Origin of the sequence: Pleomorphomonas sp. JP5 (assembly GCF_023721815.1) — a bacterium.
In the GTDB taxonomy this organism is placed as follows: domain Bacteria; phylum Pseudomonadota; class Alphaproteobacteria; order Rhizobiales; family Pleomorphomonadaceae; genus Pleomorphomonas.
Map to the genome: position 1 here is coordinate 1,172,877 of NZ_JAMDLI010000008.1, position 56,611 is coordinate 1,229,487.

Consider the following 56,611-nt stretch of genomic DNA (forward strand, 5'->3'; position numbering starts at 1 on the left):
TGTTGGTGTCGACGAAGCCCTGCGCGCCAATGGCGATCTCGGCCACCTGACGAAAATCGATGCCATTGTCGGCGACGATACGGCCGAGCAGATCGGCAAGCTTGACGGGGAAGCTGTCGCGCGTCTCCTGATACGTCGGAACGATAGCTTCCTGCCGATCGATGATATGGCCGTCGAAATCGGCCAGTTGCAGAACGACGCTGTCGCGCGAGATCTTGGCCGCCAGCACATAGCCAGCCGTCGGATCGAGACGCAACATGACGCGAGGCCGACCGCGCCGAGCCGGTTCGGCCTGGACCTCCGCGTTCTCCACCTCGTCGTCACTGGCCTCGACCAACCCCTCGGCGATCAGATCGGCGGTGATGGCCGTAATGGTGGCCGGCGACAGATTCGTTTCAGTCCCGAGATCCACGCGAGCGATCGGCTCGCGCCGGCGCAACGCCGAAAGCACCAGGGATCGGTTCTGCCGCCGCACATGATCGCTGTCGGCCTTGCCGACGGAAACGCGCCGCGAGCCATCTCCACGCACGGTCATAGTAACGCTTGTCCTCCCCCACCGGCGGGATCATCCCCGTCCCCGGCGCCCCGCGTCTTATCTCTATCGGAGCATTCCCCGACCTGATCGTTCAGGCCGAGACGCCCTTGGGCCGAAGCCGCTCCGGATTTCCTCCACCCCTCACCGCGCATCCCGGGGGCAGAAGCCCCCGAGGTGCCGCGCCGCTTCCCCCAAAGCGGCCGGCCCAGATCGGCATCGGATATTGACATCGGCCATGGCCCCGGTCCACGCTTTTTTTGAGCTTCAAAGATAATCGTTGGGTAGAGTGGGCCGAGCGGCCAACTTCACAATGGAAACCCCGGAGCGTATTGTCTTCGCGCTCGTGGAACGACATTCGGGGGGACGTCGTCAGCATGTGGAAAGTGCTTCCGGTCATCGCCCTCGGGCTGTTCTGTCAAGCAGCGATGGCCGGACCAGTGATTGGTGTGAGCTGGCCGGGCGATACCACGCATCAATGGAAGCTGGATGCCGAAGCGATCCGTGACGCGGTATCGGCGGGATCCGGAGCGGTGATCGAAACCGACGCACGCCTGTCGGCCGCCAAGCAGATCCTCGACGTGATGAGCCTGATCGACGCCAAGGTCGACGCGTTGATCGTCGCAGCGGTCGATCCCCGTGCGCTGGAACCGTCGATCCGAGCGGCGGTTGCCGCCGGAATCCCGGTGATCGGCTATGACCGGCCCATCGGTCTCGAAGGCGTGCTATCGATTGGCTTCAACCAAGCGGATGTCGGGAGGCTACAGTCGCTGGCTCTCTACGCGGCGCGGCCGCGCGGCGGTTGGGTGCTGCTGAAAGGCGACTTCGACGACCCGCAGACCGCGCGCCTTTACGCCGGCCAAATCGGCGTTCTCAAGGATTCGATCAGTGCCGGGCTGATCCGCATTGCCGGGGAGGCCTACACCCCGGGCGGCTTGTCGCTGAATGCCCGCCGTGCCTTCGGCAACATTCTCGACGCCACCCGCAACGACGTAGACGCGGTGCTGACGCCGGACGACGCCAGTGCCGGAGAGGCGATTTCGGTGCTTGAAGAGCGTGGACTCATCGACAAGGTTGCCGTCGTCGGCCAGGGCGGAGATCCGGAGACGCTCAATCGCATCGCGCGGGGGGTGCAAACCGCCACCATCTGGGAAGATCACGAGGCGCTTGCCCGCAAGGCGGCCGAAGCGGCGCTGCAGCTGGCCGATGGCCGCTTGCCAATGGAACTCGGGGTGGCAAGACGGCTCGGCGACGGACAGGGGACGACCTACGAGCTGAATCTGCAGCCCTTCACCATTACTGTCGATGCGCTCGGCCTTGCGCTGTCGACCGGCTGGATCGATGCCGAGCGCCTCTGCCATCAGGTGCCGGCCGGCCACATCGCCGACTGTCCCTGAGAGAGCGGGGAATACTCAATCAAACAGCTCCGGCCTGCGTCGGCGCAAGGCCTCGACCAAAAGACGCGTCTTGAGATCGAGTACCTCGCCATTGTCGGCGAGATTGGCCAGCGTGGACAGCGGCAGTTCGACCACTTCGATCTCCTCGCTCTCCTCTGCGAGGCCTCCCCCCTTGCCGCGCTGAGCGGACGTGTCGATCTCGCCGAGATAGAGCCAAACCCGTTCGGTCAGTGACCCCGGAGAGGCATAGGGGCGGCCAAGATACTCCAGCTTGCCGACGACGCATCCCGCCTCTTCCCAGGCTTCGCGACGCACAGCCGTCTCACCGTCCTCACCGTCATCGACGATGCCGGCGATCGCCTCGAGCGTCACGCCGCTGCCGTCGGCCAGAAGCGCGGCGGCGCGTACCTGGCGGACCAGGATCGCTGTCCGTTGAAGCGAATCGTAGACGAGGACCGCGGCGCCATCGCCATGGTCGTGCACCTCGCGCCGCACCAGCCGAGGCTCGCCATGCACCGTTGTTTCGAGGACAGCCACTTCAAGCGTCAACCAGCCATCATAGACGGTTCGCCGCTCCTTGACGGATACGGGAGGCAAGCGGTTCTCGGTCAGACGGTCCGCCATACTTGAATCTCCCTGTCGTCAGCGTCGCCCCTTGATAGACGCCCGTCACCGCCCCCGCCAGCGTCCGAAGTCGGCTGGCGTTGCCAGAGCACCCGGACGAAACACCGCTGTCGCACGCGGGCAACAGTGACACCCGTTCCGTTTGATCCGGATTGATCGAGCCCAAGAGGGTTTCGACCTGGCGGAGACGGCAGCCCCCTCGGCCACCACTTTGTTTGAGCGGCACGGTCTTCTGCTTGACCGACGCCCCCCGGGTCGGCCAAATGCTGCAACCGTCGTTTGGGAGCCCACCATGATCGATACGTCCTGCCTCGCCGTCATCCTCGCGGCCGGAGAAGGCACGCGCATGAAATCCGACCTGCCGAAAGTGCTGCACCCGGTGGGCGGCCGACCTCTCATCGATGCCGTGCTGGAAAGCGCCCGGGCCGGCGGAGCCAGTCGTTTCGCGGTGGTGATCGGCGCTGGAGCCGACAAGGTGCGCGCCCATCTCGGCAAGGTGGCCGCGAACTTGGAGGTCTTCGAGCAGCGAGAGCGTCTCGGCACGGCTCATGCGACTCTGGCCGCGCGCGAAGCACTCGTCGATCACAATGGGCCAGTACTCGTACTGTTCGGCGATACCCCCCTCGTACGACCGGCCACCATTTCCGCCCTTTCCGAGCGACTCTCCGCAGGAGCGGATGTCGCTCTCCTCGGCTTTGAGACCGACGCGCCAACGGGATACGGTCGGCTGATCATCAAGGATGAGCGACTGGTCGCCATCGTCGAGGAAAAGGATGCCGACGCGGAGACCAAGGCAATCCGCGTCTGCAATTCGGGAATCATGGCCTTCAGGCAAGGCTTGCTGCCCGAGTTGCTTGACGCCATCGGCAATGCCAACGCCAAGGGCGAGTATTACCTGACCGACGCGATCGCGGTGGCGACGGCGCGCGGCCTCAGGGCCGAAGCGGTCATCGGCGAGGACGAGAGCGAGTTCGTCGGGATCAACGACCGCGCGCAGCTCGCAGCGGCCGAGGCGATCTTCCAGCAGCGGATGCGCGCCGAGGCGATGGCTTCCGGCGTGACGCTCGTGGCGCCGGAGACGGTCTTCTTCTCCTTCGACACCAGGCTTGGCCGCGATGTGGTGGTGGAACCCAACGTGGTGTTCGCCCCTGGTGTAGATGTGGCGTCGGGTGCGACAATTCGCGCCTTCAGCCATCTTGAGGGAGCCAAGGTGGCAGGGGGAGCCATCGTCGGCCCTTATGCGCGGCTGCGACCGGGCGCCGATCTGGCGGAGAACGTTCACGTCGGCAACTTCGTCGAGATCAAGAACGCCCGCGTCGACCGGGGCGCCAAGGTCAACCATCTCACTTACATCGGCGATGCCTCGATAGGCGCCCGGACCAACGTTGGCGCCGGCACAATCACCTGCAACTACGACGGCTTCTTCAAGCACAAGACGATCATCGGAGCCGACGTGTTCGTCGGGTCGAACACCGTCATGGTCGCGCCGGTCACCGTGGGGGACAATGCGCTGACCGCGGCCGGTTCGGTCATCACGACCGACGTGCCCCCTGACGCCATGGCCTTCGGGCGCGCGCGCCAGGACGTGAAAGAGGGCATGGGAGCAGCGAAGAAGGCCATGCTTGCGGCCAAGAAGGCATCCGCCAAGCCTGCCGGCTGACCGACGGGCGTTTCGCCCTTTGGGATATCTCCCGTAGGCAATCTTCGCCGCCGGAGTCTACCCGGCAAGAGGGACTCATTCCCTTTTGTCCCAATTTCGATGTCAGAATGATCGGTCTCGGACACGCAACGCGCGCCGTTTGCCTCGTCTGGAAGACAATCTTCAGTAGAGAAATCAGATAGAGTACAGCCTCATCACCGAGGTGAAGACAAGGCCGGGATACCTCGCAGCCGAGCCCGGCAGGGTCAACTCGTGGCGCCGCCTTTCCTCTTTTGACCGTTTGCCAACGTTTTTGTAGCGAAGGCCCGACCGAAACGTTCATCAAAACATGGATGATCCTGCTTGCCTCAGTCTTACTGACGCAACTTTCCGAGCTAACCCTCCGTGAGAAAATGTCATGCGCTCTTTTGCCGCCGAGGTCGACTCGCGAGCCCCAAGACACTCAATGGTTTTGTCGAACATGAAAACCTCTTCTTCCAATTGAATTTTTGTATTTTACCTATAAAAATTTTGTTCGATATTCGAATTTATAATTGAAAGTTCGAAAGAAACCGCTCAAAATTCTCCTAAAGTCGAATTTTCTCTTTTAATTACGGCATCTTGAATGAGCACCGTATTCCCCGTCCGCAAAAATGCAAGGGATTGCACGGATAAAAGCAGGGCTTGCAGAGCTAGAACCGCTTGGCTAAACTATTACATAAAGTCGATCCGGCGCCTGGGAAGAGGACCGGAGAACTCGGCTGATTTGGGGGAAAAATCAGGCATGACAGGGAGTTGCGAGCGCGATGCCTGCGACGGTGTGCGGCTTAAGCCCGACACGGTCAGGGTATTTGCGGTGTCCTCTCCCGAAAGACGATATTCAGACCGGTCGCGGCGAGGCATTTCGTCCACGGACAAAGATGTCATCACCGATGGCTCGAGGGTGAGGATGACGGGAGGATTTTCCTCTTCGTTCCAGACCGAGGGCTTCGATGTCGGCAACCGGGTCAAGATCGCTCGTCTCCCGCCACACGGCGTCGCGTTAGTCGATGGTCGGTGCCGGCGAGGTCTGGACAGCGGCGTGGTTTCGGTGAAACTGCCGCTGGGAAAGCGGGAGGCACTGGCTGCCCGCCGGGTGGATTTGACATGCGCATGTCCGGACGTGTCCGGAGAGCACGATTCGTCGCCCCGCTCGGGGCGACGTGGCGATGGCGGTCAAACGGCTGCCCTTCGCATCAGGAGGCTCCTCCCTTCACCCGGCGTCAGCCGGTGCGGATGGGGAGGCTAGGATCCGGTGGCAAGCGTCACCGGGCCGCAAGAGGGAATAAGGCAGGGCCACCCTGCTTTATGAGGACGTCAGGGGCGACAAGCGTCTGACGAAATTGGTCACCAACTCACACGGAGTTCCCGAAGAGGCGTGGCAGGTCGCCAACCCTCGCGGGATTGAAGGGGGAGAGAATGAAGCTTACCAAGATTCTGGCTGCCACGCTCGTGATTGGCGTTTCCGCCATGGCCACGGCGTCCTACGCCGCCGAGAAGGGCAAAGTCGGCATTGCCATGCCGACGCAGTCTTCGTCGCGCTGGATCTCCGACGGCCACAGCATGGTCGAGCAGTTCCAGGCCGCCGGCTTCGAGACCGACCTTCAGTACGCTGAAGACGACATCCCGAACCAGCTGAACCAGATCGAGAACATGGTGACCAAGGGCGTCAACGTCCTCGTTGTTGCCTCGATCGACGGCACGACCCTCACCGACATTCTCGCCAAGGCTCACGAGGCCGGCGTCAAGGTGTTCGCCTACGATCGCCTGATCCGCAACTCGCCGAACGTCGACTACTACTCGACCTTCGACAACTTCCAGGTCGGCGTTCTCCAGGCTTCGTCGCTCGAGACCCCGCTCGGCCTCAAGGACGGCAAGGGCCCGTTCAACATCGAACTGTTCGCCGGCTCGCCCGACGACAACAACGCCACCTTCTTCTTCAATGGCGCCATGAGCGTCCTGAAGCCCTACATCGACAGCGGCAAGCTCGTCGTTCAGTCGGGCCAGACGGACTTCGCCCAGGTCGCCACGATGCGTTGGGATGGCGCCACCGCCCAGGCTCGCATGGATAACATCCTGTCGGCCAACTACACCGACAAGCATGTCGACGCCGTTCTGTCGCCCTATGACGGCATCTCGATCGGCATCATCTCGTCGCTGAAGGGCGTCGGCTACGGCACCGAAGGCACGCCGATGCCGTACGTGTCCGGTCAGGACGCCGAACTGCCGTCCGTCAAGGCGATCATCGCCGGCGAGCAGTATTCGACGATCTTCAAGGACACCCGCGAGCTCGCCAAGCAGACCGTGAAGATGGTCTCGCAGGCCCTCGAGGGCAAGGAAGTGGAAGTCAACGACACCACGACCTACGACAACGGCGTGAAGGTCGTTCCGTCCTTCCTGCTGAAGCCGGTCCTGGTCACCAAGGACAACTACAAGGAGATCGTCATCGACTCCGGCTACTACAAGGAATCGGACCTCTGATCAGGTCCTGATGTCCCAACTTTCCGCGCGGGGACTTCCCCGCGCGGTCTTCAAAATCTGCCCGCTGCGCGGATCGGTGCGCCCCTTGGGTGCCCTTGCGGCAATACACCAACAACAACAATGTTCTGCCTGTCGCCCATCGGAGATCGGCGGACAAAGGAGCCTCGCGTGAGCACGAACGTGATCCTCGAGATGCGCAACATCACCAAGACGTTTCCGGGCGTCAAGGCGTTGAGCGACGTCAGCTTTTCGGTAGAGGAAGGCGAAATCCACGCGCTCTGCGGCGAGAACGGCGCCGGCAAGTCGACGCTGATGAAGGTGCTGAGCGGCGTCTACCCCTACGGCACCTATGACGGAGAGATCTACTACAACGGCCAACTCAAGAAGTTCGGCTCGATCAAGGATACCGAAGAAGAAGGTATCATCATCATTCACCAGGAACTCGCGCTGATCCCGATGCTGTCGATCGCCGAGAACATCTTCCTGGGCAACGAAGTCGCCAAGGGCGGCGTCATCAACTGGGCCGAGGCGACCCGCCGGACGACCGAGCTTCTGGCCAAGGTTGGCCTCAAGGAAAACCCCTCGACACTGATCACCAACATTGGCGTCGGCAAGCAGCAGTTGGTCGAGATTGCCAAGGCGCTATCCAAGAAGGTGAAGCTGCTCATCCTCGACGAGCCCACCGCCTCGCTCAACGAAAGCGACTCCAACGCGCTGCTCGACCTGCTGCTCGAGTTCAAGAAGCAAGGCCTCACCTCGATCATCATCTCGCACAAGCTCAACGAGATCTCCCGCGTCGCCGACAAGATCACCGTCTTGCGCGATGGCGCCACGGTCGAGACGCTCGACTGCCATGCCGAGAAGATCTCCGAGGCCCGCATCATCCAGGGCATGGTCGGCCGCGAGCTCAGCGACCGCTTTCCCAAGCGCGTGTCGAAGGTTGGCGAGACCATCTTCGAGGTCCGCAACTGGACGGCATATCATCCGATCCATTCCGATCGGAAAATCTCCAACGGCATCAATCTCAACGTCAAGCGTGGCGAAGTCGTGGGTATCGCCGGCCTGATGGGCGCCGGCCGCACGGAGTTCGCCATGAGCGTGTTCGGTCGTTCCTACGGGCAGAAGATCTCCGGCGAAGTGCTGATCAACGGCAAGCCGGCCGACGTGTCCACCGTCGAGCGGGCGATCAAGTCGGGCCTCGCCTACGTCACCGAGGACCGTAAGCAGCTCGGCCTCGTCCTGATCAACAACGTGATGCACAACAACACGCTGGCCAACCACAAGGGCATTTCGAGAAACTTTGTCATCGACGAGTATACCGAGCGCAAGGCGGCCAACGAGTATCGCGACAGGCTGCGTATCCGCACGCCCAGCATCTATCAGGACGTCGTCAATCTCTCGGGCGGCAACCAGCAGAAGGTCGTTCTGGCCAAGTGGCTGTTCGCCAATCCGGACGTACTCATCCTCGACGAGCCGACACGCGGCATCGACGTCGGTGCCAAGTATGAAATCTACTCGATCGTCAACGATCTCGTCGCCGCCGGCAAGGCGGTCATCTTCATCTCCTCGGAAATGCCGGAACTACTCGGCACCTGCGACCGCATCTACGTCATGAACGAAGGCGCGATCGTGGCCGAAATGCCCGTTGCCGAGGCCAGCCAGGAAAACATCATGGGCGCCATCATGCGCTCGGGGGAGAAGGTTTGATGAATACGCCCAACGAAGCCACCCAGACGGCTGCTCCGTCGCTTGCCGTCTTCCTCCGGCAGAACATGCGCGAGTACGGCATTCTGATCGCACTCGTGGTGATCATGATCTTCTTCCAGATCATCACCGGCGGTGTGCTGTTCCGTCCCGTCAACCTGACCAACCTGGTGCTGCAGAACTCGTTCGTCGTCATCATGGCGTTGGGCATGCTGCTGGTCATCGTCGCCGGCCACATCGACCTCTCCGTCGGTTCGATCGTCGCCATCATCGGCGCCGTGGCAGCCGTCATGATGGTGAACTACAAGATCGACCCATGGACGACGTCGCTCGTCTGTCTCATCCTCGGCGGCGTCATCGGCGCGGCACAGGGTTACTGGATCGCCTATCATCACATTCCGGCGTTCATCGTGACGCTGGCCGGCATGCTGGTGTTCCGCGGCATGACGCTGTGGCTCCTGGGAGGCATGAACATCGGCCCGTTCCCGGCCGAGTTCCAGAAGCTTTCCACCGGCTTCCTGCCCGACCTGGTTTCCCTGCCGGAACTGCCGCTGCTCGGCAGCCTGCACTCGACCTCGATTCTCCTGACCCTCGCCATTCCTGCTCTGCTGGTCTACCTGTCCTGGCGCAGCCGCAAGCTCAACGAGTCCCATGGCATCGAGGTCGAGCCCTTCGCCTTTTTCGTCACGCAGAATGCCGTGCTCGTCGCCGTCATGGTCTTCCTCGGCTACCAGCTCTCCACCTACAAGGGCTTCCCGAACATCCTCGTGATCATGGGCGTCCTGATCGCCTTCTACACCTTCGTCACCACCCGCACGACCATCGGTCGCCGCATCTACGCACTCGGTGGCAATGAGAAGGCGACGAGGCTCTCCGGCATCAATACCGATCGCCTCAGCTTCTACACCTTTATCAACATGGGCGTTCTCGCGGGCTTTGCCGGCCTGATCGTCGCCGCGCGCCTCAACTCCTCGACCCCGAAGGCCGGTAACGGCTTCGAGCTCGACGTCATCGCGGCCTGCTTCATCGGCGGCGCCTCGACGACGGGCGGCGTCGGCAAGATCACCGGCGCGGTGGTCGGCGCCTTCATCATGGGCGTGCTCAACAACGGCATGTCGATCATGGGTCTCGGCATCGACTTCCAGCAGATGGTCAAGGGCTTGGTGCTGCTCGCCGCCGTGGTGTTCGACCTCTACAACAAGCAGAAGAGCTAAGCGCTTCATCTGCCGCATGCTTTATGAGCCGAGGCCTCTCCGGGCCTCGGCTTTTTTCGTTACTGGACAAATCGGCTCGCTCGGGGACCTGACGGAGTGTCTCGACACGAAGGGAATAAACGCCGTCGCGATGTGTTGTTGAGGCTGGGGCATGCCGCCCCGGAGCCAAACCGATGCGACACGTCCTGCCCGATCACATCCCAATCCGCCTCCTAAGGCATCTGACTATCCTCGTCCTGCCCCTCTTGCTCGGCATCGCGCCGGCTGATGCCGCGAGTTTCTCGAACCTAGCCGGCCGCTACGCCATCGGCGATCAGTCGAGCGTCACCTTCTCGATTTCAGGCACTCTCGTACCAACCGTGCACGGCAGCTTTCACAGGTTCTCCGGAAGCTTCAACCTCGACCCGGCGCATGTCGAACGATCGTCGGTGACCTTTTCCGTCGCCTCGGACTCGGTTGCCACCGGCGTCGCGCCGCTCGACAGCTTACTCCGCTCATCCGTGGTGTTCGATGCGGCTGACAATCCGGACATCCACTTCGCTTCGACTGCCGTGCGCCGGACATCGGAGACCACCGCAGATGTGGATGGCCTTCTGACGCTGAAGGGGCAGACGCTGGCCGAGCATTTCACAGTGACGCTGACCGGCAGCAGCGACAAACGGCCGGAGTTTCATGTCGTCGGTCGCGTCGCCCGGTCGCCTTCGGGATGAGCGTCGGCAGACCGCTCTACTCGGACGACGTAGTGTTCGACCTCGCCATCCAAGGTCGTCGCCAGCACCCCGCCGGCTGACGGGACACCGTCGCTCTCCGCTGACGCAAAAAGGCCGCATCCTCGCAAGGACGCGGCCTTCCTTGTCATAGAGGCAACGAAGCTCAGAAGCCCGAGAAGCGCCACTCGATGCGATGATGATAGGTCTCGCCCGGGCGTAGCACGGCACTCGGATAGCTCGGCTCGTTCGGCGCATTTGGGAAGGTCTGCGGCTCAAGCGCGAAGCCGGCGTTCTTCAGCAGCTCGGAGAACGGCGCCTTGATCGCCGGCGTGAAGTGTTCGCCCGTATAGAGCTGCATGGCTGGCTCAGTCGTCCAGACCTCGAGCGTACGGCCGGTAACCGGTTCAATCGCGCGCGCGCCGAGATGCAACTCGCCACGGCCGGCATCGAGCACGAAGTTCTGGTCGTAGGGGCCGGCAATCGGACGCTTCTCGCGGAAGTCGAAACGCGTCCCGACCACATCGGCCAGCGGCCCCAGGGGAATGAGATCGGCGTCGACCGGTGTGTACTTGCTCGCCGGGATCTGCATCAAATGACCGAGGGTGTCGCCCTTGCCGAGCAAGTTCCAGTAGACGTGATTGGTGAGGTTGACCACGGTTGGCTTGGTCGTGGTGGCGGTCATGTCCAGATAGAGCGTCTGCCCCTTGAGGCCGTAGGCTGCCTTGACGGCCAGCGCGCCGGGGAAGCCCATGTCTCCATCAGGTGAATCCAACCGGAACACCACTTCACCGCCGGCCTTGTCGACCTCCCAGTTCAGGTGACCGAATCCGTCGGCTCCGCCATGCAGCTGCTTGGAGCCCTCGTTGGCCGGCAAACTGTAGGTGACGCCGTCGAGCGTGAAGCTTGCACCGGCGATGCGGTTGGCAAAGCGACCGCAGATGGTGCCGGCCCAACCGTCGCCATCGGGAGCGTTGAGGCGACCGGGCGACCCGATCACCGTCTGGACCGGCCCGCCCGAGCTCGTCGGAACGTAAAGCGCCACAAGCTGCGCGCCGGCCGGACTGAAAACGGCCTTGAGGCCATTGTCGCCGTCAAGCGTGATGAAGTCTTCAACCGGATGTGTCATGTCTGTCTCCCCGCGCTCTTTTGGAGCGGTCCTCTCAGATATCTGTCAATGTCGCTCAAGTTCGCGAAAAACAAAAGGTTTTTTCGACCTTGGCCTTTCGGCTTGCTCCCAAGTCCCTAAGGTTGTGGCATAGTCGCACCAGCTTCCCGCTTTCGGCCGCAGCGGCGTGATTCGGGGGGCGCGCCGGGCGGTTTGTGGGGAGATTCATGACACGACGGACGGCTCAAAAGCGCTCGCGACAGGATGAGATCGTGCGCGAACTGGCGCACGAGATTGTTAGCGGTCGCCGGCCGGAAGGCAGCTTGTTGCCATCCGACGCCGAGTTGATGTCACGCTTCGGCGTGTCGCGGACGGTTTTGCGGGAATCGCTGAAAACCATGGCCGCCAAAGGCCTGATCCAGCCCAAGACGCGGGTCGGTACGCGTGTCGTCGAGCGAACGAACTGGAACCTGTTCGACCCGGACATGCTGCGCTGGCACCTCGACTGCGGCATCGGCCTAGAGCTGCTCGCCCATCTTTCCGATGTTCGGCTGGCCCTCGAGCCCGTGGCCGCCTCGCTCGCGGCCCAAAGACGGAGCGAAACGGACGTCGCCACGCTCAATGCCATCGTCGACCGGATGGAAGCGCCCGACGCCACGCCGGAGTTTTTCGCGGCCGCCGACCTCGATTTTCACCTCACCGTCGCCCGCATCAGCGGCAATCCGTTTTTCCGCACGGCGTCGGCCCTGATCGAGGTAGCGTTGGCCGCTACATTCGCCATCACCACGCCGGTGAACGACCCTGCTGCGAAGGTTGCCTCCTGCGCCGCGCACCGGCGTGTCGTGACGGCGATCGGGGATGGCGACAGCGAGGCCGCGGCGATGGCCATCGTCGAGACGATCCGCTCCGGCGCGGCGCGCGTGGCGGCGGCCGCCAGACGCTGACGGCCGCGGCCAGGCTCAATGGCTGTCGCGCGGATCGGTTTCGGCGACCCTCTGGTACTTGACCGCCATTTCCATGACGGCGCCGTCGGCGAGCTGGCCGACCGTCGAGCGATAGAGCTCCTGCCAGGGCGTCTGGCTGGCCGGATAGACTGGCTGGAACATGGCGCGCCTCTGCTCCCATTCCTCGGCATCGACCAGTGCGTCGGCGGTGCCACGGTTGAGGTCGATGCGAACGCGGTCACCGGTCCTGAGCAGGCCGAACCCACCGCCAACTGCGGCCTCGGGCGAGGCGTTGAGAATGGAGGGAGAGCCGGACGTGCCGGACTGCCTGCCGTCTCCCATACATGGCAAGGCGCCGATGCCGCGTTCGATCAGGGCGGCGGGAGGCTGCATGTTGACCACCTCGGCCGAGCCGGGCCAGCCGACCGGGCCGGCATAGCGGATGACCAAGATGGTCTCCTCCGTGATGCCGAGCGCCGGGTCCTCGATGCGATGATGGTAGTCTTCAGAGCCATCGAAGACCACGACCGGCCCCTCGAAGACATTCTCCTCCCCCGGACGCGACAGATAGCGCGTGCGGAACTCGTCCGAGATCACCGACGTCTTCATGATGGCGGCGTCGAACAGGTTGCCCTTCAGGACGATGAAGCCAGCCTTGTCCTTCATCGGGGCGTCATAGGGCTTGATGACCTCGCCATCGGGTGGCGGAAATGACGCCAGGTTCTCCGCCAGGGAGCGACCGGAAACGGTCAGGGCATCGCCATGAAGGCGACCATTGTCGAGAAGTGCCTTCATCACCACGGGCAGGCCGCCCGCCCTGTGGAAGCCCTCGGACAGATAGCTACCGGCCGGCTGCATGTTGACCATCAACGGCACGTCGTAGCCGACTGTCTGCCAGTCCATCGGCTCGATCGACACACCGGCGTGACGGGCAATGGCCACGATATGCGGCTGGGCATTGGTCGAGCCGCCGATCGCCGAGTTGACGACGATGGCGTTCTCGATCGCCTGCCGGGTCAGGATCTTCGAGGGCCTGAGATCCTCCTCGACCATGGCGACGATACGCTCGCCGGTTCGATAGGCCATCTGCCCGCGCTCGCGATAAGGCGCGGGAATACTGGCGTTGCCGGGCAGGCACATGCCGAGCGCTTCAGCCAGGCAGTTCATGGTGGAGGCGGTGCCCATGGTGTTGCAATAACCATCGGACGGCGCCGAGGCCGCCGCCGCCTCGATGAACTGTTCGTAGTCGATCTCGCCCGTGGCAAGTTTCAGCCGCTTCTCCCAGATGATGGTGCCGGAGCCGGCCAGCTTGCCCTCGTACCAACCATCGAGCATCGGCCCGCCGCTGAGCACGATGGCGGGCAGGTCGACGGTGGCCGCCGCCATGATCTGCGCCGGGGTCGTCTTGTCGCAACCGGTGGTGAGCACCACGCCGTCGAGCGGGTAGCCGTGCAGGATCTCGACGAGGCCGAGATAGGCGAGATTGCGATCGAGCGCCGCCGTCGGCCGCCGGCCGGTTTCCTGGATCGGGTGCACAGGAAACTCGAAGGCGATGCCGCCAGCAGCCCTGATACCCTCACGAACCCTCTCGGCCAGACGCAAATGAACGCGGTTGCAGGGCGACAGATCGGAGCCGGTCTGGGCGATGCCGATGATCGGCCGGTCCGAGCGCAGTTCCTCGACGGTCAGGCCATAGTTGAGATAGCGCTCGAGATAGAGCGCCGTCATCGAGGGGTTATCGGGATTATCGAACCAGAGCTTGTGGCGGCGGGGACGCGACATCGGTCGTTCTCCTCTATACAGATGCGACAATCAGCCAATGAGAACGGCCGGAGGGGGCACCCCACGGAACGGACCATCGACAAGGTAGGTCAGACCGGCCTCCGGCTCGGCGGCGCGCCTGTCCGCGTCGTAGCCTTCGAAGGCCGACGTCACGAGAAGGCGGTCGAGCTTGGGGCCGGCGAAGGCGGGGCAGCTGACCTGCCGGGCCGGCAGGGCGATGCTCTCGACGCGATGGCCGTCGGGATCATAGGCGTCGACAGCGTGCCCGCCCCAGCGGGCGTTCCAGAGCAGACCGTTGGCGTCCACCGTGGCGCCGTCGGGGCCACCGCCGCTGACGCGGCTGAAGACCTGCCGATCGCCCGTGGGTCTGCCGCTCTCCGGATCGGTTGGAATCCGGTAAATGACGTGCTCGGTCGTATCCGAAAAATAGGCGGTGCGTCCGTCCGGAGAAAAGGCGATCGCGTTCGGAATGGTCAGTCCGTCGATAATCGGCTTTAGCTCGCCAGCACGATACCACCAGATGCGTCCGAAACCCGGCTCGAAGCGCCAGCCCATGGTGGAAATCCAGAGCGCACCGGCCGGATGTACGGCTCCATCGTTGCTACGAGTACCCGGACGCTCGTCCCAGAAGGGGCGCAGCTCGGTCAACGCGCCGCCGTCGATCGACCGGAGGTGCAAGCCGGCGTCGCTGGCGATGAGATGCCGATCGTCGTCGACGCGAGCGGCGACGGTCGCATGGAACGGGAGATCATGAATCCTGGGAGCGGCATCATCGAGCCCCATTTCCAAGAGCTTCCGGTCGAGAATATCGAACCAGAACGCCTTGGCTCGCCCTGGGTGCCAGCTCGGCCCTTCGCCAAGATGGCACGCGTGATTGGACAAGACGGAAACCGTTGGCATGCACCCTCCTCGTCGGCGGGCGCCTTTCGCCTCTCACCGAACACGACAGTAGCTTTCCCACTCCGGCTTTGCCAGCCGGAGTGGCTATAAGTCATACTAATTGATCGATTACCGCATCTACTCGTGCGGCCATGCCCGGAAGAGCTCGGTCCTCTCGGCGGCGGCCGTAAGCGCGGCAAGACGGGGATAGTCGGCCAGCGACACCACATCCGGAATCAGGGCGGAGATGAAGGTTCCCGCTACGACCAGCGTGACGCCCGCCTCGCTCGGCGGTGGCCCCAACAGCCATCCGGCGCCGTCGATGTCGGCCTCGATCGCCGAGAGGGCCGCCCTGAGCTGGCCCGTGACGCGATCCATCCAGGGCTGGTGCAGCTTCTCGGCTGGACGAAGCTGCCGTTCGTAGACGATCTGAACCGCCTTTTCACAGGCCGCAAGGCCAAGCCCGGTCAGACGAACATCGAAAACGGCGAGCCTTGGGTCGATCGGCCCGAGCGACCTGCCTCCGGCCAGCGCCTTCAGGGCATAGTCGATGATCAGGGTGGAATCGAGCAACACGACGCCGTCGTCGGTGACCGCCGTGGGCGCCTTGACCACCGGATTGATGGCGGCAAAGGCATCATAGTGGCGAAAGACGGAAAGCGGCTCATGGACAAAGGGGATGTCGAGAGCGGCAAGCGTCAACGCGGTGCGGCGAACGTAGGGCGAATCGAGCATGCCAATGAGACGCACGGCAAACCTCCGAGTGAAGCAGAAATGCGTTCTGCGCGAGAACGGCTGCTAGCGTAAGCCCAAAGCTGGGTGGAGCGAAATGGGGCTCGCAGCCGATCGCCTCGGCTCGTCTCGGATGAAGGCGCCGTGTTCTGCCGGTTCAGCTTCCGACGGCGCGCCGCTCCCTCGCCAGCGAGGCCGGTGAGGCGACCACGTCCGGCAGGGACGCCGGCCGGCCGAAGTAGTAGCCCTGGAAGCGCTGGCATCCGGCCGCCTTCATCAGGAGGTACTGCTCCTCGGTCTCGACGCCCTCGGCGAGAACGCGTGTTCCAAGGGCGCGTGCCAGTTCGGTGATCGTCGTGACGAACGCCATGTCCACATCGCTCGACCCGGCGGCGTGAACGTAGCTCTTGTCGATCTTCAGACAGTCGAAGTGGAACTTCCTCAAATACTGAAGCGAAGCGAAACCCGAGCCGAAATCGTCAAGAACGATCATCACGCCAGCCGCCCTCAGGCCTTCGAGGTTCGCCCTCTCGACCGAGCCGAAGTCTAGAAACACGGTTTCGGTGATTTCGAGGACGAGACGGCTGGCCGGCAAACCCGCCGCCGCGAGTTCGCCGACAACGAAAGCGGCGAAGCCGGACTGCTTCAGCTGGACGGCGGAAACGTTGATTCCGAACTGATACTGACCATAGCGGACAGCGTCGCGGATGACGCGGCGGATCACCCACTCGCCGACCTCTTCGATCAGCGTCGACTGCTCGGCAACGGATATGAACTCCGCCGGCGGAATGGTGCCACGGAGCGGGTGGTGCCAACGAATGAGGGCTTCGAACGCGGTCTGTTCCTCGCCATCGTCGGCGATGATCGGCTGATAGTGCATATCCAGCTGGTTGAGATAGATGGCGGCGCGCAGTTCGCGTGTCAGCAGCCGGGTATAGCGGTCGTCGACCAGCATGCGGGCGTTATACGAGAGAACCGTTCCCCGGGCCTGCTTGGCCTTGTACAGGGCAAGGTCGGCTAGATTGACCAGTTCTAGCGCAATGTGGGTGTCGTCGGGAGCCATGGCGACGCCGGCCGTCGCCGACAGGCGCATGGTACGACCGTTGATCTGCACCGGCTGTCGCAACCGGTCGAGCAAGGCCTTGACGGACTGGACCACCTCGCCGCGCGAGGAGCAATCGGTCAGAAGCAACGCGAACTCGTCGCCGCCAAGCCGCCCGACGATGGCGCCAGGCAGTTCCTCGCGGCAGATGCGGACCAGCTGGGCCAGCGCCTCGTCGCCGGCGGGATGGCCGAACGTGTCGTTCAGGGCCTTGAGATGGTCGAGGTCGAGCATGACGTAGGCATGCCGGCGTTCACCGGAGGTCTGCACGCGTCGACGCAGCTCGTCAAGAAAATCGCCACGCGTCAACGCCAAGGTGACGGGATCGACCCGAGCCGTGTTCTCGGCCCTCTCCTCGCCCTGCATCACGGCGAGGCTCTTGCGCATCAGCAGGAAACCGATGGCGACGATCAAGAGAAGAAGAAGTGTCTCCGAAACGAGCCCTGCCAACAGACTTGGCTGCCAGGACGCAGGCAGCGTGCCCAGGCGGACGAGCATCAAAGCCAATGCAATGGCGAGACACGAAGCCGCCAGCGCGCCCACGAGCACAGAAACGCGCCGACTGACGCTCAGCGCAGTTTGAAGTTGTTTTCCGGGCGCCATCCTTCACCTTTATGTCTAGGCAAATTTACGGCGCTCTTATGAATTTTTCGCAAATACCAATCCGAGATTTTGAACAGACTACCCAAAAGTCGAACAAGTGTCGTGACTTGCATGACAATGATAAAAACGAACGATATTTCATTGCCGGCTAAACATGGGCGATATCTCGAAATGGACCGGGATGACTTGCCGCCGCGATGAACGCGACGGCAGGGGCAACCGGATGGATCCTCCCCGAGCCGCTTCACCGGCGAGCGGGAAGACCGGCCTCGTCGCGGGCTAGGAAAATGCGCGTCGTCTGGTCCATGTGATCGAACAACCAGTCGGCCATATCCTGCTCTTCGGCGAGGTTCTCCTCGAGAATGGGGATCGCCGTGGTGTCCTCGAGAACGGCGGCCGTCGAGATCAACACCTTGTAGGCAGCGACTTCCATCTGCTCGAACGTATATCCCGCCATGACGCCCTTGATCACCTCGTCGTCGGCAAACATGCCGCTGAAGACCTGCCCGAGGGCCGTGGCCTTGCCAAGCGTGTCCTTCACCACGGAGGCGCCGCTGTCGCGCCCTTCGAGCAGCTTTCGCAGAGCCCCGACCTGACGCTCCGTCTCGGCCATGTGCTTTTCCATCCGCGCACAAAGAACAGGATAGCCCTCCAGGCGCGACAGCATGCCACGCATCATCGAGAGGGACTGTTCTTCCATGGCATGGGCGTCACGAAGCCAGGCCAGATAGTGTTCGCGGATATCGTCCATGGGGCTTACCCTCCTGGATGTGGCGACGCGTGTGTCCGTCACTCGCCTTGAAGAAAAGCTGGTTGGCGTCTTCCCGCGGCGGGCGACTGACCAAGCCGCTGTGGCTCGCCGCTCGCAAACGGCGGTTTCGACGCGTCCTCACGGAACGCGATGAATCCAACCGACAACCATCATGGAAGTTCCATCCCGAGTTCGAATTCGAAGTCGTCTCATACCGTCGACGCGGCTTGGTTTCCTCGCTCACGGCCACGCAGCATCCGGCGGCATCGGCGGGCGCTCGGTTGACCGATCTGACGAAAGTGAAAGCAAATTTCCCACGTGCTCACGCATAGCTCCAGTCTTGACTAAACAACCCCATGCAAATTCTCACGGCTAGAAACGGTTCCACCACATATTGCTATCAACAGGCTTTTTTCTCTCGGCATGTGAGGCAACTCTTTATGGTGGGCGAAATAGCCGACGGAGAGAATATCTTGGCCTCATCCCTGGAACTATTGCCGGATCAGGGCGTTGGAAAGACCGGACAGGGACGCCGTCTGTGCCGTCTCCGCTCCCTCCAAGGTCACAGGCGGTTGCCGTCTCCCGGCGCCGCCTGACCGACAGTGATCCCAACGTCCGAGGAGACTCCGATGAAACTCGCTTCACTTTGCGCGGCTACCGTTCTCGCCTTCACGGTCGGCGCGTTTGCCCAGACCTCGACGGATCCGGCCGCTCCGGCATCTGATCCCGCGGCACCGATGGCGCCGGACACGTCTGCAACGAAGACGAGCCCCTCAGACGAAAGCCTGGAACCGGGCGCCAACAGCTTCACCGAGGCGCAGGCCAAGGATTGGCTGGAAGAGGCTGGCTACACCGACGTCGGCGGTCTCGTTCAGTCCGAAGACGGCATCTGGCGCGGCCATGCCCGCCGCAACGGCACGGATGTCAACGTGGCGGTCGATTACAAGGGCACGATCAGCGCCGACTGAGGCGCTGAACCTCCCTCACGAGACCCGCAAGCCCACAGTCATTCCGACCACCTGGGAAGGATAGCATCATGAGCACACACACCCGACTTTACGACACCTGGGCCGAAGCCATGACGGTTGTCGATCGCCTCCGCGGTGCCCGAATCCCCAATGACGACATTTCCGTCATCTCTCCCGAGAGCGACGAAAATCGCGTGAGCGACGGCGCCGAGGCGACGGCGGCGGGCTCCGGCATCGGCGCGGTGCTGGGCGGCGGCGCCGGCGCTCTTGCCGGTGTCGGCATGCTCGCCATTCCCGGCCTCGGCCCGATCGTGGCGACCGGCTGGTTCGTTTCGACGCTGGCCGGCCTCGCTGCCGGCGCCGTGGCAGGTGGCGTGGCCGGCGGTATCGTCGACGCGCTGACCAGCTCCGGCCTTACCACGGAAGAAGCGCAGGTCTATGCCGAAGCCATCCGGCGCGGCGGCACCATGGTGACAGTGCGGGTCGACGACGAGCAGGACGCCCTCGTGGAGGGGCTTCTCGACGAGACGCCGCCGGTCAACCTCACGGAGCGGGAACAGTATTACCGCGACAGTGGGTGGACGGGGTTCGACCCGACGTTGGATCCGCGCATCCACGACCTGACGCGCCGGCCGCCGCCGGGCTGATGCACCGATCCTCTGCACATAGACGCATGCCGCTCGCTCTGCCCTTGACAGGGTAGGCGGGCGGCGTTGCGAGACGAACCGAAGGAAACACCCATCCCTTCGGGAGGAACCGACTGGTCGGCTTACGGCTCGGCGATGCCCCGCTGGCGCAGCCATGCCCGCATTTCCGAGATCTCGCGCGTCTGCGTGTCGATGATCTCGCGGGCGAAATGCTGGTTGTGCGGATCCTTGCCGAACTTGAGCACGATTTCCGCCATGTCGATCGCGCCCTGATGGTGTGGAATCATGCCGCGAACGAAGGCCGCATCGGGGTCCGCGTCGGCGATACCACTCATCATCGGCCCGTGCATCCGATCCATGGCAGCGCGATAGGCCTCCTCGGCGGTCGCGGCGCCTGACACCTCATCGTTCGTGCCGGTGATGCCATGGGGATGCTCGGCGTTCGGCGTGTGGGTGAGATACTCGGCCGGAGCCGCGCCGACATTACCCTCGGCGCCGTAGATCGCGACGTGCAGCCCCCAATACCCGGAGGCAAAGATGACGAGGGCCGCCGCGAGGCCAGCCGGCACGCCGGCCAGAGCCCGCTTCACCGCCGGAAGGAAATGCACCTCGCGGGTCCGGTCGGCGGCGATGGCGACGATGATCGCCATGATCAGGGCATGGCCGATCAGGTCGACACGCCCAAAGGGATAGACGGCGGCATTGAAGATGACGAAGAGGGCGATGGCCGACAGGCGACGCACCAGCGGCGTCCAGATCAGCCCGAACCCCATGGTGAACTCGGCGACGCCGGCCATCGGGATGAACACGTCGCGCGGCATGCCGAAGGTCAGGAAAGGCTTTTCCACGACCAGCGGATAGAACCAGTCGGGATAGGCGAACTTCTCGAGGCTCGACCACATCAGCGCGATGGCGACGCCCCAGCGCAGCACCTCGAAGCGGCGCGCCCGCAACTCCGGGTTCGGCAGCGCCTCCAGCACGAGATAGGCCGCGACGCCGACACCAAGCGCCAGATAGTCCAGAAGATGGAAGATGTCGTAGTCGCGCAAGGCCAGAAGCCACAGGCCAATGATGCCGGCAGCGGCAAGCGGCTGCGTGCGGCGCCAGAAGATCAGCGCGGCGATCAACAGCTGCATCCACGACACCCACTCCGCCGGTGTCTTGAGGTCGGGCGTCAGGTAGACGCCGCCGATGGCGAAGATGGCAACGAAGAAGGCGCCGATGACGACGCGAACGAAGTCGTCGAGCCTGAGCCAGAGCGGACCGGTGGCGCGGTCGAGTCCTTGCAGGATGGCCTCCCCGGCCGACGACCGCTCGACAAGGCGGGTGGCGAGAAAGAACACGAGGACGAGGAGAATGCCGGTCCAGAACCAGACGTTGCCCATCGTCGCCGCGATCGGCTGCGGCGGCGCGCCGACAATGTAGGGCGCAAACCATTTGACGTGGGCGGCTGCGGGTGAAGCCGCGATGAGGGGCAGCAGAGCGCAGCCAAGGGAAAGGAGCAGTCTCGGGGGGAATGGCCTTCTCATCGAAGCTCTCCGTCGCTGGGTTTCGCGTTTCCGGCGCACCAACCTGCCAGGCGCCTTCTTGTCCGCCGCCTTTTGTCGGCAGAGATCCAGCCCGACAACCGATGGCCGGATAGGCATCACGCGTTCATCGACGGCGATCTAACGATAATATGAGAATTATTCTCAAGTTAGCAGTAACCCGCACTTGTTTGGAATCATTCCTAACAGGATAAGGGCTGTGCCGCTTTCGCGAAAAGGCCGGAGACAAGGGCCAGGAAAGAAACCGTCTGGTGGCAGACATGCACGACTGGGTTCTTTCCGTGTCCGGTTCCCCTGAAGTGTCCACGCTCTTCAGCCCCTTTGCGGCCAGCCGCACTCAGGAAGTGAGTTGCGTGGGATTCAAACACATCGCCTTCGGTCCTGGCCGCCAGGGTCGGGGCATCGAGGGAAAAGCCCGTCCCACTCTCTGTCTGGCCAATTTTGCCAGCAACGATAATAGCCAAGGCAGCTTCCGTCCGAAGCCTCGCCGCTCACAGACTTAAAGGCCGTCAAGTTGCGATGAACGATAAGAGAAATGGTGCCTGAGGGCGGAATTGAACCACCGACACTACGATTTTCAGTCGCATGCTCTACCAACTGAGCTACTCAGGCACTTGCTGCGATCCATCGGGCGTTTGGTGTCGTCCCAACGGCGAAGCACGGGCCTTATAGATAGTCCTTGCGGACCTGTCCAGAGGGTTTGACGGGAAAAATCAACTACGCCGGCAAGGAATGAAAAGGCGAACCATATCAAGGGCGAAGAGAACCCACCCAACGGTCTTCCGTCGGCGCTCCGGCTCAGGCGCGGCCGTCGCCCTCGTCGTCGGGCATGGGAAGATCGTCGTATTCGACGACGGGGATCGAATAAGCCCCCTTCAGCCACCTGTTGAGGTCGACGTCCTTGCAGCGCTTGCTGCAGAAGGGCTTGAAGGCCGGATCGGTCGGTTCGCCGCAGTTGGGACAGCGGGGGCCCTTCGGCGCGACCATCAGGCGATCGCTCCGTCGGACCAGCGGGCGCGCACCGGGTAGCGGGCGGACTCGAGCAGGTTGGCCGTCTCGTGCAGCGGCAGGCCGACCACCGAGGAATAGGAGCCGGACACCGAGGCGACGAAGGCGCCGGCGAAGCCCTGGACGGCATAGCCGCCTGCCTTGCCCTGCCACTCGCCGGAGGCAAGGTAGTCGGACATCTCGTGCGATGACAGGCGCTTGAAGCGGATGCGCGTCTCAACCAGTTTTTCGCGGAGGCCGGACGGGGTGGCGAGCGCCAGCCCCGTGAAGACGCGATGGGTACGGCCCGAGAGCAATGCGATGCAGCCTTCGGCTTCGGCGAAGGTTTCGGCCTTCGGCAGGATGCGGCGACCGACGGCGACCACCGTGTCGGCGGCAAGCACCAGCACATCGCGGCCCGGATAGTCCTGCAGCGGTACACGATGGGCGGCGACTTCCGCCTTGGCGCGGGCGAGGCGGCGGGCAAGACGGCGCGGAAGTTCGGCCCGGCCGGGCGTCTCGTCGATATCGGCCGGCAGCAGCAGATCGGGCGCGATGCCGAGCTGGTTGAGCAACGCCACACGGCGCGGGCTCGCGGATGCCAGAACCAGAACGGGACGATTGGTCATCGGCTCACCTTCGGTGGCTTGGAGACAGCCTCCCACACCCCGGATCGAGCCGGGGCGGCCCGCCGCCTCCCGTCGCCGCTCACTTGAAGCGATAGGTGATGCGGCCCTTGGTGAGGTCGTAGGGCGTCATTTCGACCAGCACCTTGTCACCAGCCAGGACGCGGATGCGGTTCTTGCGCATGCGGCCGGCCGTATGAGCGATGATTTCATGGTCGTTCTCGAGACGAACGCGGAAAGTCGCGTTGGGCAGAAGTTCCGAAACGACGCCTGGAAACTCCAGGACTTCTTCCTTGGTCATGCGGGCATTGATCCGTTTTCGGGAATTGGTGGCGGATAACTATCCGAAATGCGCTGCAAAATAAACTCCCCAGGCGGAAAAACGCCCAGAAAAGCGAGCCGATGGCTGGACCTAGCGTCCGGCACCGCTTCGATCAGCCGTTCTCCGCCCTCGCCCCCTCCTCGCGCATGCCCTCCCGGCGCGGTTCGAAGGATGGCGACCAGCCGAGTCGCGCCTTGATGCGGGCCATGAGCTGGTCGCGAACGGCCCGATACTCGTCGAGAATGCGCTCGCGCGAGCCGGTGGCCAGCGTCGGATCCGCGGTGGGCCAGTATTCGGCCTCGACGGAATTGTAGCGCGTGTATTCGAGGGCCCGGTGGTAGGCGTCTGGAGCGAGCGAGATGATGAGGTCGAAGTTGCTGTCTTCGAGATCTTCGAAGGTCTGCGGCCGGTGATGGGAGATATCGAGGCCGATCTCATCCATAACGGTCACGGCGAAGGGATCGAGTTCGCCGCGGCGTGCACCGGCGGAATCGACGAAGATCTTTCCGGGAAACAGATAACGTGCGATAGCCGCCGCCATGGGCGAGCGCACCGCGTTGAACGAACAGGCGAACAGCACCGCTCCGGGCTGCTTCACCTTCGCCTCTGTTTCCTCGTCGTCCGTCATGAGCCTCCAACCACGTAGCCCGAGCGTCGCCTCTCGCCTCAGCCTTTCCAGCGCAGCACGGCTATCAGGGTGAAAAGTCGCCGGGCCGTCAGCTTGTCGATGACGATCTTGTCCGCCAGCTTGTCGATGAGAATCTGCGCACCTTCGTCGTGCAGCGCACGCCGCCCCATGTCGATGGCCTCGATCTGGCTCGGCGTCGACACCTTGATCGCCTCATAATAGCTGTCGCAGACAAGATAGTAGTCGCGGATGATGCGGCGAAAGGGCGTCAGGGACAGGATATGGGTGGTGACGGGCTCCCCGTCGGCGCGGAAAATCTGCAACACGAGCCGATTGGACACCAGCGACAGCCGGAGCACGAACTCGCCGCCCGGAAGCCCGACCGGCTCGAAGGAATTCTGCTCCAGGAGATCGAAGATCGCCACTTGCCGTTCATGATCGACCTCACGCGAGATCTGGCCGATCGAGGCGGCGTCAAGGGTTACCGATACGAGGCGCCCGGATATGCTGGCGGTGTCGGTCACGACTGTCCTCCGCGTAGTGATTGTCGAGCCATAGCACGGTAGCCCCCTCCCACGAAGCCGGCAAAGGTCGACCCGGATAGGAGTTTTACGCATGCCTCGGCAGACCGGCCCAAGCCGGCCGAGATCTGGCCCAACGCCGCTTGACACCGGCCCCGCCTAGCAACACATAGCGGACGCGCGCCGGTTTTCCGGCCCCCATCATCCATAAGAGCGAGACCATGACGCAAACGGAACGTCACAGCTTCGAGGCCGAAGTTTCCCGCCTGCTGCACCTCATGGTGCATTCCGTCTATTCCAACAAAGACATCTTTCTGCGCGAGCTGATCTCCAACGCCGCAGATGCCTGCGAGAAGCTCCGTTATCTCTCCATTGCCGAGCCGCAGCTCGCCGGCGAAGGCGGATTTGCCATCACGCTTTCCGCCGACAAGGATAAGAAGACGCTCACCGTCGCCGACAACGGTATCGGCATGAGCCACGACGAGCTCAAGGACAACCTCGGCACCATCGCCCGCTCGGGCACCCGCGCCTTCCTCAACGGCCTTGCCGACAAGGCCGAGGGACAGGCTCTGATCGGCCAGTTCGGCGTCGGTTTCTATTCCGCCTTCATGGTGGCGAGCCGCGTCCGCGTCGTCTCGCGCAAGGCCGGCAGCGAAGAGGCCTGGGCCTGGGAATCGGACGGCGCTGGCACCTTCGAGCTAACCGCCGTCGATCTCACTGATGCGCCGGCGCGCGGCACCGTGGTCGAACTGTTCCTCAACGACGACTCCCTCTCCTACGCCGAGGAGCACACGCTCGAACGCATCGTCCACGAGTATTCGGCGCACGTGCCGGTGCCGATCCGCTTCAACGGCGGCGAGGAGCCCCGCGAGCTGGCCGACGGCTCGGCCCTCTGGGTGAAGCCGAAGTCCGCCGTGACGGCCGACGAGTACAAGGAGTTCTATCACCACGTCGCCACCGCCTGGGACGAGCCGGCGCTGACGCTGCACTACCGCGCCGAGGGGCGGCAGGAATACAACGTGCTGCTGTTCGTGCCGCGCGAAAAGCCGTTCGACCTGTTCGATCCCAGCCGCAAGGGCCGGGTGAAGCTTTATGTGCGGCGCGTGTTCATCACCGACGAGGCGGAGATCCTGCCAGCGTGGTTGCGCTTCGTGCGCGGCGTCATCGACAGCGAAGACCTGCCGCTCAACATGTCGCGCGAGATGCTGCAGAAGAACCCGGTGCTGGAAGCCATCGCCAAGGGCGTCACCGGCCGCGTGCTCTCCGAACTATCGAAGCTGACGGAGAGCGACGCCGACCTGTTCAACAAGGTTTGGGCTTCGTTCGGCGCGGTGATCAAGGAAGGCCTCTACGAGGCGCCGGAGCGCCGCGACGAGCTGTTCAAGGTCGTCCGCTTCAAGACCACCACCTCGGGTGACAACTGGCGGTCGCTGGCCGACGTGGTCAAGGACTTCAAGGAAAACCAGACGGCGATCTACTACGCCCTCGGTGAGGACGAAAAGCAGGTGCTCGCGTCGCCGCATCTTGAGGGCTACGCGGCGCGCGGCCTGGAAGTGTTGCTGCTGACCGATCCGGTCGACGCCTTCTGGGTACGCACAGCGCTGGGCTTCGAAGGCAAGCCCTTCAAGTCGGTGACCCAGGGCGAGGCCGATCTCGACGCCGTCAAGCCGATCGATGATGACAAGGACGAAAAGCCGGGCGCGGAGGTGGCCGGCCTGGTCGCCACGCTGAAGGACGCGCTGAAGGAAGACGTCGCCGACGTCCGCACGTCGGCCCGTCTTGCCACCAGCCCGGTCTGCCTCGTCGCCTCCGACTTCGGCCTCGACCGCATGACCGAGAAGCTGGTCGCGCGCCAGGAAGGCAAGTCCGCCCTCGGCAAGCCGGTGCTGGAACTCAACGCCGGACACAGCCTGATCAAGGCGCTGGCGGCCAAGGCGGCGGCCGGCGACACGGCGGCCGTAACGGCGGCGGCGCCGCTGCTTGTCGGGCAGGCGCGGATTCTCGACGGCGAGGCGCCGGCCGATCCAGCTGCATTTGCCGCATCGGTCGCATTGCTGCTTGAGAAGAGCCTCGTTTGACACACATTCCTGGGGCGGGAAGGAACACCTTTCCGCCCCAGGAAACCTGGACCTGTCGGCCGAGTTGGGTGGCTTTGTTCTCGGTCTCTCTGCCAGAAAATCAGCGAGAACTCGACAAACAAAACCAAGAAATCAGGAAGTATTTTCCGCCACTCGAAATCCGAAATTGTTCTTTAACAAAGCAAGCATCTAATACCATTCCGACGCATTTTGCCTCGGGGGTATTCATGACTATTTCCCTCAAGACTTCGCTGATGGCGACTATTGTCGCGCTTCTGCTGATGACTTGCGGCCTTGGATGGGTCGCCGTCTCGCAGTTGTCGGCCGCCAACGAGCGGATCAGCGAGTTCGCCGATCACAAGCTGCCCCTGGTCAGAAGCCTCGGAGAGATCCGCTATTCGATGACGCGCCTGCGCGTCCGCTCGGCCCGCCTCGCCCAGATCACCGATGCCGGCGAGCGCCAGAAGGCCAAGGATCTGGCCGACAAGTCGGTGAAAGAGGTCGACAAGGCCGTCGCCGAATACGCCAGCCTGATTGCCGACCTGCCAAAACAGCAGGAGGTGCTGGCGACCTTCAAGGCGAACTGGCCGACCTATGTCGCGATGCACAACGACATCTACCAGAAGATGGTCGAAGGCAAGGGAGACGACGCTTCGACCATCCTCAACAGTACGTCGCAGCCGCCGTTCAATGCCGTCATCGCTGCGCTTCAGTCGGGCATAGATCAGGTCAATGCCGACACGGCCGTCGCCCAGGCCGAAGCCGTCGCCGACTATCGGAGCGCCTTCATTCTCACGGCCGGCACCATCACGGCAGGCATCCTCCTGGCGCTCGGCGCGTTGGCCTTCGTCTTCTACGGCGTGGTGCGCCCGCTGCACCGGATTACCGGGGCGATGGGTGAAGTGGCCGGCGGCAACCTCTCCGCCACCATTCCCCACGCGGATGCCAGGAACGAGATCGGCAAGATGGCCGCCACGCTGAAGGTGTTCCGCGATGGCCTGATGGAAACGGAACGACTGCGGCTCGAAAGCGCCGAGGCAGAGGCGCGCAATCGTGAGCGGCTCATCTCCGAACGCGCCGCCATCGCCGACCGCTTCGAGGTGGCCATGGGCGCGCTGGCCGAGGGCTTCGTCCACTCGTCGAGCGAGGTCGCCGACGCCGCCCGCAACCTCTCCTCGACCGCCGAGGAGACCAGCCGGCAGGCCCAGGCCGTTGCCGGAGCCGCCGAGACCGCGTCGGAGAACGTACAGACGGTGGCCGCCGGCACCGAGGAGCTGTCGGCTTCGGTTCGCGAGATCACCACGCAGGTGACGCGATCGGCGGATATCGCCCGCTCGGCCGCCGGCGAAGCCAAGCGTTCGAGCGAGAACGTCAAGGCGCTGTCGGCCTCGGCGCAGGGTATCGGCGAGGTGGTCGAACTGATCCGGGCGATCGCCGAGCAGACCAACCTCCTTGCCCTCAACGCCACCATCGAGGCGGCCCGCGCCGGCGAGATGGGCAAGGGCTTTGCCGTCGTCGCCTCGGAAGTCAAGAACCTCGCCGGCCAGACCGCCAAAGCCACCGAGGAGATCGCCAGCAAGATCCAGGAGATGCAGACGGCGACATCCGTCACCGTCGACAGCATCTCGCTGATCGTCTCGACCATCGGCACCATTCAGGGTGTCACCGAGTCGATTGCCGGCGCAGTCGAGGAGCAAGGCGCGGCGACGGCGGAGATCGCCGGCAACACCCACAAGGCCGCCAACGGTGCAAGCGACGTGACCGAGAATATCGTTGGCGTGGGCACGGCAGCCGAGATGACGGGGTCGGCGGCAACGCAGCTGATGTCGCTATCCGAAGCGCTGCAAACGCAGGCCTCCAGTCTGAAGGGCGAGGTTGCCAGCTTCGTGGAAAACCTCAGGACGGCCTGAACGGTCACAAAAGATCCGATCAAGATGCGCGGTCCCGGCCGCGCATTTTTCTTGAGATTCTCGCACTTTGGCGCGTTGCCGGCCGTGCCTGCGAGGTCTACGCTTCCTCCGCGGACGGATAATCCGTGGGAATAAAGGAGCGCGCCATGATCAAGAACGTCGGCTCGACCGATCGCCTCGTTCGGCTAATCGCCGGGCTCATCCTTCTCATCGTCGCGGTGCCATCGCTCGCCGGCATGGCCTTCATGGGGCTCGGCGGCTGGGCATGGCTCGTCGGCCTTGTCGGTATCGTCCTGGTGGCGACCGCGCTCTTGAACTTCTGCCCGGCCTACACCCTCATCGGCGTCAACACCTGCAAGACCGACAAGTAGTCGATCACTCCAGCCTGATCGACACGCTACGCGCATGTCCGCCGAGGCCTTCCACCTCGGCGAGCGTGATGGCGGCTGGACCGATCCGCTTCAGAGCGGCGGGCGGGACCTTGAGGATCGATGTGCGCTTCATGAAGTCGAGCACACCGAGCCCCGAGGAGAAGCGGGCCGAACGGGCGGTCGGCAACACGTGGTTGGAGCCGCCGACATAGTCGCCGACCGCTTCCGGCGTGTGATGCCCGACGAAAACCGCGCCGGCGTTGCGCACGCGGGCGAGCATGGCCTCGGGATCCGCGACGGCGAGCTCAAGATGCTCGGGGGCGACGCGATCGCTGAGCGGCACGGCCTGATCAAGCGACCCGACCAGGATGACGGCGCCGTAGTCGCGCCAGGATTCGGCGGCGATACCACCGCGCGGCAGTGCCGCGAGCTGACGCTCCACCGCCTGTTCCACTGCGTCGGCCAGCGCCGCGTCGTCGGTGATCAGAATAGACTGCGCCGCCTTGTCATGCTCGGCCTGTGCGAGAAGATCGGCGGCCAGCCAATCGGGATCGTTGTCGCGGTCGGCGATGATCAGCACTTCCGACGGACCGGCGATCATGTCGATGCCGACGATGCCGAATACGCGGCGCTTGGCGGCGGCGACATAGGCGTTGCCAGGACCGACGATCTTGGCCACCGGCCGGATCGTCTCGGTGCCGTAGGCAAGCGACGCCACAGCCTGTGCGCCGCCGATCCGGTAGACCTCGTCGACACCGGCGAGGCGGGCCGCTGCCAGCACCAGCGGATTGACCTCGCCACCGGGCGTTGGCACCACCATGACCAGACGATCGACGCCGGCCACCTTGGCCGGCACGGCGTTCATCAGCACGCTCGACGGATAGCTCGCCGTGCCGCCCGGCACGTAGAGACCGACGGCCTCGACGGCCGTCCAGACCGAGCCCAGCTCGACGCCGATGGCATCGGTATAGCGATCGTTTCCAGGTTTCTGACGGGCGTGGTGGCTCTCGATGCGATCACGAGCGAGCTTCAGCGCTTCCATCACCTCGGGCTTGACCAGTGCCACGGCCGCGTCGATCTCCGCCTCGGAAACGCGGAGGCCCGAGGCTCGGCTGTCGAAGCGGTCGAGCTTCTGCGTCCAGTCGTGCAGCGCGGTATCGCCGCGGGCGCGCACGTCGGCGATGATGTCGGCGACGACGGTATCGACGTCGGCCGACACTTCGCGCTTGGTGGTCAGGAAGGCGGAAAAGCGGGCCTCGAAATCGGGCGCGCGGTCATCGAGGCGTATCGCCACGGGTCTCTCCAGCGAAAAACGAAAGGATCGGGCAGTCAGTTGAGATCGTGGACGGGTTGATGCTCGGTGGCCCAGGCCGCTCCGAGATCGGTCAGGCTTGCCTCGATGCATTCGACGTCGAGGCGCATCGAGCCGCCGCCGGCAAACTCGAGAAAGATCCGCCCCGAAGGGTCATCGTCCTGCCCCTCGAAGCGAATGGTGAGCAAGCTGACGATGGCATCGGGAAAATCGCGCCGGATATGGGCCGACTTGACCACCTCGACGCGGGCAAAATGTAGCAGCGTGCGCCGTCGTTCCTTGCTGCGGCTGCCGGCCTTCTCCCAGGCAAAGCGATTGAGCTCCAACGTGAGGCGATGCTCGGCCGGCCGCCAGACGATGTCGCCGACCTTGCCGACGGCATCCTGCGCGTGGGCGGCAATCACCTTGAGATCCTCGGCGTCGAGAGCCGCGAGTTTCAGCATATCCATGGAGGGTTGTCCGCTCCTGTCAGGGCGGCGGGATGCAAGAAGAAACTCGCCCCGCCAAGGTTGCCTTGAGATAGGGCGTATGCCCCGGCGAAGCAAGGCTTTGCCGCCTTGGGGCCGGGGAGAAAGCTGGCAAGAGCCGATCGGCGCGCCACCGGCCGCCCGGGTTGGCGACCGTCACGGCGTCAACTTGTAGACCACCATGCCGCTTGCCTGCGCAAAGTCGTCGTAAAGCCGGCGTGCGGGATTGTCCTCACGGGCATGCCAATAGAGCCTGTCCCATCCCCTCGCCTTGGCCAGCGCGCGGATGTCCTCGATCAGGGCCCGGCCCGCGCCGCGCCCTCGGCTTTCGGGGCCGACGTAGAGATCCTCGAGATAGCAATGCGGCGTCAGCGCCCAGCTCCCCTCGTGCAGGAGGCAGACCGCGAAACCGACAACGGCGCCATCGACCTCGGCGAGGCGACAGAAAACGGGACTCGCCGGATCGAGAATGCGCGCCCACGTGTGCGCCGTCACCTCATCCGGGACCGTAGAGTCGAGATGGGAAAGGTAGCCCGCCCAAAGACGCCGCCAGGCGCCCTCATCACTGGCCTCGGCTTCTCGGATCACGATCGCCATGACGGTCAGCCACTCACCCGTTCGATGACGGCGCCGCATCGGCCGATCTTGTCTTCCAGCCGCTCGAAACCGCGATCGAGGTGATAGACGCGGTTGATCATCGTTTCACCCTCGGCGGCGAGGCCGGCGATCACCAGGGACACGGAAGCGCGGAGATCAGTGGCCATCACCGGCGCACCCTTGAGGCGCTCGACGCCCTCGACGGTCGCGACCTGCCCTTCGAGGCTGATGCGGGCGCCGAAGCGGGCCAGCTCGGCGACGTGCATGAAGCGGTTCTCGAAGATGGTCTCGGTGATGCGGGAGGTGCCACGCGCGCGCGTCATCAGCGCCATGAACTGGGCCTGAAGATCGGTGGGAAAGCCGGGGAAAGGATCGGTGACGATGTCGGCCGCGACAATGCCGGCGCCATTGCGCCGGACGCGCAAGCCGCTGTTCGTCTCGTCGATCTCGGCACCAACCTGGCGCAACACCTCGATCGGCGCTTCGAGCAACGACGCATCGGTGCCCTCCAGCAGCACGTCGCCGCCAGTCATGGCAACGGCCATGGCGTAGGTGCCGGTTTCGATACGGTCGGCGACGACGCGGTGACGGGCACCGCGCAGGCGCTCGACGCCATCGACAACGATGGTCGACGTACCGGCTCCCGAGATGCGCGCACCCATGGCGGAAAGGCAGCGAGCGAGATCGACGACCTCCGGCTCCCGGGCGGCGTTCTCGATGACCGTTTCCCCCTTGGCAAGGGTCGCCGCCATCATGATGACGTGGGTGGCGCCGACGGACACCTTGGGAAAGACGACGCGATTGCCGACGAGGCCACCCGGCGCCTTGGCCACCACATAGCCGCCTTCAACATCGATCCTTGCCCCGAGCCGCTCGAGCCCCATCAGGAACAGGTCGACCGGACGCGTACCGATGGCGCAGCCGCCGGGCAGCGACACGCGCGCGGCATGCATGCGGGCAAGGAGCGGCCCGATCACCCAGAAGCTGGCCCGCATGGTGGACACCAGCTCGTAGGGGGCCGTCGTGTCGGTGATCGAGCGGGCGGTCAGCGAGATCGTCTGGCCGGTGAGCAGATCCTCGCCCAGGCGCTTGCCGTTGACGCCGTAATCGACGCCATGGTTGACGAGGATATTGGTCAGTTGGCGAACGTCGGCGAGGCGAGGCACGTTTTCAAGCGTCAGCGTCTCGTCGGTCAGCAGGCTGGCGATCATCAGCGGCAAGGCCGCGTTCTTGGCGCCGGAAATCGGAATGATGCCGTTGAGCGGGTTGCCGCCGACGATCCTGATCTTGTCCATCTTCACCTCTGGCCGGCAAGGCCGGCAAATGTCGTGTCGGACGCAACGCGCGCCGAAGTGCTACTCGGACCCGGCCGGCTTGTCGCCACCATCCTGTCGCGCCGCCGCGAGACCGGCGCGTTGGTCGACCTCACCGGCACGGCGGCCACGCGCCTGCGCCTTGCGCTTCATGAGATTCTCGCGCAAAGCCTCGGCGAGTCGTCGTTCCCGCTCCGCCTTGGCGTCGCGCCCCGCGCCGCCCTTTGCCGTACCTTCGTCGCCCGCCATGATGCCGCGCCGCCCCTTTCCGGCCTTCCTTGCGATCCTTTTCTCTGCCTTTCAAGGGATTTTGTCGGCAAACCCGGCTTTTCCCGCGACGAAGGCTCCACACGCTCCAACAGAGGCGTTGTTTAGCAGTCGATTTCCTCTTCTATGGGGTTGCGTGGTGGGCAGAACTATGGCAGGAGAACGCCCGTCGCCGACGATCGGTCGAAAGGCCAACTGGCCGACAAAGATGCTGCGGTAGCTCAGTGGTAGAGCACTCCCTTGGTAAGGGAGAGGTCGAGAGTTCAATCCTCTCTCGCAGCACCATTAATCCATTGAAATCGCTGAGCTTTTCCTGAGAATTCCGCTGGTTTTCGGGACAAAACGGGCTAGCACGCTGTTAGCACGAGGTTGTCCTGCTTATTATTTTTCAATAAGTTAGCCCTAGCGTGCAGCGTGCTTTTAGCACGCACCTAGCACACCGACGCAGCACAGTAATCCGCTGGTGGCGACCTGCCGAGCTATGTATACTCGTGTTTTTACGGAGAGACGGAACCGTCTCGGAAGCGCCACATCTCGGGTTGTGAATTGGGCCATCGAACTGTACGCCCGTAGCCCCGGCTGCAAGCCAGACTCTCACTACACGTCTACAGACAGCAGTAACGACCCAACATGGCAAAAAAACCGGTAATTATCTCGAGGGCCGACGCCGTATCTAGAATAGATAAGATGGTCCCAATTCTGTATCAGAATATCTTTAACGCCATCCGGATTGAATCGACGATGGAGGCTGGCAACTCGATAATTATTAGTGATTTTAAAGGGAAGAACTTTTACGGAGCAGATGCAGTCAATACAATAATGCAGAGCCTTTCCCATGACCTATCTTTGCATTTATCCCGCCTATATGACATCGGGGTGCGGAATCGTCACGTAAATAAAAGAGACGTCGCTTCAATCCCCTTGCTTATCCGCCTTTTACGGCAGAAGAGATGTCAAAATGAACTGGCAAAAAGGGCTCGAAACTGGTTACCAACCATGCCTCATCTAGCAGAGCAGTTCGAATCAGACTGCCTTTCCGCCATATCTTCCGCATCCCAAAGCTACTCTGATACCTTTAGGGGACCATACGGAAGGAGCGGATTAAAACTGCTCAAGGAGTTTAGGGACAATTTCCTTGCGCACTCCCTTATGAAAGAGCAGCAACGCCGACCAATTTATCTTCAGCTATTTAGGCTAAATGACTGCGCGCGTAATTTCATTCACTTCGCCCAACTGGCGGTTACGGGAAATAACTCGGACTTGAAGGATTATGAGGAAATGTTCAGGAAAGATGCCGAGCATTTCTGGCGAAGGGCACTGAATGCAAGCTTTCAAGTTAGTGCTGACTGAGCCCTCGCCGGTCAGCAGCATTTTGCGTTAATTATTCGTTTTGGCTGGTGTACCCCCGACATTACCATTTGGAGCGAACCATTCCGGTCGTTTTAATTCTCTGCCCGCAATCACGGCTTCGACCAGTTTCATCTGATCTCCAACGAAAGCACGTATTGTCTCTTGGTCTTCCGCGGTGCCATCACGACTGTCGAGTTGAATTGCGAACGGTTCAAGCGCAAAACTCACTAACTTGAGCTGTCCCGCTACGGCGACTAAGCTTCTGGCCATCGATCTTGGACCCTGACCAGGTAACTCAAAAATCGGAAAGCGGTCGATTTCGTTAGCCACGGTGATCATCGTTAAACCTGCCGCACGTATTGACAGTGCTGTTGGCAGAAAATAGGCCGATGTACGGTGGTAGCTTTCAAGCACCTCAAAACCGTTGAGCAAAAGTCGCTCCGCAGCCTGCCTCATCTGTCGACGCCTCTGCCAATGTGGGGCGAAAGCTGTGATATAGGTCACTATCAGCGCCAGCATCGCACCGAAAAATTGTGCCCATCCAGATAGACTCTCGTGAGCTACTAGCCACGCGATTATCTCCGACATCTCGGCCAACTCCTATAAGGGACCGCGGCAACCTGGAATAGCCAGAAGAGCCATTTCCGGGCGAGACTGTAGATTTCGATTTTCTTAAAGAGCCTTCAAAATGCTCGCCTTTTATATGGTGTCCGCCAACATTCTATAGTGCGGAATTTAGCTATCCTCAAACTCTCCGATCTATCCTTAGTTGAATTGGATTTCGTTGCGACCAACGCAGCGAAGTGGAGGTTTCATGTCGCGCAACGATTCATACCGCGGCGGATCAACGATCATTGGGCCGTGGTCGATCGACTGGTTCGGGCGGCCCAAGAAAAAACAGCCGGGTTCGCAGCAGGCGGATGCGGAAAAGCCAGTGCGGAAACAGAAGACCAAAGCCGAAAAAGCCAGGGCAAAGCAAGAAAGGGCAAAGGCCAAGCAAGCGAAAGCCGCTAAACGAGCCAAGCTCCAGAAAGTCCGCGAGAAAGAGCGCAAACAACTTGAGAGGCAGCCACAACCCACGATTCGAAAAAATCCAGACGAGGTGGCGCGAAGGATGAACAAGGCGATGGAGGGTGTCACCGTTTTACGCAAAGATAAACGCGGCGTTCCTCGTCCAGTCGAACAGGCCGTATCACCCAACCGACCGGAACTGTGAGCAATTTCCGAGCCCTCCGATCAGGAAGCCTGCAGAATCCATAATACACTGAATAAAAAAGACTTTTCCTGTTTATCGTCTCCGGTACAGCCTAACAAACGGTTGTCCGTTCTTCTGCTTCCCAATACGCTAGCTGCAAGCAGGGTGCGCGGATAAAGCGCACCTACCACACCGATGCAGCACAGTAATTCGCTGGTGGCGACCCATGGATCAGCCCAAACTGCCCTATGTCGTATTTTCCCGAGTGGATAGCCCTAGCCTCTGGATTCGATTCTCCATCCCGGGACAAGGGCAGAAACGCATTTGCCTCAAGACCGACAACGAAGAAGAAGCCAAGCGGCGCGCCGAGATCGAATACCAACGCGCCCTCTGGAGCGCCGAACAAGGTACGCTTCCGGGAAGGACATCCTTCGACAAGGTCGCACACCAGTATCTCGAAAGCGCCTCACTGGAGGCCGGAAGCAATGCGTCCAAACTCTCCAAGGTCGCAGCCGACCGAGGCGTGCTTGACCGCTATATGGTCCCCTTCTTCGGTAGAAGCCCCATAACAGCCATCAGCGTCCCGAAGCTTCACAGCTACATGGAATGGCGACGAAGCTACTGGACGAGCGGTCCTGGGGCAAAAGAGACGCATATCGCCTACGAGCGAAAGGGACGCAGGGTGATCCGTCCCGCCCAGCATATCGAGGCGACGCTGAGCACGCTGCGCCGAGAAGCCGTCACCATGCGGTCGGTGTTCAAACACGCTGTTCGGCTTGGCTACCTAAAGGCCTCGGACATACCCAAGATCGACCTAGTTGCCGAGGAGCGGAACAAGCGACCCTCCTTCACAGATGCCGAGGTTGCCAAGCTCATGCAGGTCGCAGAGCAACGGATGATCGACGTTCTCGCTCCTCAGCGTCGAGGCAAACAACAGCCGAATTCCTGGAAGGACATGGACGGCAAAGAGATCACGCCTTCTGTCAGCCGCGTCGCCTATGAGCGAACGGTGCTCTACTGGTTCATCAACATCGCGCTCGAAACAGGCATGAGACCGACCGAGCTATTCAACCTCGATTGGGGGCATATCGTTGGCTTCAAGGAAGAGCGAGACAAGCCAATCGTCGAGCAGCGCATTCGCATTCTGGCCTACGGCAAAGGCAAGAAGCCGCAACAACTTGTACCGAATATCGGTGCTGCCACGAGTTTCGCCGCCCTTTGGGACGCTTTCAAAAAAGTTCACGGACGGGAACCGAGAGACGACGAGCCGGTGTTCGTCAACGCCTCAGGGGAGCGAGCCCAATCCTACAAAAAGAGCCTCAATGCCCTTCTGGAAGCAGCCAAACTCAAGACCGATGTGTTCGGCCAAGTTCGTTCCGCCTACAGCTTCAGGCACACCTATGCGACCCGGCAGCTCAGGAAGGGCACGGACGTCTACACGTTGGCGATCAACATGCGGACGTCCGTCCGGATGATCGAGATGTACTACTCGGACGTCGTGCCGGAGGATTTGGCCAGACAGCTTGAGGGAAGCTACGACTGAGCAGGAGAAGACTAGCACTGCATCCACGCCAGCGAGCTCGCACAGAAGTTGGCAGCGTAACGGGCTTCGTGCCGGAGACACGGGCGGGGGATTTCTCCCGTCTTTTACTTTGGTGCCGTCAAGCGGACCGAGCGGCCACCCGGGCATCAACAATTCTGAGAAGGTGGCAAGCGAGCATCACGACTTCCATGGCCTCGGCCGGGTCATCCATCTGCACGTCGCGGTGCGAGTTCGGGTTCTTGTAGCTACCGATTGCGCCTGCAAACAGATGCATTCGGGCTTCTTGCTCACCTAGGGGGGCCTCCTTGTCTGTCAGCGATCCTTCGCCTGGCTTGAACGCCTTGCGCATGAGCTCGGTGCCTAAGGCATTTAGGCCGTGGCCCGATGCTTCCCTGACTGCCACCTCTACGGCCTTCATAGCCAGAAACACTGCAACGTCGTATTCGCTGCGAATGAAGGCGGACCAGACCTTATCCGCTATTTGCGGGTGTAGAGCTTCCTTCTGGAGGCTTCTTGCTTTCACGAACTCAGAAAACGCCCCCTCGTCTGTAAAGCTCTGGGCTCTTCTACTGAGAAGTCGGAAACCGTTCTGTCCGTTCATCCCCGGCGCCGGGATGAGCAAGCCTTGGACCTCAAGCCAAGACCAAGCTTCCGCGAGCGCTAAATAGAGGAGCTGAGAGTATTCCCTGGGGTAGGGCGTGACACCGTCACTTCTCAGAGCGAAGGCCTCGTCCTCGATGTTCGAAAGGTTCGGCGAGAACGAGTGCCACTTAATGCGCTCTTTGATCAGAAATAGGAGCTTCCCAGCCAACTCCTCGGCCTGCAACGCCAGGACATCGCGGTGACGTTGCCCCCAGGAATTATCCAGTTCTGAGTTCGTTTCTGGCGTTGGTCTTTTCCTTACGGACGGCGGTGTCGGGCGTCGGCGCGGAGCCTTTCTGCTCTTCGCTGAAACGACTGCGCTTCATGTCCTGGTCCTCTCGATGGGCCAGAACGAACTTCAAACCGGATTAGGCTCAAGGGGCAACGTCACTTCAGACCCGCGAGACCTTCGAGCTGGAACCGCCGCTTCCACTCGTAGAAGCTCGTCCGGTCCATGCCGCGACGGCGACATGCCTCCGCCGCATTACCCAGCTGCTCGGCCAGTTCCAGAACGCTCAGGCGCTGACGCGCCACTTTCTCCGGGGCATCCATGTTGCTTCCTCCCTATGCTAGTATTGCACGGAATGAAGCCTAAGAGGACATCTTGGCTTCGGCCATAGCCCTCTGTTCGGCGAGGGCAGAAATCACCTTGTCGCGGGCACGCTCAACGGGATTGTCGCTCGAACGAACGGGCTTGGCGTTGGTCAGCTTCAGGCTCTTCAGGATGCTCATTGTCGGGACCTCTATTTGTAAAGTCCCATCCCATCTACAGCCGTTTTCCAAACTCGCAACCAGTAGTCGGAATTGGTACCGACCCGCCTCGCGGACAGTGTTCTCACAATGCAAAATTGAGGACCAGTACTTGTGGCGATCAACCATCTCCTAATCAAAGGTCTTAGTGCAGATTAGGGAGCGTTAGCGCCGGCTTTCGGTATCGGCAACTCGCGAATGACGCCGACGCGAAATACAGAGCCCCATCGAGACGACACGCGCTAATTAGCTCGAAGGCGCAGAGAGAACTTTGCTACTTTAAAACAAGAGTGATGGGCGGGGCTAATACAGGCTGCCTCTTTCTACCGAAGCGGCTGAATAGGAGCCCCTCGGTCCGTTTGCCAGGGTTACCGCCCCCAATAGCCTGCATAAGGTGCCTTAACCGTGCCTGGTTGTTTCAAATCAACGGCCGAGCAATGACGGGTGTGGATATCGTTAAAATCTCCTGACGGCAGCTGCCCAGAAGAGCTTTTTAGTGGCGCATTAACGAGGTGTTGCTATTCTCCTAAACGCAATGTTCCCTATTTGTCCATCCTGGAGGCACCCGTTATGGACACAGCGCTTAACGCTTATCAACACGCCCCTCCGCTTGACGGCGCTCAGGAAGATGACCCGAAGGTGGCTTTGCTAAAGATTTGGCATGAAATGACGGACGCAGAGCGAAGCTCCGTTGTTCCGGTAATTTTACAGACTAGCCACCTTGGCCACGAACTAAGGTTTAAGTCCCTCAGCCAGTTGCCTCCAAAATTGTGGCGTAATATAAAGATTTAGGGATAACGGGGCTCGGCTGGTCATGTTCGGTGAGTATTTCACGCAACTTCTTCAACACTCCATCGAAGATATTGATCATACCAGCGCCATTCTACAACATAGAAATCGCCCTAAGGCCAACCGCGAGCATGACCAGATTTATATGCTCGCGGGAAGCCAGTTACAACAAGCAAAGCTTGTTGGGAGTTATTTGGCCGATAAGAGAGTCGTGTTTATGGGCGATGGGGACTGCATGTCTCTTTTAGTCGCCTATCTATCGACAAAAGGCATCGTTCCTAGACCAAAGCACATAACGGTTCTTGATTTCGACGAACGACTGTTGGATTTCATAAAATCTATGCGCACCCAATGTGGCTGGCACGAAGATATGTTTGAGTGCCATCAGTATAATGTGCGCTATCCTATTCCGGAGAACCTTAAGACGCGCGGCGACGTGTTCTATACGAACCCTCCGTATGGATTCTATAACAAGGGCTTGAGTAATCGTGTTTTTCTGGCGAGGGCCATGGAGTTTTGCAAACCGTCAAGTAGAGGCATTGCTATCCTGCCTTACAATGCCGATTCTGACGGCTCTCGAGAGGCAATGACAGAGACACAGCGGTTTATGAACTTGGCAGGGTATATAATAATAGAGATGATACTTGGACAGCACAGATACGACTTGGATGATCGGCCAGAGCTTAAATCTGGTACCGTTATTTTTGATAGAGTCTCTAGTGAGAGAACTATTTTTTCCGATCGAGAGCTCACCGAGGATGAAATGAAATATTTTTATAGCAGAACACCAAAGATGATCCCCAAATACATCTCGAGCGACGGCACGCCGATATATGATACTTAGTTCTCCGCTCGACCTGTCTCAACTTGGAGTTTTCTGCTGGAGCAAGATGCAGGCAGAGGCGGGCCAGGATCTTTCGACCATTATCACCAGAAAGAATTCTGAACGGGCTCTTGGATGCGGGCAATTCTACTGGGGCATAGGTACCTCTCTAGGGCAAACCTCGCGCATTGCCCGATATGATAACGGAAATTTATACGTTATTTTTTCTGTGATGAGGTCTAGACCCAAAAAGATTGATGTCACCCCAAGAGTAGTTGTCCGATGGAGGGCCTACTTCGATTCGGACGGCAGAGTTCGACCGCTACCCGAGTACGCGACCATACTTAGCCGAGGTGTGACTGGCGAGCGCGAGAAGCGCCATCATTTTGCGCTTTCGTGCCAATCGGAAGCTCAGCTCGCGCTCTCTGATTATGGCCCGCTGGATGATAGAGCTCTGTTCAACGTGTCGGGATCCCGACTTGGCCATTCTCAGGTAACCGCTCTGGTCAGAGCTTCCGGGGAAAGTTCATACGAGTCACGCTATCGGATCAACATGATTGCGAAACTAACCCCCCCGTATTGCGTACGATTAACTGATCCAGTCGCATTTACTTGAGCCGCTTTAACATTCTCTCGTACATTTCTAGCTGTGGGATTTCCGTATTGAAAAAGTATACGGGACATCCGCAGACAACCCCGTAGGTTAGCGCCAAGGAAGACTGAAGTTCCGTCATCATTCTCGCCTCTTCAAGAGTTACAATTCGGCGCCCCTTTGACTCAACAGCAGTACGAGATACTATAGTTTCCGGCGAAGCGAACAACACCCAGATCTCATTTATTTGAAGCTGCGTAATTACATTAATAGAAAAAGACGTAGAGCGGAAACCATATACTTCGTACGAAATGGCATGGCTATCTATAATCACATCCCCATAAGCCCGAGAATCCCGAATAAAATCGATCATCATCACATCCAAGTCCGCAATGTCCTGCGCACTCACCGCCGCGGACGATAGAGACCTAAGATTTTCGTGACTAAACGCAGATCTATATTTTATCTCCATGTATTCAATTAGTCTTTTACTGTACCTCCATACGAATAAACTTTCCTTTCTCTTTTCTATCTCGTCAACCGTAGTGGTCTTCCCGGATGCGGGGGCGCCAGTTAAGTATATGACTTTCGACATCATTTTCTCCGATGTCTCGACACTTCTTTCTTAACCTACACTGAGCGTTCCGTGGATATTCAGTGCATGCATCCCTTGCGCTAGCCCTTATGCATCGCAGCGAAATGCCAACCGGCTTTCAGCTTCCTTAGCGCAGAAAATCACCTTTTCTCGGGCACTTTCGATGGAGTAGTCGCTAGCTTGGAAGGGCTTGGCGTTGATCAGCTTCGGTTTCACCAGGATGCTTATTTTCGGAATTTCTAAGAGAGCAGTTTCCGCTCCATCGCAGTCGCATTCCAACCTGATAATCTAGTCAGTAAATAACACTAGATTCAACGCCAACGCTTTCTACCATTCAGAATAGACTACCTCTGTACAGATGCTTTTCCCAGCCCTCTCCCGGCGAGATTTGCCATAATACTATCAGATGTGAAGAGTTCCAACGCAGCACATAACTAGCACGCTTTAAATATGCTGTTGTTTTCATTATATATTTTCTTTCTCACCACAATTGGTAAGGGAGAGGTCGAGAGTTCAATCCTCTCTCGCAGCACCATTAATCTCTTGAAATCGCTGACGTTTTCCTGAGAATTCCGCAGGTTTTCCGGTCAAAACGGGCTAGCACGCTGTTAGCACGAGGTTGTCCTGCTTATTGTTTTTCAATAAGTTAGCTGCCCGCCTAGACTTCACTCCGTGCAATACTCGCTTTGGGAGGAAGCAGCATGGATGCTCCGGAGAAAGTGGTGCGTTAGCGCTTGAGCGTTCTGGAACTGGCTGAGCGACTGAGTAACGCGGCAGAGGCCTGTCGCCGTCGCGTCACAAAACGATCACTGGAAAAACCGGTTATGCCACGGCATGAACGGATCGAACCAGGCCGATCACCGGCCGTCACTCCGCAGCAAGAGGAACGCATGACATGCCCGAGATCACCATCGCGCGCCGCACGGCGCTGAAGCTGCTCGCGGGCGCCTCCCTGCTGCCGATCGTCGGTCGCCCGGCCCTTGCCGATACCGCACCGGGCATCGACTTCATCGTCATTGCCGATCTGCACTCGGCCTACGACCATCTCGGCCAGTTGCTCGCCGCGATCGAGAACCACGTCGCGACGGCGTCGCGGCCGTGCGTAGTCCTGTTCAACGGCGATCTGTTGGAAGTCGGCAACGCCGTCGCCAAGCGTTCGAACGGCGCGATCGACTGGGCCTTCCTCGAGGCGCTTGCCGATATCGCCCCGACGGTATTCAACCTCGGAAACCACGAGCCCGATCTCGACCCCGACCTCGCCCACTTCGTCACTCGCGCAGGCGACCTCGGCATCACGGTGCTGACCAACATCGTTGACGCCCGCACCGGCGCCGGCTACGCACCGGCAAGCGCCTCGCTCGAGGTCGGCGGCCAAAGGGTGACGATCGCTGCTTGCGCCACCGACAACCTGTTCACCTATCCGAAGCCGACTCGCCCTCAACTGTCGATCCCGAAGCCGGCCGAATGGGCGGCCGCGAACCTGCCCGGCCTGCTCGGAACCGGCGGCATCAACGTCTTGCTGAGCCACGCCGGCGTCGTGGCCGACAAGGCGATCCTGCCGCTGCTGGCCGACGGTACGCTCTTCGTCGGCGGCCACGACCACCTCAATCTTGTCCATGCCGAGGGCAACACCCGCTATCTGCACACCGGCAGCTGGTCGGAAGCGCTGACGGTGGCCAGCGTCGCCGGACCTGGCGCCGCCGCCGAGATCAGGCGGATCGACATCGACCCAGCGGCGCCGGCGTCCGACCGGTTGGCCGGACTGATCGCCGATGTGCTCGCGGAGCACCTCACCAAGGACGATCTCGCTCCCGTCGGCCACACCGATGCCGCGCGATCGGCCGATGAGGCCGGCCTGTTCGCAGCCGCGTCGCTGGCCGCCGCCGTCGGCGCCGACGCCGGCTTCATCGGCCACACCACCTTCGGCGCCGGCCTGCCCGCGGGCCCCGTGTCGCGCTACGCCTTTGACGCCTGCGTCCGCTTCGAGGGCAAACTGATGACCGCCGAGGTCGACGCAGCGACGCTTGCCGCCATCCTGGCGCGCTGCAACCAGTTCGGCGACTTTCCGTTCGCCGCCCGCACCGGCGACTACCTTTACGCAGCCAAACCGAACGGTGACAGGGCGCACTACCGCTTGGTCTGCAACGATTGGGCGGCCACCAACCAGCGCGCTTACTTCGGCCGCGACGACCTTGCCTTCACGGAAGTGCCGGATCGCAAGGTCAAGGCAACGGTGATCGCCGCCCTCGGCTGAACGGCGCCGGATCTGCGACGCTCCGACGCGAGACGTGACATCACGGCTCGCCGAACTGGTCGGCGACCTCGGCAAGGCCTACGACTTTCTGACTCACAATGCCGGTGCGTGACGTTCAGGCGTCATCCGCGCGACCGATGATAGCGGTCGAGCGCGACGGCGGCGATGATCACCAGGCCCTTGACGATATACTGCCAAATGTCGGAGACGCCGACCAGGATCAGTCCGTTGGTCAGGACGGCGATAATCAGTGCGCCGATCAGCGTGCCCCAGATCGAGCCGATGCCACCGACGAGGCTGGTGCCGCCGAGGATGACGGCGGCGATGGCATCGAGTTCATAGGCCTGTCCGAGCTGGAGACCGTTGGCGGCGTAGAGCCGGGCCGCGCTCAAAACTCCGCCGAGGCCGGCGAACATGCCCGAGATGGCGTAGACGAAGACGAGCACAGCCGCGACGCGGATGCCGGCAAGGCGCGCGGCGTCCTCGTTGCCGCCGATGGCATAGATGTAGGTTCCGAGCACCGTCTTTCGCAGGATCACCCAGGAAACGAGGATGCCTGCAAAGGCGATGATGACCAGCCAGGGCACGCCGAACAAGGCGCCGTTGCCAATGAAGGCGAAGGGCATCGAGGTATTGAAGACCGTCGTATCGTTGCCGATCAGTCGGGCAAGGCCGCGCACCGCCGTCAGCGACCCAAGCGTCGCTATGAATGGCGGCAGCTTGACGACGGCCACCAGCAGCCCGTTCGCAAGACCGCAGAGCAGACCGACACCGAGACCGGCGGGAATGCCGAGATAACCCCAGCCGGGAATGAGCGAGCTCAGCACGGACACCATGGCCGAGGCGGCAACGATCGACCCGACGGAAAGGTCGATGCCTCCGGTCAGGATAACGAATGTCATGCCCGAAGCGAGAGTGGTGTTGATCGCCGCCTGCTGCATGACGATCGACAGGTTGACGAGCGTGATGAAACGCCCCGACAGCAATTCGAAGCCGATGCAAAGCAGGATGAGGATCGGCAGCATGCCGAACAGCTGGATGGCGGTCTGCAGGCGGTCGGCCCGCACCGGCGAGCCGACGCCGGCCGTGTTGATTGTGTTGGACAACTGAATCTCCCTCCGCTTGCTCAAGCGTCGATGGCGGCGGCGCCGGTCGAGTAAGCCATGATGGCCTCCTGCGCGATCGGACGTTCTGGCGTTGCGTTTATCTCGCCGACGATCCGGCCGTCGCGCATCACCAACACCCGGTCGGCGACGCCGATCACCTCCGGCAGTTCGCTCGAAATCATCAGCACGCCGATGCCGTTTGCCGCGAGATCGTCGATCAGGCGGTAGATCTCCGACTTGGCTCCGACGTCGACGCCGCGCGTCGGCTCGTCGAGGATCAGGACGCGGGGCTTGGTCTCCAGCAGGCGCGCCAAAAGGACTTTCTGCTGGTTGCCTCCCGACAGCGCCCCGGCCTTCGCCGTCATGCCGGTGGCCCGAACCGCCAGCGCGGTCATCGCCCGACCGGCCCGTTCTCGGGCCTGGGTGACGTTCGAGAAGCCGCCGTAACGGGCATCGCCAGCAGCAACGTTGATATTGATATTGTCGCTGATCGACATGTCGAGGAAGAGACCGAGCCTACGGCGATCCTCGGTGAGATAGACGATGCCCGACGCGATGGCGTCTTGCGCCCGGCGTATGTCGACCGGCTGGCCGTCGATGGCGATGGTCCCGTGGCTCTTCGGATCGGCGCCGTAGACCAGACGGGCCAGTTCTGTTCGACCGGAACCGACCAGTCCGGCCAGGCACAGCACCTCGCCAGCCTTCAGATCAAAGGAGCAGCCGTGAATGCGCCGGCCGTCGCCGATCTCGCGCACCGACATGAGAGTCCGCCGGTCGGCGGTGGGGCGGTGGTCCTTCTTGTAGAAGGAAGAGACGTCGCGACCGACCATCATCGCCACAAGGCGCTCGGCGGTGATTTCGTCGCGGGCGAGCGTGCCGACATACTGACCGTCGCGCAACACGCTGACCCGGTCGGAGAGGGTGTAGATCTCTTCCATGCGATGGCTGATGTAGATGACGCCGATGCCATCGACCTTGAGGCTGGCGATAATCTCGTAGAGCCGCTCGGTCTCGAGCGTCGACAGCGACGTCGTCGGCTCGTCCATCACAAGAATGCGGGCGTCGGAGGCAAGCGCCCTGGCGATCTCCACCAGTTGGCGTTCGCCGAGCGAAAGACGCGAGACCACCGTCGAGGGCGAAAAGGCAAGGCCGAGGCGGGAGAGGACGTCGCGACAGGCGATTTCCTGCGCCCCCTTGTCCGTGAAGACGCTGCGTCGATGCTCGCGGCCTAGGAAGATGTTCTCGGCCACCGTCAGGTTGGGGGCCAGCGACAGTTCCTGATAGATGACGGCGATGCCCGAGGCGCGGCCGGCCTCCGGCCCGTCGATGCTCGCGAGGGTACCGTCGATCAGGATGGATCCGCCGGGATCGGCGCGATAGGCGCCAGACAGGATCTTCATCAGCGTCGACTTGCCGGCGCCGTTTTCGCCCATCAGCGCGTGCACCTCGCCACGACGGACCGAAAGCGAAACATCCTTCAGCGCGGCCATACCGCTGAAGGTCTTGCTGATGTGGCGCATCTCGAGCAGAGGCGCCGCCCCGTCCGTCGGTTCGTTCACGGCTTTTTCTCCCGATCGGTCAGCTGTCCAGGAAATACCGCCGCGGCAGGGGGGAGCGCCGCGGCGGCAGGTTGCTGCCGTCAGCGTTCGGCATCCCATCCGATGTAGCTGTTCACGTTGTCAGCCGTGACCAACTTGGTGTCGAGCAGCACCGGCTCCGAGGGCTGGCTCTCGCCGCGGAACACGGCCAGCGCCATCTCGGTGGCCTTGGCAGCCATCGCATAGGGATCCTGGGAGGAAGAGGCGACGATCCGGGTATCACCCGACTTGAGGGCGGCGACGACATCGGGAGCGCCGTCAACGCCGGCAATGATCATCTCCTGCCGGTTGAGCTGCTTGGCAGCGAGATCGGCGCCGAGGGCGGTCGGATCGTTGGCTCCGAACACGGCGTCGATATGGGAGAAGCGGGTCAGAAGACCCTGCATGACGGCGAAGCCGCCATCGCGGGACGCCTTGCCGTCCTGATTGTCGGACAGGATCTTGATGTCCGGATATTCGGCAAAGGCCTTCTTGCAACCGGTGACGCGGTCGATGATCGAGGATACCGGCGGGCCATTGATGATGACGACGTCGCCTTTGCCCTTCAGCTGATCGGCCAGATACTTGCAGGCCATCTCGCCGGCCTGGACGTTGTTGGTCATCACCGTCACGTCGGCACCGTTGGCCGAGACGTCGAAGGCGCCCACGGTGATGCCCGCCGCCTTGGCCTTGGCAATAGCCGGCGAAATGGCGTTGGCATCGACCGAGTTGATCAGGATCAGACCGACACCCGAAGCGATGAAGTTGTCGATCTGGGTGGCCTGCTTGTTGAGATCATAGTCGGCGCCGATCACCGTCACATCGGCACTCGGAGCGGCCTTGACGACCGTGTCCTTGGCGCCCGCCACCAGCGGAACGAAGAACGGGTTGCCGAGCGTGCCGACTGTGATACCGACACGTTCGGGAACCTTGTCGGCAGCGGCCGCCGGAAGCGCCGCGAGCGCGAACGCGGCGGCAGCCATGAGATACGTTGCTGGCTTCATTTTGGGGTCTCCTCCTTTTTCGAACGGTACGGCGGATCGTCGCCGCCGCATCGCCCTTGGCAGACAAGCGGTCTGCATTCCGGAACGGCCGTTCGCTACCTCCAGAACGGCCGCACCAAACTCACATCGTCAGGCGCTTTTCGGGGCAATGGCTCTCCCAATGGCCGACAACCAGACGACCACCGCCTCCGCCCCGGGATCGGGGTGGCCGACCGCGCGATCGCCGAGATAGCTTGATCGTCCGCGACGCGAGGTGATGGACGCGGTTGCCGTTGCGCCTGCGGCGGCAGCTTGAATGGCTGCGGCGAGAGCGCCGCGCGCGTCATTACCTTCCACTTCCAGTGCCTCGACCGCCGGCACCAGAGCATCGAGCATGGTTCGGTCGCCAACGCGGGCATCGCCGAGCCTGGCTACGGCGTCCGCAGCGGCCTTGAGCGCCTCGCCCCAAGCGACCTCGCCCCCCTTCCCGCGCTCCACCGCTGCGGCGGCGCTCATCAGACCGACGGCATAAAGCACGCCGGACGTGCCGCCCACCGACTTGCGGACTGTCGCCGACAGGCGGCGCAAGGCCGCCGACCTGTCGAGATGGCGGTAATCATCGAGCTCCGCCAGGATGGCCTGCGAGCCACGGGCGAGGTTGAGACCGAGATCTCCGTCGCCGACCGCCTGATCGAGGGCGGTGAGACGAGGTTCGTCGGCGATCAGGGCCTTCGCGGCCGCTTCGATGGCGGCGACCAGCATCCCATCACCCTCACCGCCTCTTCGGGCACTTTCGGTGTTTGGAACAGGCACGACAACCGGCGCGGAAAGGGACAGCGGCGCTGCCGAGACGGGCCAGGCCGACGCCGACGTGCGCGCATCGAGAAGGCCGAGGAGTTCATCGTCGACGACCAGTGCCGACAGCGAGAAACCGGCCATGTCGAGAGCGGTCAGGAATGCTCCCGTCCACATGCGCGACACGCGAACGCCCAGCGCCTCGGCGGCGCGAACCGCCTCGCCGGCAACGATGGACATTTCCATCGACGGCGTCGCGCCGAGATTGTTGACGAGCAGCGCCACGCGATCCCCGGCCTTGATGCCACGATCTTCAAAGATGCGACCGATCACCGTCGACACAAGGGCGCTGGCAGGCTGTAGCCGGTCACGACGAACTCCCGGTTCCCCATGGATGCCGAGACCAAACTCGACTTCGTGGTCGGCAAGTGAGAAGCCGGGCCGCCCGGCGGCTGGCACCGTGCAAGGACTGAGACCGACCCCCATCGAACCGACCGAGCCAATCACCCGGCGGGCCAGTTCGGCCACTTCGTCGAGCGGCTTGCCAGCGGCGGCGGCCGCTCCGGCCACCTTATGAACGAGAACCGTACCGGCGATGCCGCGCCGCCCGGCTGTGTCGCTGCCCGTCGCCAGCGAAACGTCATCGGCCACGATGACCATCTCGACGGGAATGCCCTCGGCACGGGCGATTTCCGCGGCGAGGCCAAAATTGAGCCGGTCGCCGGTATAGGACTTCACGATGAGGAGCACACCATCCGGTCCGCCAACTGCCCGGATCGCCGCCAGGACGGCGTCGGTGGACGGCGAGGTGAAGACGTCGCCGCAGACGGCGGCGGTCAGCATTCCTGCACCAACGTAGCCGGCATGGGCCGGTTCATGCCCCGAACCGCCTCCCGACACCAGGGCCACCTGACCCGAAGAGCGGATGGCATCGAGATCGGCGCGGACGATCACTCGCTCACCTGCGATGCGACTGAGGCCATCGACCGACCGGACGAGACCGTCGATCATGTCGTCGACGACGGTGCTGACGTCGTTGATGAGCTTCTTCACGCCTTCCTCCCGCTCGCGATGCGCAGCTGTCAGCCCGCCAAACCGCTTGGCATGACTGTACGGACAAGACGGACATTACGTTCGGCCTTGAGCCCTTGTCAAGCGGTATTGACGTGGCATCACGCAAAAGGTACAGATGTCTTGTCCGTACAATACAGACAAAAATGTTCTGCGAGCAACCGCGTCCAGCGATACGCTGCCGTTCCCCGTGCTCGGTCGGGACTCAAGAAAAACGAGGAGATGAACCATGGCCCACCACCGGCTCTCGACGAGCTACCGCATGAACCGGCTTTTCCACGAAGATCGAGCGGCGCTGATCGTGCCGGTCGACCACGGCGTCGTCTGGGGTCGTGTTCCTGCTCTGGAGTCACCAGTCGACGTCATCAAGAGCTATATGCAGGAAGACGTTACCGGCTTCATGGTGACCACCGGCATCGTCCGTGCCACCGAGGCACTGCTGGCGCGGCAATCCCAGTTTGCCCGCGTGCTGGCCATCGACGCCTTCTGGTCGACCAAGACACCTGAAAAGGGCACCGGCACCATCGTCGCGCAGCTCGAGGACGCCGTCCGCCTCGGGGTCGACTGCGTGAAGCTGCTGCTGCCCTGGAACGTGTCCGACGAAGAGAAAGTGCTCTACTGCGAGCGCATCGGCCGCGTTATCTCCGAAGCGGTGAAGTGGGAGATGCCAGTCATGGTAGAGCCGGTGCTGCTTGCCGCGCCTCGCTCGCCGGAAGTCGTAAAGCAGGAGATCGAGGTGGCGCGCATTGCCTTCGATCTTGGCGCCGACATCATCAAGATCACCTTCCCCGGAGCCGAGGAGACCGCCCGCCTCGTCGAAGAACTGCGCATCCCGATCGTCATTGCCGGCGGCGCACTGTCCGGTGACGCAAAGACGACGCTGACCGACTCGGAAGAGGTGATCCGGGCCGGCGCGCAGGGGCTGGTCATCGGCCGCAAGGTCTGGCAACGGCCGGAAGCCGAAGCCAAGGAGACAATCCGCGAGCTGGCGCGCCTCACGCGTCAGCACTATACCCGCCACTGGTAAGGAAGGTGCGATGTCCGAGCTCTTCTGCGGCATCGATGTTGGCTCCACCAACATCAAGGTGATCCTGGTCGATGACCGACGCGGCGTCATCGCCCGTCGCCATCGGCCGACGCCGCGGCTCGGGCAAGACAATCCACCTGCGAGAGCTGCTGACGTTGCGCCGAATGTTCTCATCCATGCGCTTGAGGACATGATCATCGACGCTTGGCGGGCAGCGTCCGGCGGGCAGCCGATCGCTGCCATCGCCGCGGCCGGGGTCGGCGAGGATGGATTCCTCGTCGACGCCGGGCTGCGGCCGCTGACGACGGCCATCGCCTGGTTCGACAATCGCGCCGAGACGGAGGCGGCCTGGCTCGCCGCCGCCTTCGACCGCTCCGCCGACACCGGGCTCTGTTTCGAGCCAACCCGCACGGCAGCCAAATGGCTGTGGGTCGCCCGCCATCAGCCGATGGAGGCGTCGGCAACCTGGATGGCGTTGACCGACTATCCCGCCGCCTGGTGGGCCGGCGAGACCTTCATGTCGGAGACGCTGGCAGCGCGCACCGCCTGCTACGACATTTCCGGACGCGCTTTTCTCCCCGAGCTCCTTCTGGCAGCCCAAGCGCCAACGCTTCCGCCGGTTCGGATGGCCGGCGCGATCGTCGGGCATATGCGTGCGGGGCGTCTGACGCAGTCTGGTGCGGTGACGACCGCAACGCGCCTCGTCGCCGGCGGCCACGACCATCCGGTCGCCGCCTCAGTGGCCGATCTCATGAGCCCCGGTGCCATCGTCGACTCACTCGGCACCGCCGAAGTCGTCTACGCGGAAGCCGATTCTCCGGCGCCGCCTCGACCGGGCATCGTCCGCTCGGTTCCCGTGTTGCACCGCAGCCGCGAAGCGCGGTTCAAGGTGTTCGAGTTCGCGGCAACGCTGGCCGTGTTGAGAGTTCCAACGCCCGGCGGCGATCTGCTTGGCGAGTTGCTCTCCGCCGACCATATTCCCCTCGACGGCGGGGCCCACCCCGACACGATGGCACCCCAGGACATTGCTGAAGCTCTCGGCCGCGCAGATCCGCAAGAGGCTCGACGCATCGCCGCGCGGCTCCTGGTTGCCGCGACCGAGGTGACGGCCGGCATTCTCGACGATCTCGCTGCGTCCGGCATCGACAGCGGGCCGCTTTATGCGACCGGAGGCTGGAGCCGCTCCGACGCGCTAATGCGGTTGCGCGCCACCGTTCTCAACCGTCCGGTACTGCGAATCGGGGAACCCGAGCTCGCCGCCTTCGGCGCCGCCCTGATCGCCGGAGCCCGGCCGGATCTGTCACCCTTGCTGAAAGTCAGCGAAATATCCGCCTGAGGCTCACTCGCCTTCCATGGCCTGCGCCTCGACGGCGATCTTGACCACGTCGGATCTGGCGTAGGACCAGTAGTAATCGAACGGGCGACCATCCGGCCCGCGCGACAGCGAGCGGATCAGCAGCACGGGATCGCGCACGTCGAGGCCTAGGAAGCGGGCGGGCAGCTCCGGCGCCCCGACGGCGGCCACCTCGCGGCGCGCGCTGGAAATCTGGTACCCGGCGGCCCGAAGCGTCTGGTTGAGCGACTGAGTGCCCCGCAACACATCGGTGCCGGCCAGTGTTGCCCCGACTTCCGGTGGCATGAAGTTGGTGGAGTAGACGGCAGGCCGACCGTCGAGACAGCGCAACCGCTCGAGAATGAAGCCGGCCGCGCCCGGCTCAAGGCCAAGGGCATCGCTCGCCTCGCGTGGCAGCGGCTCCAGCCCGTTCCGGAAGACGGTGGTGTCCACCGTCCTGGTCCCATCCACCTCCGACTCGAAGAAGCCGCGCGTTACCTGCAGCATCCAGTCGCCCTGGCCTTTCTCCGCGACGAAGGCGCCACGCCGGGGGATCATCCTGATCAACCCCTGCTCCTGCAACGCGCGTAACGTTTCGCGAACCGTGGACCGGGACAGATCGAACGTACGGCAGAGATCGCTCTCCGACGGCAGGCGCGCGCCGGGGGACAACTCATTGGATCGAATGCGCTGCTCGATAATTCGGCTGAGCTGCTGGTAGTAGGGCTCGGCGGACGTGCGGTTGATGGCTTCCATGATACCTGGTGGTCCGTTCGTACGGACGAGATTTACAACACGTACAAGTATTTGACCAGAGCATATGGCCGAGTTCATCCCGTGCCGCGCCCGCTGGCAACGAGGCAAAGAGCAGCGTTTGTCGCCGACGGTCGAAAGCAACGCATACAAAGACACCGCCCCTTTCGGGGCAGTGTCCATGATGCCTACGGACAGGAAGTCCCCTATCCGCTCGCCGACTTTCAATGGGGCGCGACTATTTCCGCCACTTGACCACGGCGTCGAGGGTCTGGTCGACCAGTGCATCGAACGATATTTTGGCCGGCCGCCTCATATAGGTGACGATGTCGTCGGCGAGGAGTGGTGCCGACCAGCGATCAGCGATCACCGCCCTCCCCTTGGCGATGGCCAACACGCCGAGGATCTGCGCCGCATTGCAGTCGACGTCGTGACCGATGCCACAGACGATCTCAAGGGTGAGGTCGAAGTCCCCCTTGCCGAAATAAAGAGCGATCACCTCGGCGGCGGCGTTCGGATAGGCGTGAATCCAGTTGTACTCGACATAGCGGTCATCGCAGACGGCCCAGGCACCGCGCCAATCGGATGCCGCCTCGCAAGCCTGCAAGGCAAAGTCGAGCACGGCGCCATATTCGGTGTCGGTGCTGAACAGCGCGATCGTCGAAGTCAGCAACGAGCGGACATCCGGCTCGACAAAGGCGCGCGCGGCAAGCACGGCGTTGAACACCTCGCCGAGGATGCCGTTCCCGGCATGCGAGACTTCCGCATCCGTCCAGGCCAGGCGCGCCGCCTCGCGCGCCCGACCGGGAGCGACCATGCCGCAAATGATGCCGCGCATCTGGGCACCGATCCACTCGTCAAAAGGATTATCGGTCGTCGCGGTCTCCGGCGGCAGCAGCCCCCGGCGCATGCTGGACAACGCGATCGCCTCGGCCGACCAGGCCGTCGGGATGAGGCTGGTCCAGCGCTCGCAGATGTCGGCGCCGCTGATGCTCGGCCCTTCGGCCCCATAAGCTTCCAGGAAGGCGATCTCGAAGGTGATGTCGTCGTTATAGGTGTTGGGCTCGCGCACATAGGAGCGGATCGGTCCGAACACCTTGAGCAGGTTCTCGGCCGAGTAGCCCTCGAGAGCCGTTCCGGCGGCGGCCCCCACCAACTGGCCGAGCCAGCCGGCGGCCAGACGGTCCCGGAGTTCGGCGTCGTCATAGGTCGGCACGACATCGGCCGACCAAGCGACCGTGCGTTCGAACTCGGACCATGAGGCGTGCCGGACCGTTTTCTGCGACGGGTGGTCGGGATCCGGCCGTGCCGCCCGCATCAGCACGCGCAGGCGCATGTCGATGGTGTAGAGGCGCTCGAAGTCGCCGGCGGCGAGCGCCGCGAGCCCCTCGCTGAGAAGCTCCGAATAGGGAGCCAGAACGTAGCCCTTGTTCTCCAGCGACTGCAGCGCCGCCGCCATCAGATTCTCGGGCGCGGCCGAACCCGGTACGTTGCTCTTCCAGAACAGGGAGAGCAGGAAGTCCTGTCCGGCCATGGCAGCGCTGGCATCCCAGGTCTGTTCCTCCTTGCTGCGAACGACCGGCATCGTCTGTCGCAGGAGATCGCGCGTCACTTCCCAGGCTTTCATGGCTTTTCCCATCGGTTCTTGGTGGATTACTTGAGGGCGACGCGCTTGGCGCGACCGCGGGCGGTCCAGATGGTCAGAACGACGATCGGCACCACATAGGGAATCATCTGCATCAGTTCGTTCGGCAGCCCGAGCGTCTGCATGGTGATGGCCAGCGTCTCGGCGATGGCGATGACGATGGTGGCGGCGAGAGTGCCCCAGGCCGTGCCCATGCCCATCACCTCGATGGCGATGGCAATGAAGCCTCGTCCGGCCGTCATGTCCTGGGCAAACCAGGAGACGTAGCCCATCGAGAGATAGGCGCCTGCCATGCCGCCGAGCACGCCCGACAGGATGAGCGCCTTGAGCTGGATGAGCTTCACGGAAATGCCCACCGTGGCAGCCGCCTTCGGATCGACGCCGACGGCGCGAATGCGCAAGCCGAACGCCGTTCTCGCCATCATCAGGCTGACCAGCGGCACAGCCAGCAGGGCGCCGTAGGTGAGCACGTTATGCCCGGACAAGAACGGCCCGATGACAGGGATGTCCCCGACGAAAGGCAGGTCGATGGATGGCATGACACCGCTCTTGAGGGCACCGGACATGCCTTTGTCGCCTGTGGCAAAAAACAGACCGAGCGTCGTCCCCGAGGAGGCCGCGAGATTCATCGCAATGCCGGTGATGATCAGGTTCGCGCCCAGGGTGTTGACGGCAAACGCCATCAGCGCGCCCATCAGTCCCCCGGCGACGACCGCAGCCAGCAAACCGAGCCAGGCGCTGCCGGTCCAGGCACTGACCAGAACGCCGACGAGCGCGCCGGTCAGCATCATGCCCTCCATGCCGAGGTTGAACACCCCGGCGCGATCGGAGATCAGGATGCCGAGCGCAGCGATCAGCAGCGGCGTCATGACGCGAAGCACCGTTGCGAAGGTCGCGGGATCGGCGACGATGTTGAGGAGCCCGGTCATCGCGCAGCCTCCACCCGCCGTATCCGACGGATCAGCCGAAGCACGGCGGGATGCTGAAAAATGGCGGTCGCCGTGACGGCCAGCATGATGGCGGCCGTGATCAGGCCGACCACTTCGCTCGGGATGCCGATATCGCGGGCCAGAAAGTCGCCGCCAACTTGCAGATAGCCGAGGAACAGGGCGGCAGGGACGACATAGAAGGGATTTTCCCGGGCCAGGATGGCGATGATGATACCCGTCCAGCCGAGCCCGGGCAGCTGCGTCCACGAGAAGCGCGGATAGAGCCCCAGAACCTGGATGGCTCCGGCCATGCCAGCAATCATGCCTCCGACGATCTGCGCTTGCATGACGATCCGCCGGGACGACAGACCGAGATGAGAGGCGAACACCGGTCCTTGCCCGACGATCCGAAGGTTGAGACCGGAGCGCGTGAAATAGAGCCACACACCACCGGCGAGACAGGCGACCAACGCCACGATGGCGCCCGAGTTGAGGCGCGTTCCCGCCAGGAGACGATCGAGCTTGGCATCGGCTGGGATGCGATAGGACATCAGCGAGCCGGCGGCCGGATCGCGCAGGTAATAGTTGAGGAAGAAGACGCCAGCGTAAAGGATGGCGAAGTTGAGCACCAGCGAGGTCACCATTTCCGGCGCTTCCCAGCGAAGACGAAGTTCGCCGGGTATGATGCAGGATATGCTGCCGACGACGGCGCCGAAGACAATGGCGACAAGTGGCGTGAACGGGCCGAAAGATGGCAGAAGCAGTGCCGCCGTAGTGGCGGCGAGGCCACCCAGGAAGACGCCGCTCTCGATGCCGAGATTGAACAGGCCGGAGCGAAATACCACCGTGGCGGCAAGGCCGGTGAACGCGATGGGCGTCGCATACTCGGCGACGTTGCCAAGATGCCGGAGACTCGACAGCGGACCGAGCAGAAAGGCTGCGATCACGGTGCCGGGATGGTCGTGCGGCAAGGCGAAGGGAAGCAGGACCGCCAGGATCACCGTCCCAATGACCGCCAGCGTTATCGCGAGGCGGACAAGGTTGGCCAGAAAGGCTCGGTTCATGGCATGCCCTCCAAGCCGAGCATAAAGGGACCGAGCCGCTCCGGCGTCAGGTGCGCCTCGTTGGCGAGCGCGGCGGTGATCTGTCCGCCGAACATCACCACGACCCGATCGGACAATCGCAGGAGTTCATCGAGATCGGCCGTGACGAGCAGGACCGCGGCGCCACGTTCGGCGACGCCCATGATGCGCTTGTGGATGAAGGCGGCGGCGGCGACGTCGATGCCGCGCGTGGGCTGGTCGGCGATCAGGAAGCGCGGCTTGGTTGCCAGCTCGCGCGCGGCGATCAGCTTCTGCACGTTGCCGCCCGACAGGGAGTCGAGCCTCTCTCCGATCGACAGAGCCCGAACCGAATAATCTTCGACCATGCCCGCGACCGCGTCGGAAATGGCGCCGCCGCGAAGAAAGGGACCGCGCTGGAAGCGCCGGTCTCCATCGGTGCCGGCGATGGCGTTCTCGATCAGCGTCAGGGCCGGTACGCCGCCTTGGGTAAAGCGGTCGGAGGGAAGATGCGCCATGCCGCGAGCCCTCCAGCGCGCGGTCGACGCGGCGGCCATGTCCTCGCCATCGAAGCGGATCGAGCCCGCCCCCGGTCGAGCGGCTCCGGTGACCAGCGAGACCAACCCGCGCTGGCCGCTGCCATCGACACCGGCGACGCCGACGATCTCGCCGGGATGAATGACGAGGTCGATGTCTCGCAGCCGGTCGGCAGGATCGCGCGAAGCGAGGCTCACGCCGGACATGACGAGCAGCGGCTCGCCGGTCACCTGGCGCGGCTCTCGACGCGTGATCTCCACCGGGCGCCCCATCACCATCTGCATGATCATGTTGTCGGGCACGTCGGCGAGGCGAGCGGCGCCGGCCACCTGGCCAGCCCGCAGGACCGTCACCGACTCGGCAAGGCTGCGCACCTCGTTGAGCTTGTGCGAAATGAAGAGGATGGTGATGCCATGGTCCCTGAGATCCCGCAGCCTGTTGAACAGCTCGTTGATCTCGGGA

The 56,611-nt window shown here is 62.4% G+C and carries 52 protein-coding genes, 2 tRNA genes and 1 pseudogene (2 of these 55 only partly in view); 20 read left to right on the plus strand and 35 right to left on the minus strand.

From position 1 onward, the window contains the following. A protein-coding gene (locus tag M4J40_RS16510) for an ROK family transcriptional regulator (RefSeq protein ID WP_251755484.1) crosses the window boundary here: on the minus strand, positions 1 to 535 show its beginning. 755 nt of this gene lie to the left of the window's left edge; 535 of the gene's 1,290 nt are visible here — the first part of the coding sequence; the start codon lies at positions 533 to 535; its stop codon lies off the left edge, out of view. Positions 536 to 909: 374 nt separating this feature from the next. On the opposite strand from M4J40_RS16510, the gene M4J40_RS16515 reads away from it, so the two are divergent. After that, complete coding sequence (locus M4J40_RS16515; protein WP_251755485.1) at positions 910 to 1,929, plus strand: substrate-binding domain-containing protein; 1,020 nt, start codon at positions 910 to 912, stop codon at positions 1,927 to 1,929. Between the two features lie 15 nt (positions 1,930 to 1,944). Here M4J40_RS16515 and M4J40_RS16520 read toward each other — a convergent pair whose 3' ends face one another. Beyond that, on the minus strand, positions 1,945 to 2,553 hold the full coding sequence (locus M4J40_RS16520) for an NUDIX domain-containing protein (RefSeq protein WP_251755486.1): 609 nt from the start codon (positions 2,551 to 2,553) through the stop codon (positions 1,945 to 1,947). 292 nt (positions 2,554 to 2,845) lie between these two features. On the opposite strand from M4J40_RS16520, the gene glmU reads away from it, so the two are divergent. Further along, on the plus strand, positions 2,846 to 4,213 hold the full coding sequence (glmU, locus tag M4J40_RS16525; RefSeq protein WP_251755487.1) for a bifunctional UDP-N-acetylglucosamine diphosphorylase/glucosamine-1-phosphate N-acetyltransferase GlmU: 1,368 nt from the start codon (positions 2,846 to 2,848) through the stop codon (positions 4,211 to 4,213). 693 nt (positions 4,214 to 4,906) lie between these two features. On the opposite strand, the gene M4J40_RS16530 is transcribed toward glmU, so the two are convergent. Next, on the minus strand, positions 4,907 to 5,203 hold the full coding sequence (locus M4J40_RS16530) for a hypothetical protein (protein ID WP_251755488.1): 297 nt from the start codon (positions 5,201 to 5,203) through the stop codon (positions 4,907 to 4,909). Between the two features lie 447 nt (positions 5,204 to 5,650). Between M4J40_RS16530 and chvE the strand changes: the two genes are divergently transcribed. The 4 genes from chvE to M4J40_RS16550 all read left to right on the plus strand — a co-directional run bounded on the left by chvE (position 5,651) and on the right by M4J40_RS16550 (position 10,340). After that, positions 5,651 to 6,712, plus strand: a complete 1,062-nt coding sequence (gene chvE / locus M4J40_RS16535) for a multiple monosaccharide ABC transporter substrate-binding protein (RefSeq protein ID WP_371875422.1) — start codon at positions 5,651 to 5,653, stop codon at positions 6,710 to 6,712. Between the two features lie 192 nt (positions 6,713 to 6,904). Then, a complete protein-coding gene (gene mmsA, locus M4J40_RS16540) occupies positions 6,905 to 8,419 on the plus strand; it encodes a multiple monosaccharide ABC transporter ATP-binding protein (protein ID WP_251755626.1) in 1,515 nt (504 codons plus the stop codon). After that, on the plus strand, positions 8,419 to 9,630 hold the full coding sequence (gene mmsB, locus M4J40_RS16545; protein ID WP_251755489.1) for a multiple monosaccharide ABC transporter permease: 1,212 nt from the start codon (positions 8,419 to 8,421) through the stop codon (positions 9,628 to 9,630). The genes mmsA and mmsB overlap by 1 nt, the downstream gene beginning before the upstream one ends. A gap of 173 nt (positions 9,631 to 9,803) precedes the next feature. Continuing rightward, positions 9,804 to 10,340, plus strand: a complete 537-nt coding sequence (locus M4J40_RS16550; protein ID WP_251755490.1) for a YceI family protein — start codon at positions 9,804 to 9,806, stop codon at positions 10,338 to 10,340. A gap of 163 nt (positions 10,341 to 10,503) precedes the next feature. Here M4J40_RS16550 and M4J40_RS16555 read toward each other — a convergent pair whose 3' ends face one another. Further along, positions 10,504 to 11,466: an aldose epimerase family protein gene (locus tag M4J40_RS16555; protein WP_251755491.1), complete on the minus strand. Its 963-nt coding sequence runs from the start codon at positions 11,464 to 11,466 to the stop codon at positions 10,504 to 10,506. Between the two features lie 206 nt (positions 11,467 to 11,672). Between M4J40_RS16555 and M4J40_RS16560 the strand changes: the two genes are divergently transcribed. Further along, entirely contained in the window at positions 11,673 to 12,389 is a 717-nt protein-coding gene (locus M4J40_RS16560) for a FadR/GntR family transcriptional regulator (protein WP_251755492.1), read from the plus strand. 15 nt (positions 12,390 to 12,404) lie between these two features. Here the strand turns inward: M4J40_RS16560 and M4J40_RS16565 are convergent, their stop codons facing one another. The 5 genes from M4J40_RS16565 to M4J40_RS16585 form a co-directional block, all read right to left on the minus strand. After that, positions 12,405 to 14,171, minus strand: a complete 1,767-nt coding sequence (locus M4J40_RS16565; RefSeq protein WP_251755493.1) for an IlvD/Edd family dehydratase — start codon at positions 14,169 to 14,171, stop codon at positions 12,405 to 12,407. 30 nt (positions 14,172 to 14,201) lie between these two features. After that, on the minus strand, positions 14,202 to 15,071 hold the full coding sequence (locus M4J40_RS16570; RefSeq protein WP_251755494.1) for an SMP-30/gluconolactonase/LRE family protein: 870 nt from the start codon (positions 15,069 to 15,071) through the stop codon (positions 14,202 to 14,204). A gap of 117 nt (positions 15,072 to 15,188) precedes the next feature. After that, positions 15,189 to 15,800 carry a glutathione S-transferase gene (locus M4J40_RS16575; RefSeq protein ID WP_251755495.1) on the minus strand — a complete coding sequence of 204 codons (612 nt, stop codon included), beginning with the start codon at positions 15,798 to 15,800 and terminating at the stop codon, positions 15,189 to 15,191. Between the two features lie 139 nt (positions 15,801 to 15,939). Continuing rightward, entirely contained in the window at positions 15,940 to 17,382 is a 1,443-nt protein-coding gene (locus M4J40_RS16580) for a bifunctional diguanylate cyclase/phosphodiesterase (protein ID WP_251755496.1), read from the minus strand. A 349-nt stretch (positions 17,383 to 17,731) separates the two neighbouring features. Further along, complete coding sequence (locus M4J40_RS16585; RefSeq protein WP_251755497.1) at positions 17,732 to 18,238, minus strand: ferritin-like domain-containing protein; 507 nt, start codon at positions 18,236 to 18,238, stop codon at positions 17,732 to 17,734. 629 nt (positions 18,239 to 18,867) lie between these two features. Between M4J40_RS16585 and M4J40_RS16590 the strand changes: the two genes are divergently transcribed. Both M4J40_RS16590 and M4J40_RS16595 read left to right on the plus strand, forming a co-directional pair. Next, positions 18,868 to 19,206 (plus strand): PepSY domain-containing protein, encoded by a 339-nt coding sequence (locus tag M4J40_RS16590; protein WP_251755498.1) that lies wholly within the window; start codon positions 18,868 to 18,870, stop codon positions 19,204 to 19,206. A 68-nt stretch (positions 19,207 to 19,274) separates the two neighbouring features. Continuing rightward, on the plus strand, positions 19,275 to 19,853 hold the full coding sequence (locus tag M4J40_RS16595) for a hypothetical protein (protein WP_251755499.1): 579 nt from the start codon (positions 19,275 to 19,277) through the stop codon (positions 19,851 to 19,853). Positions 19,854 to 19,975: 122 nt separating this feature from the next. On the opposite strand, the gene M4J40_RS16600 is transcribed toward M4J40_RS16595, so the two are convergent. From M4J40_RS16600 to M4J40_RS16630, 7 genes are all read right to left on the minus strand, one after another. Further along, positions 19,976 to 21,382 carry a DUF305 domain-containing protein gene (locus tag M4J40_RS16600; protein WP_251755500.1) on the minus strand — a complete coding sequence of 469 codons (1,407 nt, stop codon included), beginning with the start codon at positions 21,380 to 21,382 and terminating at the stop codon, positions 19,976 to 19,978. A 554-nt stretch (positions 21,383 to 21,936) separates the two neighbouring features. Then, positions 21,937 to 22,012, minus strand: a tRNA-Phe gene (locus M4J40_RS16605). Positions 22,013 to 22,198: 186 nt separating this feature from the next. After that, positions 22,199 to 22,387: a DNA gyrase inhibitor YacG gene (locus M4J40_RS16610; protein WP_251755501.1), complete on the minus strand. Its 189-nt coding sequence runs from the start codon at positions 22,385 to 22,387 to the stop codon at positions 22,199 to 22,201. Beyond that, on the minus strand, positions 22,387 to 23,016 hold the full coding sequence (locus tag M4J40_RS16615) for a Maf family nucleotide pyrophosphatase (RefSeq protein ID WP_251755502.1): 630 nt from the start codon (positions 23,014 to 23,016) through the stop codon (positions 22,387 to 22,389). Before M4J40_RS16615 ends, M4J40_RS16610 begins: the two co-directional genes overlap by 1 nt. Before the next feature lie 79 nt (positions 23,017 to 23,095). After that, positions 23,096 to 23,314: a translation initiation factor IF-1 gene (gene infA / locus M4J40_RS16620; RefSeq protein ID WP_026784394.1), complete on the minus strand. Its 219-nt coding sequence runs from the start codon at positions 23,312 to 23,314 to the stop codon at positions 23,096 to 23,098. A 133-nt stretch (positions 23,315 to 23,447) separates the two neighbouring features. Then, positions 23,448 to 23,963, minus strand: coding sequence for an arsenate reductase ArsC (locus tag M4J40_RS16625; RefSeq protein ID WP_251755503.1), 516 nt, complete (start codon positions 23,961 to 23,963; stop codon positions 23,448 to 23,450). 38 nt (positions 23,964 to 24,001) lie between these two features. Continuing rightward, the gene (locus M4J40_RS16630; RefSeq protein WP_251755504.1) at positions 24,002 to 24,487 is read right to left on the minus strand and encodes a UPF0262 family protein; all 486 of its coding nucleotides are present in this window, start codon (positions 24,485 to 24,487) and stop codon (positions 24,002 to 24,004) included. A gap of 218 nt (positions 24,488 to 24,705) precedes the next feature. Between M4J40_RS16630 and htpG the strand changes: the two genes are divergently transcribed. The 3 genes from htpG (at position 24,706) to M4J40_RS16645 (ending at position 28,843) form a co-directional block, all read left to right on the plus strand. Then, the gene (gene htpG / locus M4J40_RS16635) at positions 24,706 to 26,562 is read left to right on the plus strand and encodes a molecular chaperone HtpG (RefSeq protein WP_251755505.1); all 1,857 of its coding nucleotides are present in this window, start codon (positions 24,706 to 24,708) and stop codon (positions 26,560 to 26,562) included. A gap of 227 nt (positions 26,563 to 26,789) precedes the next feature. Beyond that, the gene (locus tag M4J40_RS16640; protein ID WP_251755506.1) at positions 26,790 to 28,472 is read left to right on the plus strand and encodes a methyl-accepting chemotaxis protein; all 1,683 of its coding nucleotides are present in this window, start codon (positions 26,790 to 26,792) and stop codon (positions 28,470 to 28,472) included. A 146-nt stretch (positions 28,473 to 28,618) separates the two neighbouring features. Next, positions 28,619 to 28,843 carry a DUF2892 domain-containing protein gene (locus tag M4J40_RS16645; protein ID WP_251755507.1) on the plus strand — a complete coding sequence of 75 codons (225 nt, stop codon included), beginning with the start codon at positions 28,619 to 28,621 and terminating at the stop codon, positions 28,841 to 28,843. Between the two features lie 4 nt (positions 28,844 to 28,847). Here the strand turns inward: M4J40_RS16645 and hisD are convergent, their stop codons facing one another. The 5 genes from hisD to M4J40_RS16670 all read right to left on the minus strand — a co-directional run bounded on the left by hisD (position 28,848) and on the right by M4J40_RS16670 (position 32,781). Next, entirely contained in the window at positions 28,848 to 30,137 is a 1,290-nt protein-coding gene (hisD, locus tag M4J40_RS16650; protein ID WP_251755508.1) for a histidinol dehydrogenase, read from the minus strand. Positions 30,138 to 30,172: 35 nt separating this feature from the next. Further along, positions 30,173 to 30,604, minus strand: coding sequence for a DUF2948 family protein (locus tag M4J40_RS16655; protein ID WP_251755509.1), 432 nt, complete (start codon positions 30,602 to 30,604; stop codon positions 30,173 to 30,175). A 174-nt stretch (positions 30,605 to 30,778) separates the two neighbouring features. After that, complete coding sequence (locus M4J40_RS16660) at positions 30,779 to 31,213, minus strand: GNAT family N-acetyltransferase (RefSeq protein ID WP_251755627.1); 435 nt, start codon at positions 31,211 to 31,213, stop codon at positions 30,779 to 30,781. Positions 31,214 to 31,224: 11 nt separating this feature from the next. Continuing rightward, complete coding sequence (gene murA, locus M4J40_RS16665) at positions 31,225 to 32,514, minus strand: UDP-N-acetylglucosamine 1-carboxyvinyltransferase (RefSeq protein WP_251755510.1); 1,290 nt, start codon at positions 32,512 to 32,514, stop codon at positions 31,225 to 31,227. 60 nt (positions 32,515 to 32,574) lie between these two features. Further along, positions 32,575 to 32,781, minus strand: coding sequence for a hypothetical protein (locus M4J40_RS16670; RefSeq protein ID WP_251755511.1), 207 nt, complete (start codon positions 32,779 to 32,781; stop codon positions 32,575 to 32,577). Positions 32,782 to 33,009: 228 nt separating this feature from the next. Between M4J40_RS16670 and M4J40_RS16675 the strand changes: the two genes are divergently transcribed. Together M4J40_RS16675 and M4J40_RS16680 are read left to right on the plus strand one after the other, a co-directional pair. Then, positions 33,010 to 33,084 (plus strand) — tRNA-Thr (locus M4J40_RS16675). A gap of 402 nt (positions 33,085 to 33,486) precedes the next feature. Beyond that, positions 33,487 to 34,149 carry a hypothetical protein gene (locus M4J40_RS16680; RefSeq protein WP_251755512.1) on the plus strand — a complete coding sequence of 221 codons (663 nt, stop codon included), beginning with the start codon at positions 33,487 to 33,489 and terminating at the stop codon, positions 34,147 to 34,149. A 27-nt stretch (positions 34,150 to 34,176) separates the two neighbouring features. On the opposite strand, the gene M4J40_RS16685 is transcribed toward M4J40_RS16680, so the two are convergent. Next, entirely contained in the window at positions 34,177 to 34,737 is a 561-nt protein-coding gene (locus tag M4J40_RS16685) for a hypothetical protein (protein ID WP_251755513.1), read from the minus strand. Between the two features lie 226 nt (positions 34,738 to 34,963). On the opposite strand from M4J40_RS16685, the gene M4J40_RS16690 reads away from it, so the two are divergent. Then, a complete protein-coding gene (locus M4J40_RS16690; protein ID WP_251755514.1) occupies positions 34,964 to 35,365 on the plus strand; it encodes a hypothetical protein in 402 nt (133 codons plus the stop codon). 205 nt (positions 35,366 to 35,570) lie between these two features. Beyond that, positions 35,571 to 36,887, plus strand: a complete 1,317-nt coding sequence (locus tag M4J40_RS16695) for a tyrosine-type recombinase/integrase (RefSeq protein ID WP_251755515.1) — start codon at positions 35,571 to 35,573, stop codon at positions 36,885 to 36,887. Positions 36,888 to 37,005: 118 nt separating this feature from the next. On the opposite strand, the gene M4J40_RS16700 is transcribed toward M4J40_RS16695, so the two are convergent. From M4J40_RS16700 to M4J40_RS16710, 3 genes and pseudogenes are all read right to left on the minus strand, one after another. Further along, complete coding sequence (locus M4J40_RS16700; RefSeq protein WP_251755516.1) at positions 37,006 to 37,713, minus strand: TIGR02391 family protein; 708 nt, start codon at positions 37,711 to 37,713, stop codon at positions 37,006 to 37,008. A 206-nt stretch (positions 37,714 to 37,919) separates the two neighbouring features. Then, positions 37,920 to 38,081, minus strand: a pseudogene (locus M4J40_RS16705) (helix-turn-helix domain-containing protein); the annotation flags it as partial. A gap of 39 nt (positions 38,082 to 38,120) precedes the next feature. After that, positions 38,121 to 38,261: a hypothetical protein gene (locus M4J40_RS16710; protein ID WP_251755517.1), complete on the minus strand. Its 141-nt coding sequence runs from the start codon at positions 38,259 to 38,261 to the stop codon at positions 38,121 to 38,123. Between the two features lie 832 nt (positions 38,262 to 39,093). Here M4J40_RS16710 and M4J40_RS16715 point away from each other — a divergent pair. After that, positions 39,094 to 39,912, plus strand: a complete 819-nt coding sequence (locus tag M4J40_RS16715) for a bis-aminopropyl spermidine synthase family protein (protein WP_251755518.1) — start codon at positions 39,094 to 39,096, stop codon at positions 39,910 to 39,912. Positions 39,913 to 40,499: 587 nt separating this feature from the next. Here the strand turns inward: M4J40_RS16715 and M4J40_RS16720 are convergent. Further along, positions 40,500 to 41,078, minus strand: coding sequence for an AAA family ATPase (locus tag M4J40_RS16720; protein ID WP_251755519.1), 579 nt, complete (start codon positions 41,076 to 41,078; stop codon positions 40,500 to 40,502). 895 nt (positions 41,079 to 41,973) lie between these two features. Between M4J40_RS16720 and M4J40_RS16725 the strand changes: the two genes are divergently transcribed. Continuing rightward, positions 41,974 to 43,332: a metallophosphoesterase gene (locus M4J40_RS16725; RefSeq protein ID WP_251755520.1), complete on the plus strand. Its 1,359-nt coding sequence runs from the start codon at positions 41,974 to 41,976 to the stop codon at positions 43,330 to 43,332. A gap of 122 nt (positions 43,333 to 43,454) precedes the next feature. Here the strand turns inward: M4J40_RS16725 and M4J40_RS16730 are convergent, their stop codons facing one another. From M4J40_RS16730 to dhaK, 4 genes are all read right to left on the minus strand, one after another. Continuing rightward, complete coding sequence (locus tag M4J40_RS16730; RefSeq protein WP_405030766.1) at positions 43,455 to 44,399, minus strand: ABC transporter permease subunit; 945 nt, start codon at positions 44,397 to 44,399, stop codon at positions 43,455 to 43,457. 59 nt (positions 44,400 to 44,458) lie between these two features. Further along, the gene (locus M4J40_RS16735; protein ID WP_251755628.1) at positions 44,459 to 45,958 is read right to left on the minus strand and encodes a sugar ABC transporter ATP-binding protein; all 1,500 of its coding nucleotides are present in this window, start codon (positions 45,956 to 45,958) and stop codon (positions 44,459 to 44,461) included. 119 nt (positions 45,959 to 46,077) lie between these two features. After that, the gene (locus M4J40_RS16740) at positions 46,078 to 47,019 is read right to left on the minus strand and encodes an ABC transporter substrate-binding protein (RefSeq protein WP_251755522.1); all 942 of its coding nucleotides are present in this window, start codon (positions 47,017 to 47,019) and stop codon (positions 46,078 to 46,080) included. A gap of 129 nt (positions 47,020 to 47,148) precedes the next feature. Then, complete coding sequence (gene dhaK, locus M4J40_RS16745) at positions 47,149 to 48,846, minus strand: dihydroxyacetone kinase subunit DhaK (protein ID WP_251755523.1); 1,698 nt, start codon at positions 48,844 to 48,846, stop codon at positions 47,149 to 47,151. A gap of 247 nt (positions 48,847 to 49,093) precedes the next feature. Between dhaK and M4J40_RS16750 the strand changes: the two genes are divergently transcribed. Together M4J40_RS16750 and M4J40_RS16755 are read left to right on the plus strand one after the other, a co-directional pair. Further along, positions 49,094 to 49,891, plus strand: coding sequence for a class I fructose-bisphosphate aldolase (locus tag M4J40_RS16750; protein WP_251755524.1), 798 nt, complete (start codon positions 49,094 to 49,096; stop codon positions 49,889 to 49,891). A 10-nt stretch (positions 49,892 to 49,901) separates the two neighbouring features. Beyond that, positions 49,902 to 51,227, plus strand: a complete 1,326-nt coding sequence (locus M4J40_RS16755; RefSeq protein WP_251755525.1) for an L-fuculokinase — start codon at positions 49,902 to 49,904, stop codon at positions 51,225 to 51,227. 3 nt (positions 51,228 to 51,230) lie between these two features. On the opposite strand, the gene M4J40_RS16760 is transcribed toward M4J40_RS16755, so the two are convergent. From M4J40_RS16760 to M4J40_RS16780, 5 genes are all read right to left on the minus strand, one after another. Continuing rightward, positions 51,231 to 51,980: a GntR family transcriptional regulator gene (locus M4J40_RS16760; protein WP_251755526.1), complete on the minus strand. Its 750-nt coding sequence runs from the start codon at positions 51,978 to 51,980 to the stop codon at positions 51,231 to 51,233. A gap of 235 nt (positions 51,981 to 52,215) precedes the next feature. Beyond that, positions 52,216 to 53,604: an ADP-ribosylglycohydrolase family protein gene (locus M4J40_RS16765; RefSeq protein WP_251755527.1), complete on the minus strand. Its 1,389-nt coding sequence runs from the start codon at positions 53,602 to 53,604 to the stop codon at positions 52,216 to 52,218. Between the two features lie 26 nt (positions 53,605 to 53,630). Next, positions 53,631 to 54,551 (minus strand): ABC transporter permease, encoded by a 921-nt coding sequence (locus M4J40_RS16770; RefSeq protein ID WP_251755528.1) that lies wholly within the window; start codon positions 54,549 to 54,551, stop codon positions 53,631 to 53,633. Then, positions 54,548 to 55,615: an ABC transporter permease gene (locus M4J40_RS16775; RefSeq protein ID WP_251755529.1), complete on the minus strand. Its 1,068-nt coding sequence runs from the start codon at positions 55,613 to 55,615 to the stop codon at positions 54,548 to 54,550. Before M4J40_RS16775 ends, M4J40_RS16770 begins: the two co-directional genes overlap by 4 nt. Next, positions 55,612 to 56,611: the 3' portion of an ABC transporter ATP-binding protein gene (locus tag M4J40_RS16780; RefSeq protein ID WP_251755530.1), read on the minus strand. The gene runs 560 nt beyond the window's last position; 1,000 of the gene's 1,560 nt are visible here — the last part of the coding sequence; the start codon falls outside the window, past its right edge — the gene reads right to left on this strand; the stop codon is at positions 55,612 to 55,614. Before M4J40_RS16780 ends, M4J40_RS16775 begins: the two co-directional genes overlap by 4 nt.

Excerpts from the sequence above, each read along its gene's own strand:
- M4J40_RS16590 (WP_251755498.1), top strand. The coding sequence starts at position 18,868 with ATGAAACTCGCTTCACTTTGCGCGGCTACCGTTCTCGCCTTCACGGTC.
- M4J40_RS16770 (WP_251755528.1), bottom strand. The coding sequence starts at position 54,551 with ATGACCGGGCTCCTCAACATCGTCGCCGATCCCGCGACCTTCGCAACG.
- M4J40_RS16755 (WP_251755525.1), top strand. The coding sequence starts at position 49,902 with ATGTCCGAGCTCTTCTGCGGCATCGATGTTGGCTCCACCAACATCAAG.
- M4J40_RS16715 (WP_251755518.1), top strand. The coding sequence starts at position 39,094 with ATGTTCGGTGAGTATTTCACGCAACTTCTTCAACACTCCATCGAAGAT.
- M4J40_RS16680 (WP_251755512.1), top strand. The coding sequence starts at position 33,487 with ATGGTCCCAATTCTGTATCAGAATATCTTTAACGCCATCCGGATTGAA.
- M4J40_RS16600 (WP_251755500.1), bottom strand. The coding sequence starts at position 21,382 with ATGAGAAGGCCATTCCCCCCGAGACTGCTCCTTTCCCTTGGCTGCGCT.
- M4J40_RS16550 (WP_251755490.1), top strand. The coding sequence starts at position 9,804 with ATGCGACACGTCCTGCCCGATCACATCCCAATCCGCCTCCTAAGGCAT.
- M4J40_RS16710 (WP_251755517.1), bottom strand. The coding sequence starts at position 38,261 with ATGAGCATCCTGAAGAGCCTGAAGCTGACCAACGCCAAGCCCGTTCGT.
- M4J40_RS16580 (WP_251755496.1), bottom strand. The coding sequence starts at position 17,382 with ATGCTCGTCCGCCTGGGCACGCTGCCTGCGTCCTGGCAGCCAAGTCTG.
- M4J40_RS16555 (WP_251755491.1), bottom strand. The coding sequence starts at position 11,466 with ATGACACATCCGGTTGAAGACTTCATCACGCTTGACGGCGACAATGGC.
- htpG (WP_251755505.1), top strand. The coding sequence starts at position 24,706 with ATGACGCAAACGGAACGTCACAGCTTCGAGGCCGAAGTTTCCCGCCTG.
- M4J40_RS16585 (WP_251755497.1), bottom strand. The coding sequence starts at position 18,238 with ATGGACGATATCCGCGAACACTATCTGGCCTGGCTTCGTGACGCCCAT.
- M4J40_RS16625 (WP_251755503.1), bottom strand. The coding sequence starts at position 23,963 with ATGACGGACGACGAGGAAACAGAGGCGAAGGTGAAGCAGCCCGGAGCG.
- M4J40_RS16645 (WP_251755507.1), top strand. The coding sequence starts at position 28,619 with ATGATCAAGAACGTCGGCTCGACCGATCGCCTCGTTCGGCTAATCGCC.
- infA (WP_026784394.1), bottom strand. The coding sequence starts at position 23,314 with ATGACCAAGGAAGAAGTCCTGGAGTTTCCAGGCGTCGTTTCGGAACTT.
- M4J40_RS16765 (WP_251755527.1), bottom strand. The coding sequence starts at position 53,604 with ATGAAAGCCTGGGAAGTGACGCGCGATCTCCTGCGACAGACGATGCCG.
- M4J40_RS16655 (WP_251755509.1), bottom strand. The coding sequence starts at position 30,604 with ATGGATATGCTGAAACTCGCGGCTCTCGACGCCGAGGATCTCAAGGTG.
- M4J40_RS16615 (WP_251755502.1), bottom strand. The coding sequence starts at position 23,016 with ATGACCAATCGTCCCGTTCTGGTTCTGGCATCCGCGAGCCCGCGCCGT.
- M4J40_RS16595 (WP_251755499.1), top strand. The coding sequence starts at position 19,275 with ATGAGCACACACACCCGACTTTACGACACCTGGGCCGAAGCCATGACG.
- M4J40_RS16775 (WP_251755529.1), bottom strand. The coding sequence starts at position 55,615 with ATGAACCGAGCCTTTCTGGCCAACCTTGTCCGCCTCGCGATAACGCTG.
- M4J40_RS16750 (WP_251755524.1), top strand. The coding sequence starts at position 49,094 with ATGGCCCACCACCGGCTCTCGACGAGCTACCGCATGAACCGGCTTTTC.
- mmsB (WP_251755489.1), top strand. The coding sequence starts at position 8,419 with ATGAATACGCCCAACGAAGCCACCCAGACGGCTGCTCCGTCGCTTGCC.
- M4J40_RS16515 (WP_251755485.1), top strand. The coding sequence starts at position 910 with ATGTGGAAAGTGCTTCCGGTCATCGCCCTCGGGCTGTTCTGTCAAGCA.
- M4J40_RS16685 (WP_251755513.1), bottom strand. The coding sequence starts at position 34,737 with ATGTCGGAGATAATCGCGTGGCTAGTAGCTCACGAGAGTCTATCTGGA.
- murA (WP_251755510.1), bottom strand. The coding sequence starts at position 32,514 with ATGGACAAGATCAGGATCGTCGGCGGCAACCCGCTCAACGGCATCATT.
- M4J40_RS16520 (WP_251755486.1), bottom strand. The coding sequence starts at position 2,553 with ATGGCGGACCGTCTGACCGAGAACCGCTTGCCTCCCGTATCCGTCAAG.
- M4J40_RS16695 (WP_251755515.1), top strand. The coding sequence starts at position 35,571 with ATGGATCAGCCCAAACTGCCCTATGTCGTATTTTCCCGAGTGGATAGC.
- glmU (WP_251755487.1), top strand. The coding sequence starts at position 2,846 with ATGATCGATACGTCCTGCCTCGCCGTCATCCTCGCGGCCGGAGAAGGC.
- M4J40_RS16640 (WP_251755506.1), top strand. The coding sequence starts at position 26,790 with ATGACTATTTCCCTCAAGACTTCGCTGATGGCGACTATTGTCGCGCTT.
- M4J40_RS16720 (WP_251755519.1), bottom strand. The coding sequence starts at position 41,078 with ATGTCGAAAGTCATATACTTAACTGGCGCCCCCGCATCCGGGAAGACC.
- M4J40_RS16565 (WP_251755493.1), bottom strand. The coding sequence starts at position 14,171 with ATGTCGCGTCCCCGCCGCCACAAGCTCTGGTTCGATAATCCCGATAAC.
- M4J40_RS16760 (WP_251755526.1), bottom strand. The coding sequence starts at position 51,980 with ATGGAAGCCATCAACCGCACGTCCGCCGAGCCCTACTACCAGCAGCTC.
- M4J40_RS16560 (WP_251755492.1), top strand. The coding sequence starts at position 11,673 with ATGACACGACGGACGGCTCAAAAGCGCTCGCGACAGGATGAGATCGTG.
- M4J40_RS16725 (WP_251755520.1), top strand. The coding sequence starts at position 41,974 with ATGCCCGAGATCACCATCGCGCGCCGCACGGCGCTGAAGCTGCTCGCG.
- M4J40_RS16610 (WP_251755501.1), bottom strand. The coding sequence starts at position 22,387 with ATGGTCGCGCCGAAGGGCCCCCGCTGTCCCAACTGCGGCGAACCGACC.
- M4J40_RS16670 (WP_251755511.1), bottom strand. The coding sequence starts at position 32,781 with ATGGCGGGCGACGAAGGTACGGCAAAGGGCGGCGCGGGGCGCGACGCC.
- M4J40_RS16735 (WP_251755628.1), bottom strand. The coding sequence starts at position 45,958 with ATGCGCCACATCAGCAAGACCTTCAGCGGTATGGCCGCGCTGAAGGAT.
- M4J40_RS16740 (WP_251755522.1), bottom strand. The coding sequence starts at position 47,019 with ATGAAGCCAGCAACGTATCTCATGGCTGCCGCCGCGTTCGCGCTCGCG.
- mmsA (WP_251755626.1), top strand. The coding sequence starts at position 6,905 with ATGCGCAACATCACCAAGACGTTTCCGGGCGTCAAGGCGTTGAGCGAC.
- M4J40_RS16690 (WP_251755514.1), top strand. The coding sequence starts at position 34,964 with ATGTCGCGCAACGATTCATACCGCGGCGGATCAACGATCATTGGGCCG.
- M4J40_RS16570 (WP_251755494.1), bottom strand. The coding sequence starts at position 15,071 with ATGCCAACGGTTTCCGTCTTGTCCAATCACGCGTGCCATCTTGGCGAA.
- chvE (WP_371875422.1), top strand. The coding sequence starts at position 5,651 with ATGAAGCTTACCAAGATTCTGGCTGCCACGCTCGTGATTGGCGTTTCC.